The following is a 57671-nucleotide window of genomic DNA, read 5'->3' as shown; positions in this document are numbered from 1 at the left end:
TCACATAATCCTCAATTTTACCCGCTTTCACACCTTTATAAATACAATCCATTAACGTCATTTGAATATCTTCACTCAATGGTACGCTGATTAATCCCACTTGTTCGAGTGGTTGATCATAAATTCGTGCTTTTTTCGTTCCTGTTGTCGCTAATACGGCCACTTTTCGGGCAGATTGATGCTGTTGTAAAATATGTTTTACCGTCACTTCTGCAATGTGAATAATCGGTAAATCAACCGCATTTACCACCTCTTGAGAAAAATAATGCGCCGTGTTGCAAGCCATGGCAAAGGCTTGGCAATCGGCTTTTTTGAGGCGTGTCGCACTTTCAATTAATTTGGTAACAGGATTTTCGCCAGAACCTAAAATAAATGCGGTACGATCTTCAATTTGAGGAAAGTTATCAATAATCAGAGGAATATTTTCTTGATCGCTGTTTGCATGCGTGGCTTGAATAATTTTCAAATAAAGATCTGCACTCGCCAAAGGGCCCATACCGCCAATAATCCCAACTCTTTTCATTTTTTTCTCCGTTTCTGTTTTTCTTTCTAGCAAAAAATAGGATTGCAACCTGTGCAATCCTATCAAAAAAGAATATCAATTGAAATCTAGTCAGGAATATTAGCTATTCCATTGTTCCAAATCGAGTTCTTTTTCGGTTTTCGCCACGTAGACGGCGGCGGCAGCATCACCCGTGACGTTCATTGATGTACGACCCATATCTAAAATGGCATCAATACCTAAAATCATGCCGTAAGCAATGGCAACACTACCACTGACTTTAATCCCTACGGATTCTAAGATAAGTAATAACATCAATGCACCCGCACCTGGCACACCCGCTGTACCGATAGCCGCAAGCATAGACGTGATAATAATAGTGAAGTAGTCGTTACCTGTTAATGGAATACCGCACGCATTAGCAATGAACATGGTACAGACGCCTAAGTAAATGGTTGTACCATTCATATTCACCGTTGCGCCAACCGGTAACACGAAACCATATACGGATTTTGGAATCCCCATGTTTTCAGCAGATTGCATCGTAATTGGCAAGGTACCATTAGAACTTCTGGTAACAAAGGCAGTTAACATTGGTGGACGGACTTTTTTCAAGAACACGAATGGGTTCAAACCAACTAACGCACAAACTGCGGTATAAACCACTAACACTTGGATTGCAAGTCCCACATAAAGGGTGGCAGTGACATTGAATAATGAACCGAAAGCTGCCGCACCACTTTTGTTGAAAACCACAAACATTAAGGCAAATACCCCGATTGGTGCATATTGCATGACCCAACGTACCACATTGAACATAATTTCGCTCATACCATCAAACAAATTAAATACCGTATCCGCTGAATTTTTGATACGTTCATCTTTGCTATCACGGCAAAATGCTAAACCCACACCGAAGAACAAGCAGAAAGCAATAATCGGCAAAATCTCCCCTTTGGCAATGGAGTCAAATGGGTTAGTTGGGATAATGTTTAATAAAATTTGTCCCATGCTTGGTGCATTTGCCGCTTTTTCTACCGCTTTTGAGGCATCACTTAAGTCTAAACCTAAACCAGGGGCAAAAACAGCTGCACAAGCCAAACCAATGCAAATTGCAATCAATGTTGTGACGGCATAGAATAAAATTGCTTTACCGCCAACACGACCTAAGTGAGCGGGTGAAATACTACTTGACCCGACGATTAATGAACAAATGATGATCGGCACCATGATCATTTTTAACAAGCGGACGAATAAATCACCGAAAGGGGTAATCACACTGACCAATGAGGTATCACCTATCATAAAATTTTGCGGTAACAGCATACCGAGCGCAGCACCAATCACTAATGCCACAATAATGCGCACAAGCAATTTGGAATTTGCTTTTTGTTGAGTTGTTGAAGTCATATTATTTCCTGTAAAAGGGTTAATTTTTAGGATCTGAAGTCCGCCAAAAGAAAACGCACTTCTTCGAGGCCAAAATATACCCGTTTTCATTCACAAATCCAACAAATTTTAATGATTCTCATAAAAAAACAGACCTGTTTAGAATTTCTCTAAAGAACCGAACAAACTATTAAATAGCATTTACTTATCAGTATATTATTTCTCACATCCACAACATATAATGCTAAAAAATTAAATCATTCCTCATCAAAACAACATATTTACCCTTATTTTTTCTAATTCGACACATAAATTTATATATGCTATGCAATGTGAATTATGTGATCTCGATCAACTTTTTTTTAATAAATTTTCGGTATTATTTACATAAATTTAACCTAACCAAAAACATTAAGGAGAAATTTATGCGTAATACACGTATTGAAGTGGATTTATTGGGTGAACGTGAAGTATCAAATGACGTTTATTGGGGAATTCACACCTTAAGAGCCGTAGAAAATTTTAACATTTCCAACAATACCATTTCTGATGTGCCTGAGTTTGTGCGGGGTATGGTGATGGTGAAAAAAGCCACCGCACTGGCCAATGGTGAACTCGGTGCCATTCCGAAAAAAATCGCCAAAGCCATTGTGCAAGCCTGTGATGAAATTTTGCTCAAAGGACGCTGTATGGATCAGTTCCCTTCTGATGTGTATCAAGGTGGGGCAGGTACGTCAGTCAATATGAATACCAACGAAGTAGTGGCCAATCTCGCATTGGAATTATTAGGTCATCCGAAAGGACAATACGATATTATTAACCCAATGGATCATGTCAACGCCAGTCAATCCACCAATGACGCCTATCCAACGGGTTTCCGTATTGCGGTGTATAACAGCATTCTCACCTTAATTGACCGTATCCATTATTTACAACAAGGCTTTGAAAACAAAGCGGAAGAATTTGCCAACGTGTTAAAAATGGGACGCACCCAATTACAAGATGCGGTGCCAATGACTGTCGGGCAAGAGTTTAAAGCCTTTGCGGTATTATTAGAAGAAGAAGTGCGTAATTTACAACATACCGCCAAATTATTGCTAGAAGTCAATCTTGGCGCCACGGCAATCGGCACAAGATTAAATACGCCTGAGGGCTATACTGAACTTGCGGTCAAATACTTAGCAGAAGTGAGCGGTTTGCCTTGCGTGCCATCCGAGAACCTAATTGAGGCCACTTCCGATTGTGGTGCTTATGTAATGGTGCATGGTGCTTTAAAACGAACCGCGGTGAAATTATCCAAAGTTTGTAATGACTTACGTTTGCTTTCTTCTGGCCCAAGAGCAGGCTTAAATGAAATCAATTTGCCAGAATTACAAGCAGGCTCCTCCATTATGCCAGCCAAAGTCAATCCGGTAGTGCCAGAAGTGGTGAACCAAGTATGCTTTAAAGTGATTGGTAACGATACTACCGTCACGTTCGCGGCAGAAGCGGGGCAATTACAATTAAACGTCATGGAACCCGTGATTGGCCAAGCCATGTTTGAATCTATTCAGATTTTATCCAATGCGTGCGTAAATTTACGGGATAAATGTATTGACGGTATCACGGTAAACAAAGAAATTTGTGAGAATTTCGTGTTTAATTCCATTGGTATCGTGACCTATCTCAATCCATTTATTGGCCACCACAACGGTGATATTGTCGGTAAAATCTGCGCCACAACGGGCCGCAGTGTACGTGACGTGGTGTTAGAAAAAGGCTTGCTTACCGAGGCCCAGTTAGATGATATTCTTTCGGTGGAAAACTTGATGAACCCAACCTATAAAGCCACACGTTTTACTGACGACGAATAAAAATCTGGTCAGTTTTCACCGCACTTTTTGGGGATGGGAAAGTGCGGTGATTTTTTGTTTATTTTTCATATTGATGCTAATTTAAAACTTAATCATGGTTTTCATAGTTAAACTTTTTAAGCACATAATCAACTTTGCCTACTCGTGTACTTATTCATATCTACTAAAATCAGTACAGAATAATACTCAATAATAGAAAAAATCTTATTATTCAAACTGACAGTAGAAATCACCACGGCTTCCATATGAATATGGACTTCTTTCTTTACTAGGATCATACACATACGCTTCATAATCAAGAATATAGAGTTTACTCGCAACTTATTTCCCATTTAAAAATCTAGCAAATATTGCTCATGGGAACTTACTTATATTGAGAAATCAATAAGTATGTCGAGATATATTCATTGTTTGAAAACAAAAAAAGTGCGGTGAAATCCACCGCACTTTCTCATTATTGTATCATCTTTTAGCAAAGATTATGCTTTAGGACCTGCTGCCACTAAGGCTTTACCTTCTGCTGTTACTGTATATTTTTCAAAGTTTTTCACAAAACGGTTAGCTAAATCTTCAGCTTTGGCTTGCCATTGTGCTTTGTCTGCATAAGTATCACGTGGATCTAAGATCGCAGGGTCAACATTTGGTAACGCAGTTGGCACTTCAACATTGAAGATTGGTAATGTTTTAGTTTCTGCTTTGTCGATTGAACCGTCTAAGATCGCATCAATGATACCACGAGTATCTTTGATTGAAATACGTTTACCTGTACCGTTCCAACCTGTGTTCACTAAGTACGCTTCTGCACCAGCAGCTTCCATACGTTTCACTAATACTTCAGCGTATTGTGTTGGGTGTAAACTTAAGAATGCGGCACCGAAACAAGCTGAGAATGTTGGTGTTGGTTCTGTGATACCACGTTCTGTACCGGCTAATTTCGCAGTGAAACCAGATAAGAAGTAGTATTTAGTTTGTTCTGGGCTTAATTTAGATACTGGTGGTAATACACCGAACGCATCTGCGGTTAAGAAAATCACTTTTTTCGCATGACCTGCTTTAGATACAGGTTCAACGATATTATCAATGTGATAAATTGGGTAAGAAACACGCGTGTTTTCTGTTTTTGAACCGTCTGCAAAGTCAACAGAACCGTCAGCACGAACCACTACGTTTTCTAATAAGGCATCACGTTTGATGGCACCATAGATATCAGGTTCGTTTTCTTTAGATAGGTTGATAGTTTTCGCATAGCAACCACCTTCGTAGTTAAATACACCGTCATCATCCCAACCGTGTTCATCGTCACCGATTAATTTACGTTTAGGGTCAGTGGAAAGGGTAGTTTTACCTGTACCAGATAAACCGAAGAATACCGCAACGTCGCCGTCTTTACCCACGTTAGCAGAACAGTGCATTGATGCGATACCGCGTAATGGTAAGAAGTAGTTCATCATTGAGAACATACCTTTTTTCATTTCGCCGCCGTACCAAGTACCACCGATTAATTGTACGCCTTCAGTGATGTTGAATGCCACGAAGTTTTCGCTGTTTAAGCCTTGTTCTTTCCAGTTTGGATTGGTCACTTTAGAACCGTTCATTACCACGAAATCCGGTTTGAAGTTCGCTAATTCAGCATCGCTTGGGCGAATAAACATGTTTTTCACAAAGTGAGCTTGCCATGCAACTTCGGTAACGATACGTACCGCTAAACGAGTATCGGCATTCGCACCACAGAACGCATCAACCACGAATAAACGTTTACCAGAAAGTTGGTGAGTCACTAAGGATTTTAAACTTTTCCAGGTTTCTTGACTCATTGGTTTGTTATCGTTTTTAGCGGCATCACTTGTCCACCAAACGGTGTCTTTTGATTTGTCATCTAATACGATGTATTTATCTTTTGGTGAACGACCAGTGAAGATACCCGTATCTACTGCAACTGCACCTGTTGTGGTTACAATACCTTTTTCATAACCTTGTAAACCTTCTTTGGTTTCTTCTGCGAATAGCAGTTCATAACTTGGGTTATGAACAATTTCTGTTACGCCAGTGATACCAATGTCGTTAAGTTCTTTGATTACTTTGTTTAAGTCAGTCATACATTACCTCATTAGAGTTAGAAAATTAAAAATTAATGGATGTGCGTATTCTATAACTTTTTTACAAGAAAAAACCTGAACTCGATCAAATTTCTGAAAAAAAGTTGAAGTTTTATCTGTTTTTTTGATATGGATCAAGTTGAATGCCATACCCTTGGTTAGTTTATCAATTTTTTTACTGAAATAAAGGATAAACCCATAAAATTTCGCTGAAAGCGACAATTATTTTTTCTTACTTGGACGTTGCCAACCTTGAATGTGTTTTTGTGGTACACGGCTAATCACAAGCTCATTTTCCGCCACATCTCGAGTAATCGTGGTACCTGCTCCAATCGTTGCACCATTTGCAATGTTAACAGGGGCAACCAGTTGGCAATCAGATCCAACAAACACATTATCGCCGATCACCGTTTTGAATTTATTGGCACCGTCATAATTACAGGTAATCACCCCAGCCCCGACGTTCACATTTGCCCCCACGTCTGCATCGCCAACGTAGGTTAAATGATTTACTTTTGAGCCTTTACCAATAGTCGCTTTTTTGATTTCTACAAAATTACCCACATGGGTTTCAGCAGCGAGTTCTGCACCAGGGCGTAAACGGCTAAATGGTCCGATAATGGCTTTCTCGCCCACGGTGCAATCTTCAAATACGGAATAAGGCTTAATTTCTACATTGTCACCCACGACAACATTTTTCAGCACACAACCCGCCCCGATTTTTACACCATTACCTAATTGAACCTTACCCTCAATAATCACGTTAATATCGATTTCGCAATCTTTACCATGGCTTAATTCGCCACGTAAATCAAAACGCTCTGGATCGGCAAGGCTGACGCCAGATAGCAATAAACGGCTCGCCTGTTTGCGTTGGTAATAACGTTCTAACGCATTGAGCTGTAAACGATTATTGGCTCCTTCTACTTCCATAATATCATCGGCAGTCACGGCGGCAACTTGATAACCGTCTTGGTTCGCCAACCCGATAACGTCAGTCATATAATATTCGCACTGAGCATTATTATTATCCAAACGACTTAACCATTTTTTAAAACTGGCGCCGTCAGATACCATAACCCCAGTATTCACTTCAGTGATTTTTAACTGTTCAGGATTAGCATCTTTTTGCTCAACAATGGCCACTACGGAACCATTTTCCCGAATAATCCGCCCGTAACCCGTTGGGTTATCCAACTTCACTGTTAATAACGCAATGCCATTTTGCGGTTTTGCCGCAATCAGTTTTTGCAAGGTTTCCGCTGTAATTAATGGGGCGTCACCGTATAACATCACAATATTTTCGTTATCTTTAAAAAACGGTGCGGCCTGTTGCATAGCATGTCCAGTGCCTAATTGTTCCGCTTGGAACACCCAATTAACAGGTTCATCCGCTAAACGTTGTTTTAACAAATCTGCACCATGGCCATAAATTAAATGAATCTGCTCGGCATTGAGCTGTTTTGCGGTATCAATCACATGTTTTACCATCGGCTTGCCCGCCACGTTGTGCAACACTTTCGGTAAATCAGAATACATTCTCGTGCCTTTGCCAGCGGCTAGGATCACTACGCTTAATTTTGTCATCATTGGTTTCTCGAATGGGGTTAAAAATAGAAGTAAAGTGCGGTGTATTTTACACGGATTTTGTGAAATGGTCTAATATCGTTATCATGCGACATCCTAATATAGGAATTCATCCATCTAGTCTAATTTAACGGTAACTATAAAAATAGCCATTTATACTAAAATAATTTAAAATTCCTCCATTCTATTATCGCTTACAGGTTGCTATCAATGAACTTCGTCTTTGCCGCCGATAACAATTATCTGCCTCACTTTGAAACCGTTTTAAAATCGGTGATGTGTTATCACGAAAATGTCTATATTTTCCTACTGATGAATGAAGAACCATCAGCCGAATTTGTAGCAAAAATCAATTACTATCTTGCCAAGCGACATAGCAAATTTTTCTATTATGTATTGAATGAAACTGATTTTGCAGGCTTGCAAGCCGTTGGGCGTTTTACTAATATGATGTTTGCTCGTTATTTTATTAGCCGTTTATTTCCCTATCAGCAAGATAATCATTGGTGTTATTTAGATATTGATATTGTGGTAAATGAAAATTTGACCCACGTGTTTGATTTAATGCAAAATCCTGCACAGAACAGAACAGAACAGAACAGAACAGAACAGAACAGAACAGAACAGAACAGAACAGAACAGAACAGAACAGAACAGAACAGAACAGCGTGCCTTATGGTGTAGCGGCTGTCAAGGACGCTTTTATGTTGCAGCCTGAATATTATTTTAATTCTGGCGTATTATTTTTTGATTCTAATTTGTGGCATTTAGATGAACGTACCTTGATTGAAACCACAAAACAACTTTCTGTTTCAAAATTTCCCGACCAAGACGTATTAAATCATTTAATCCAAGAGCATTATTATCCGCTACCGAAACAATACAATTATCAAATCATGTATTTATATCAAGATATGAGTAACTTCATACAAGAAAAAAATGATAAATTTATTTTCCCCTGTATTCTGCATTTTGCTTTTGAACACAAACCTTGGCATCAGTTAGACAATCCATTGTTGCATATCGCTATTGGAGATTTAGGCATCAATCTTAAAACCCATTTACTTTTCGGAAATAATCTCTTTGATTTTTACAAAAGTTTAAACTGGGAAATGATTGTGAATTTACCACCTGATTATTTCCAACCTCTTGCTAAACAAATTTATAAACAGAATTTTGATTATGTAGTGAAAGGTATAGCAGAGATTGAATTAACCCATTAACTTGACAAAAAGTGACTAAAAAACACCGCACATTTACAAATAATCATAGAAATAGGCGGATAAAAAACGACAAAATACGGTATAATAGTTGTCCTTTTAATTATTCAAATTTGGAAATATTTTTATGAATACATCAATTTTTACCGCACAACGCTACTCAACCAAAGCCTTTGACCCCACTCGTAAAATCTCAGCTGAAGACTGGGCGCATATTCAAGATGCGCTACGTCAAAGCCCGTCAAGCGTAAATATCCAACCTTGGCATTTTGTCGTGGGTTCAGACGAGGCAGGCAAAGCACGCATTGCCAAAGCCTTTGAAAACTTCCCGTTCAACTTAAAAAAAGTGACCGATGCTTCTCACGTTGTGGTATTCGCTAGTGCGATTGAAGCGAGCGAAGCGTTATTAAATGCTATTTTAGAGCAAGAAGACAAAGACGGTCGTTATGCTAAAGCCGAAGACAAGAAAACAGGTGATGACGTTCGCCGTTTATTTTTAGGCATTCACCGCAATAATCTGAAAGATGAGCCTGAATGGTTCGCACGCCAAACCTATTTAAATATGGGCTTTACCTTGATGACTGCGGCGGCTCTTGGTATTGACAGCGTTCCGATGGAAGGTGTCGATTTAAACACCTTAGATGCAGAATTTGGCTTAAAAGAAAAAGGCTATACTGCCCTTGCGGTGGTATCATTTGGCTACCGTGCAGCCGATGATTTCAATGCAAAATTGCCAAAATCTCGTTTAACTGATGACATGATTTTTACTCAAGCGTAATTTGCGAATTGGCTGATTAATTTTTACTGCTAAATCAATAAGATGATATACGCAAATAAAATAAAAACAAGCGATCTATGAAACCACAATACTACATCGGTATGATGTCTGGCACGAGCCTTGATGGTGTGGATTTAGCGTTAATGGATTTTGGTAAGAATCCACCGGCTATTATCACCTGTGATTTTGTGTCCATGCCTAAAGAAATTCGGCAAAAAATCACCGCACTTGTGCAATCAGGGCAAACTAGCTTGCCAATTTTAGGCGAATTAGATCACCAATTAGGCGTGCTGTATGCGGATTGTGTGAATCAACTTTTAGCAAAAGTGCGGTTAACATCGGCGCAGATTTTGGCGATTGGTTGCCACGGTCAAACGGTGTGGCATTCGCCCAATTCCACTAATCCTTTTACCATGCAAATCGGCGATATGAATGTTGTGGCGGCTCAAACTGGCATTACCACGATAGGGGATTTTCGCCGTAAAGACATAGCGATGGGCGGGCAAGGGGCGCCGCTTGTTCCTGCATTTCATCAAGCCATGTTAAGTGTGCCTGATCGGTTACGAGTAATTTTAAATATCGGCGGCATTAGCAATATTTCTGTGTTACATCCTTATTGCTCAACCATTGGCTATGATGTCGGAACTGGCAATACCTTACTAGACTGTTGGATCGAACAACATCAGGGCAAACGTTACGATAAAAATGGCGAATGGGCAGCAAGTGGACAGGTTAATCAGCCTTTATTAGCGGATTTATTAGATGAGCCGTTTTTTCAACAAGCTCCGCCGAAAAGCACGGGACGAGAGCTATTTAATTTAATTTGGTTAGAAAAAAAATTGTCAAAAAACACCGCACTTTTACCACAAGATGTGCAACGCACCTTGCTAGAATTTACTGTACAAGGCGTGGTGAATGAGCTGTTGAAATTGAACCATCAAGGCTTGCCTTGTGAATTGTTGGTGTGCGGTGGTGGGGCGAAAAATCCGTTGATTATGCAACGCTTAACTGATTTATTGCCAACTTGGTGGGTGACGACAACTAATCAGCTAGGGTTTGATGTAGACTATATGGAAGCGGCTGCCTTTGCATGGTTGGCCTATCAACGACTGCATAATTTACCAAGTAATTTGCCTGACGTAACAGGCGCAAAAAGTGCGGTGAGTTTAGGCGTGATTTTTCCCAAATAGGAAATCAATATGACAGAACAAAATTTATTGAATGACTTAAGTCTTATGATCACCGAACAACGCAATCCTGACTCTACCAATGTAGATCAAATGACCGCTTTGGAAATCGTCAGCTTAATCAATCAGCAAGATAAAGCCGTACCACAAGCCATCGAAAAATGCTTGCCACGGATTGCATTAGCTGTCGAGAAAATCGTGCAATCCTTTCAAACTGGTGGCCGATTAGTCTATATCGGGGCTGGCACCAGTGGACGATTAGGTGTGTTAGATGCGTCTGAATGTCCACCGACCTTTGGCGTTTCGCCAGAAATGGTAGTGGGTTTAATTGCTGGTGGTGAACGTGCTTTACGTCATCCTGTTGAGGGGGCAGAAGATAATCAAGAACAAGGCAAACTGGATTTACAACAAATTGATTTTTCGGAAAAAGATGTGCTAGTCGGGATCGCTGCCAGTGGGCGTACCCCCTATGTACTAGGGGCATTACACTATGCCAATGAACAGGGGGCAGCCACGGTTGCCATTGCGAGCAATCCCGATTCTGCGATGGCGAAAATTGCGGATATCGCCATTGAAACCGTGGTAGGGGCAGAAGTGTTGACGGGATCAAGCCGTATGAAATCAGGAACGGCACAAAAATTAGTCCTGAATATGCTGACCACTGCTAGCATGATTTTAATCGGGAAATGCTACCAAAATTTAATGGTAGACGTGCAAGCAAGTAATGAAAAATTGAAAGCTCGAGCAATTCGCATTGTAATGCAGGCCACAGATTGCGATGAATATCACGCTATAAAAGCGTTAAAATTAGCTGAAAATAACACAAAAATTGCTATTTTGATGATTTTAGCTCAAGTGGATAGACAACAAGCCAAGGCCTTATTAGCTGAATATCAAGGGCGATTAACTGATGCTTTACCTTAGAAATAACGCACAAAAATATTGAGAATTATTTTTATTTGATCTAAGATAGGATGATTTTTCATGAGCCTCATCTTAATTTAAGGAGAATTTATATGCGTTTAAAATTAATTGCTACGGTAATTTCTGGTTTATTACTTTCTGCTCCTGCTATGGCGGCAGATTTTTCCAAAGAAACCAAAGATTATAAAGACTTTGTAGTGGCACAAATTGATGAATTAGTAACCCAAACTGAATCCTTTGTCAGTGCGTTAAAAGCTGGTGATGTGGAAAAAGCCAAAGCGATTTATCCACAAGCTCGTATGTATTACGAACGTTCTGAGCCAATTGCAGAAAGTTTTGGCGATTTAGACCCTCGTATTGATGCTCGTTTAGCGGACTTAACCGAAGAGGGCAAAACCGAAAAAGATTGGTCAGGTTTCCATAAAATTGAAAAAGTATTATGGGAACAAAATACCACTAAAGGCACAGAAGAAACCGCTGCTCAATTATTGAAAGATGTCAAAGAATTGCGAGCAAAAATTCCAACATCTGAAGTCACAGCAGCATTAATGGTGACAGGTGCAGTGGATTTATTAAACGAAGTGTCTACCAGTAAAGTCACAGGCGAAGAAGATATTTTCTCTAAAACAGACTTGTATGATTTCAAAGCTAACGTAGAGGGTGCTGAGAAAATCTATGAGTTATTCAAACCTGAATTGTTGAAAAAAGATGCAAAATTAAGTGCAAAAATCGAGCAACATTTCAAAGCAGTGAATGATTTATTACAAACGTATAATAAATCCAGCACAGGTTATGAATATGTTCCATACAATAGCTTAACTGAAAAAGATACCAAAGCACTTGCAGAAGCAGTAAATAAATTGGGTGAACCATTGGCTCAATTAGGTGTTATTTTAGGTAAATAATCCGTGGAGTCACTATGAGTCATACAAACAATGCTCGGCGTGACTTCCTAAAGAGTAGTGTCATCATCGGTGCTGGCCTCATGGCTGGCACCGCTTATTCTTTAGAACCACGCCAAAAAATCACCATTAAAAATATCTATCCATTTTTCAACACACACCAACAAGGCATCACTTCTCCTGCACAACATCATATTTACTTTATTGTGCTGGATTTGCATAGTCAAAATCTTGATGAAATTAAACAGATGTTTAAAACTTGGACAGCATACAGCCAACAATTAACACAAGGAAAAAATGTCCAGATATATAGCGAAAATGGCTATGTGCCTGCGGTAGATACCGGTGAGGCGGATAGCTTAAATCCTTATAATTTAACCCTAACGTTCGGCGTCAGCCCAAGTTTCTTTACTAAATTAGGTATTGAAAAAGCCAAACCCGCAGAATTAGTGGATTTACCACATTTTCCACGTGATCAACTCAAAGATCAATTTGTCGGGGGCGATATTTGTATTCAGGCTTGTGCGGACGATCCGCAAGTGGCCTTTCATGCAGTGCGAAATTTAGTTCGTGTGGCTCGTTCTGAAGTCACCATGCGTTGGAGCCAATCAGGGTTTAATTCCTTCGAGGGGACCGACACGCCACGCAATCTGTTCGGTTTCCGTGACGGCACCGGTAATCCACAAGGAGAAGAATTAGACAAAACCGTGTGGTACGACAAAGATAACTGGCTGAAAGGTGGTTCATTCCTCGTGGTGCGTAAAATCCAGATGTTCTTAGAAACTTGGGATCGTACCAGTTTAAGCGAACAACAAAATACCTTTGGTCGCCATCGTGATTCAGGCGCTGCCTACGGACAGAAAAAAGAATTTGACCCAGTGGATTTAGACAAAAAAGGTCAAGATGGACAACCGCTCGTGCCTGAAGATTCGCATACGCATATTGCCCATAAAACGGGGTTAAAATTACTACGCCGTTCTTTTTCCTATGCCAGCGGCATTGATCCACGCACAGGGCAATTTGACGCAGGTTTATTATTTGTGTCATTCCAAAAAGATCCACAACAATTTATTACCATACAAAATCATTTCGGCAATATTGATAAAATGAACGAGTACATTACCCATATCGGCAGTGGACTGTTCGCTTGTTTCGCAGGAGTAAAAGATGAAAATGACTACTTGGGCAAAGCCCTGTTTGAATCCCTTTAAACTGAGTTTATTATTAGGGTTATGTTTCTCCACTTCGGCGTATGCCAAAGTGGAATTGGGCGCATTATTTGTGCATTTATCGGACGCCTTGTCTGCCGTTAAAAAAGAAAATACACAGCAAACAAAACAGTATTTACAAGCCTTACAGCAAGAATTTAATGCGATTCCAAACCATGATTCTGAGGCAGGCATACAAACAAGCAAAGTACTTGAAACCGCTATTACTAACCCAACGTTAGCCAATGTAGAACAAATTTCTAAAGATCTTTATGCGTTTGAGAAAGAACAAAACCCCGTGAATCAGGATAAAAATCGTCAGAAATTTGCCGAGCAAGTGGTGCCAACTTTGCAAGAGTTAGAACAAGTGTTAGCGAGTAAAAACATAGATGACATTCAAGCAAAATTTCACCGTTTTGGTGCCACCTGGGGAGCGAATGAATTATCCATGCGTGGCGCCAGTTTAAGCCATTACGGCAAAATGGAAACGGCAATGTCTTTATTCCGTAGTGCTATGCAAGCCAATCCGGCCAATTATGAACAAATGCAGCAGCAGTTGGTCATATTGAAAAACACGGTAGATGATTTTGTTAACAATAAATCTAACTAATTGATTTGATTAAGAGAAAAAGTGCGATAAAAATACCGCACTTTTTTCTGCCTACATAATCATTTCCAACTGTTCAAGCACATCTTCTACACCAATGTTCGCCATAGTATCCTTATGTAAATAATGCTGATTTTTACCATAACAACCAATCAGCTTGGGATCCGTGGCGCCATATAAGGTCACATTCGGCACATCTAGCGCCGCAGTTAAATGCGCCAACCCTGTGTCCACGGACACCACCGCTTTGGCATTGGCAAGTTGATGGGCTAATTCAGTTAAATTGGATTTAGGTAACACAAGCACATTGGGTAAACCTTGTGCAATCCATTCCGCCCGCTGTTTTTCTTTCTCATTTCCCCAAGGTAAACGAATCTCTATATTGGGATAAAGTGCGGTGATTTTTTCCGCTGATTTTTTCCATTCGCTATCAACCCAATGCTTATCGGCTCTGGTTGTGGCATGAATAAACATCATATAAGGCGTTGATGACTGTTGCTGTTGAAAATGCCGAGCTATGCCGTAATCCCCTTTGCTGTCGGGCAAGTGATAACCTAAGGATTGTGCGAATAATTGACGAATTCGCTCCACCGCATGCTGTTGATAAGGAATGGAAAATTTATGCCGATAAAAACAACTTGCCAAAGGTTCACGAATCGATTTTCGGTCATAACCGAATTTTTCACCCTGTGCCAAACGGGTTGCAAACAACGCACTTTTTATTAACCCTTGTGCGTCAATTACAACATCATATTGCGTGCTTTGTAATTGATTTTTATAAGATTGCCATTGCTGATAAGTTTGTTTATCAAATAAATTTTTCCGCCAACGACGAATAGCGATAGGAATCACCCGATTAACTGCCAAATGCCAAGCCGGAATTTCCGCAAAATTTTCCTCAACCACCCAATCAAATTGCACATCACCTAACGCATGTTGTGCGTCGGTGAGTGCAGGCAAGCAATGTAATACATCACCAAGGGAGGAGGTTTTGATGATACAGATTTTGGCTATTGCGTAGCTCATTCCTACATTCCTATTACACTAAATTTTTCCTATTATAGCGTTTTTTAAGGCTTGAAAAAAAGCATTAAAGCCTTATAATATAAGAAAGGGCGAACTGAAGTCCGCCCCTTTAGGTTGGTTGCCTATCTAATTAATGATAGGAGTATCTGCGGTCAGCAAGCAGATAATGATAAGAAGTAATAACAATCTTATCCATTTCATACATAATCACCTCCTTAGATCGGTAAGATTTGGGAGGATATAGCTACCCGAGGTCCAGTCGGGAAAGCTATACACACCCGACCAACCGCTAAATAGTATACCATTGAATGGTATAGCAGCAAACCGCCGACGCATAAAAATCGGCGGTTTCGTTTTTAATTTGCCAACAACCCCGTTAATTTTTCCATCACCATTTCAGGCGTAATATCCATTAAACTTTGGTGATACCCCTCGCTACTGTCTGCTCCTTTACGGATTTTTATTAAACCGCCTTTAATTAAGCGAATAATCACCGCTTTATCGGATAACGGCGGTGTATATTCTGGACTCGTTGGCCCATAAACCGCCACTAATGGACGACCAACCGCCGCCGCAATGTGCATTAATCCACTGTCGTTAGTGACCATTGCGGTACAATCCGCAATCAAATCCACCGCTTGATTAAGTTCAGTTTGTCCGGCTAAATTAACACAATAGCGTTGCAACGATTCAGGCAAACTTAAACGAATTTGTTCGCCGACGTCCACATCTTTGTTGGAACCAAACAGGCGAATACTATAACCCAGCTCAATCAGCTTTTCCGCTAATTTGGCATAATGATAATGTGGCCAACGTTTGGCGGGACCAAATTCTGCCCCAGGGCAAAAACCAATGGCAGGGCGATTTTCCGCCAAAGCAAATTGTGCGGTGAAAATTTCTTTGGTTTTTTGCACCGCACTTTCATCAACGGTTAAATACGGTGTTGGAATAGGCAAATCTTGTGCCGTTGGAACTCCCCCTTTTTCATACCCTAACGCCACATAACGCTGCACCATCATGGGATAGTGGTTTTTATTAGATCGTAAATCATTCAAAAAGAAATAACGGCTTTCCCCTTTCCAACCACGGCGAACAGGAATTTTAGCGAACAAAGGAATAAAGGCGGATTTCAACGAATTAGGCAATACAATCGCCATATCATATTGATTACGCAAGGCTTTACCAATTTTATAACGTTCCCCCAAGGAAAACGCACCATGTCCAATCGGCATGGTCAACGCATGACGCACCTCAGGCATACGAGCCAACAACGGTTTACACCAGTTCGGCGCAAGCACATCAAGTTGGCAATCGGGATATTGCTGTTTTAAGGTTTGATACAGGCTATGCGACATCATCATATCGCCAACCCACGATGGGGCAATGATTAGGATATTCATAGTTTTTCTATTTCATTGGTTGGAATTGTTTTTATTTTAACTAAAAAATGCGTTCTTTTATACCATCATTCATTTTTTTATGAAATTACATTAAAAATTTTATAATTGAATGGCAAATTAATTGGCAGTATGATTTTACTATCAAGGAGAAAAAATGAAATTTTTGCTTTTTTTAGTGGTTGTATTGGGAGCGTCTTTCCTGTTAATGTTGGCTATCGGTGATTGGATTCCACGTGGTTGGCGGGCGTTTTTTGGTGAAAACAAAGCCAAAGCGAATATTGCGCCAATTCAAGCAGCAGTTACCCAAACTGCTGCACCACAAAATATAGAACAGCAAGATTCCATTCAATCATCTTTAGAAAAGCAAATTCACTTTACTCAATTAAGCGTTGAACTTCGGCAGAAATTGGTGAAGTTGTTGCAAGAAAAGGGTAATACCCCTTATTTCCAACAGCTTGTGGTGTTGCATCAACAAATTTTACCCAAAGAAAGCCGTTTAGTGAGTTTGTTGAAAAAGCAGATCAAACTCAATAAACAGTTGGAGCGACTACTGAAAAAGGATGATTTTTCCGACCAAATGGATGATGTGCAAGATCAGGCGGATAGTCTTGATGTTGGGTTAGATGATCTGATGGATGACATTGAGCAATTACAAGATCAAATTGATGTACTTGAAGATAATCATATTGATAACTTACACGAACAAGAAATAAGAGAAATATTTAACACTGATTTAGAAACCTTTGTAATGTTGCAAGATGGGGCTTATTGGGAGCGGGATAACCCGATATGGTGGGCGAATTATTGGGCAAATTTCAAGGGGAAATAAAGGCATAGTAAAGGGTATTTTTCACTATGCCCTGTTAAGCTAAATTTTTGCTTTGTCTAATGCTTGATTCAGATCCGCAATTAAATCTTCCGCATTTTCAATCCCAATCGCTAACCGCAATAAACCTTGAGTAATACCGATTTTATCCTGTAATTCTGCGGAATAAGATTCGTGGGTCATACTGGCTGGGTGGCAAATTAAACTTTCTACGCCACCAAGACTGACAGCCAAATCAAACAATTCAAGGCTTTTGGCGAAGATTTTGCTGTCGTAACCGTCCTGTAAGGCTAAGGAAATCACGGCACCAATACCGCTCGCTTGTTTTTGTTGTATGGCTCGCTCGTGATCGCTATAAGATCCCGCATAATGCACGGCTTTCACACCCGAATGTTGGGTTAAAAAATCAATGATTTTATGGGTGTTTTCCGCTTGACGATCAAGACGCACACTGAGAGTTTTTAAGCCTTTGATCAACGCATAAGCGTCCATGGGGCTAAGTGTTGCGCCGAGGGTATTTTTCATAAATTGAATACGTTCAGCCAATTCCTCATGATTAGTCGCCACCACACCCGCAATCACATCCGCATGTCCGCCAATATATTTCGTGGCGCTGTAAACAACAATATCTGCGCCCAATGACAAGACTCGTTGATAATAAGGCGTGAGGAACGTGTTATCCACCACCACTAACGCCCCTTTTTGATGGGCAATGTTGGCAATGCGTTCAATGTCGGTCACTCTTAACAAGGGATTAGATGGCGTTTCAACAAAGATCATTTTGACATTATCATCAATCTCATCAATCACATTTAAATCATCTACTAATTCGTATTCAATGCCTTGATTGGCGAAAATGCCATGTACATAGCGATAAGTGCCACCATACACATTATTGTTTAATAGAACCTTATCCCCTTGTTTTAACAGACTAAAAACGCTACTCGTGGCTGCCATGCCAGACGCAAACGCAAAGGCCTGTTTTGCGCCCTCCACACGAGCAAACAAGTCTTCAAAATTATCTCGAGTCGGATTATGACTGCGAGAATAAGCAAAATCCTGCCATTCATCAATACCGTCTTGCACAAAGGTAGTAGCAAGAAAAATCGGCGGAATAATGGCTTTATGGGGGTTATGTTTGGCCTCAATGCCTTTCACAATCAGGGTGTCAAATTTCATGTTTTTCCTACCTTTAAACAAATCGGGATGAATATTTTTCTAATCGGGCTTGCCCGTAGGTTAATAGGGTGCAAACCAATAAATACATCAACGCCGCCAACACATACAGCGTCAACGGGTCAAACACCCGAGCGGCGATACGTTGTGCGGCCATAAACATGTCCACCATGGTGATAGATGCCACTAAGGAGGTTTCTTTCACGGTGCTAATAAAGGTGTTAGAAAGGGACGGCAAGGCAATGCGTACAGCTTGCGGTAACACCACGTAGCTCACAATTTGCGGATAAGATAAACCGAGTGAGGTGGCGGATTCCCATTGTCCTTTTGATACGGAAAGAATAGCGGCACGCACGGTTTCACTGGCAAATGCGCCAATATTGAGGCTAAAAGTAATAATCGCTGCCGCCCACACATCTAAGCTAATACCAATGATCGGCAAGCCAAAATATACGATAAACAGTTGCACTAACAACGGCGTGCCACGGAAAATCCAAATGTAAAATTGGCATAATTGGGTGAAAACGTTCACTTTGGCGACTTGAATCAGGGCGGTAAATAAGGCAATCACTAACCCGATAGCAAAGGAAATAATGCTCAGTGGAATGGTCACTTTCACCATGGCATCTGCCATAATGGGAATCGACGTTAAACAAAGCTCGTAAATGCGAGAAAATTCTTCCATATTTAATCTGTTGGGGAAATGTTAAAAAAATACCCCAAAAATCACCGCAGTTTAGTGGCGATTTTTGGGGAGGGATAGTTATTCGGTAATATCTTTACCAAAATATTTTTCGGAAATGGCTTTTAATTTTCCCTCCGCTTTTAATTCCGCAAGGGCTTTGTTGATTTGATCTAACAATTCGGTATTGTCTTTTTTCACTAATGCCGCTTGTTGGTTGCTTTCTTCGCTAGTGAATGCAATTTTTAGCGGGGCATTCGGGCGTTGTTTTAAGTAATCTAATAAAATCACATCATCTTGCAAAATAGTGTCGGCACGTTTGTTAATCACTAATTCCGCCTCCTTGCTAAATCCATCTACGGTGACCAATTCTGCACCGTGAGATTTCGCTAATTCCCCCCAGTTGCTTGTTGCCGCACTGGCATTTTTCTTGCCTTTTAGATCAGAAAAAGAATGAATATCCGCATTATCTTTATGGGTAATAATGACGGCATGGGTGATCGTATATGGCGTACTAAAATTGTATTTTGGCTTACGAGAATCGGTAATAGTTACTTGGTTAAACACCACATCAGATTTACCCGCATCAAATGCCGCCAACATGGCATCCCATGGGGCAGTCACATAATCAATTTTAAGACCTAACTTTTCCGCCACCGCTTGAGCGATTTCTACATCAAAGCCCGTGAGTTCGTTTTTGTCGTTATAAAATGAAAACGGGGAATAGGTGCCCTCTGTTCCCACGGTTAACACACCGTCTTTTAAGGTTTTGGCGTTCACAGATGTGGCTAATAGGGCGAATGCCGCCGCAGTGAAAAGTGTTTTGATGGAAAGTTTCATAATGGTTCCTTAAGTTGAAATAATAAAGTGATTTAATAGTAAAAAAAGGTGTTGCGCTTAGCAATCAAATTTTAATGCTCTGTTAGACTTTAACGTTACTTGATATTTCAAAAAGGAATAAGCGCCCCAAAAGAGGACTCAGCGATCCCTCTTATTGGGGGCAAAATTTATTATAAAATCTCTTTATCGCATATTTTGGCCGTTTCTCGTAATCTGAAAACGCATAAATTGCTCCTGATCTTCCTTAAGTAACTGAATAAAGCTAAATTGAAGTGCTTTGAGTTGCTCGGTTTGCTTATTTTGTCCCCCCCAACTTTTTAGATAACATAAAGAATACGCCATATTTTAACCTATTTTTGTGATCTTGATTCCAAAATCTGTAACAAATCATGGCAAGATTTCTGAAGCTGAGATAGATTTGGCTAATTCAAACTGCTTGTCTGTTGGAAAATGATAAATTATAATCTATGGGGAAATTTGTATGGAAGAAATAGAAGAATGGGAGGTTATTTTACAAGAACCTGTTTTGGATTGGCTTACCTTGCTAGAAAAAGATGATGTGGATAAAATCACTTCAGCACTTAATCTATTAGGCGTTCACGGACCACGTTTAGGACGGCCTTATGTAGATACATTACAGAATGTAAAATACGCCAATATGAAAGAATTGCGTGTTCAGTCAAGATTGTCTGTATTTCGCTTGTTCTTTATTTTTGATCCCCTTAGGCAAGCCATTGTGCTATGTGGTGGGGATAAAAAAGGCAAGAATGAGAAAGCATTTTATAAAACAATGATTGCTCAAGCAGAACAAACCTATGAAACCTATTTAAAAGAAGAATATTTGGAGAATAAATGATGAAATCTATGACACTTAAAGAATTTATTGCCGAAATGCCGACTGAACGCCAACAAAAAATCCAACAAGAAACCGAACGGATGTTAATGGAACTCCAACTTGCCGAACTCCGCCAAGAACTTGAACTTTCCCAACAACAGCTCGCCAAAGAACTCAACATCAGTCAACCGACCGTGGTGGCAATGGAAAAACGAGGTAACGATATTCGCTTGTCGTCAGTTAAACGTTATGTGGAGGCAATGGGAGGACGGCTTAGTCTTTCCGTGGCATTGCCAACGGGGAAAACGGTATCTTTTGCGCTATAAGATGTAAGGGCGTATGGCATACGCCCCCACAATGACCTCTCAGCGATCATCAATATGGACAGACCGCTTTATTTCTTGTTCAACCACACCATATATTCCGCCACACCCTCTGCCACGGATTTAAATTGATAATCACAACCTGCTTGACGCAATTTAGTTAAATCCGCTTGGGTGTATTCTTGATAGCGAGATTTTAAATGTTCTGGGAAAGGAATGGTTTCAATTTTGCCTTTACCATGATGTTTCACCACCGCCTCGGCCACTTCACGGAAACTTTCCGCTTTGCCGGTGCCAAGATTGTAAATGCCTGAAATCCCCTCTTGCCATGCCCATAAATTCACGGCGGCTACATCACCTACATAGATAAAATCACGCAAGAAATGCTCAGAACCGGCAAACAATTTCGGGTTTTCGCCTTTTAAAATTTGGTTATTTAAATGGAAAGCCACACTGGCCATGGAGCCTTTGTGTTGTTCTCTCGGGCCATACACATTGAAATATTTAAAGCCACAAACAGGCGAGCTGACTTCAGGTAAAATGGCTCGCACATATTGGTCGAACAGGAATTTGGAGTAACCATAGGCATTGAGTGGACCCTCAAATTGGCGTTCTTCCACAAACTCGGTTTTATCGCCATAAGTGGCGGCACTGGAGGCATAGAAAAACGGGATTTCACGGTCAATGCAATAATGCAATAATTCTTTGGAATATTCGTAATTATTGTGCATTAAATATTTACCGTCCCATTCTGTGGTGGCTGAACAAGCGCCCTCATGGAAAATGGCGTCAATGTCGCCTAATTCATCCCCCGCAATAATCGAGGCAATAAAATCGTCTTTATCGCAATAATCTGCAATATCCAAATCCACTAAATTAATAAATTTGGTGCCGTCTTTGAGGTTATCCACCACTAAAATATCGGTACGACCCATTTCATTTAAGGCTTTCACGATATTGCTACCGATCATGCCTGCTCCGCCAGTGACGATTATCATAATATTGTCCTTTTGTTTCTCTAAATTCGCCTTATTGTAATCTATTTTACTCCAAAGTGCGGTATTTTTTACCGCACTTTTGGGTAAAAAACAGGAAAAATAAAGGCTTGATTGCTCAAGCCTTGTGTATATTAATCGTTAGCATTAAACTCATCTAAGTTATCGCTCACCACGCCTGAAAGCGTGTAAACACGTTTAATGGTGTTTACTCTGGAACGGTATTTGTTCCACGTTTTCTCAAAAAAGGTTTCCGCCGGGCGTTCGCCACGACAAAAGGCCACGAAATTTTTTTCTTCAGCGGTTTTGGCTTTGCGAGTGCCTTCATCTAAGGCTTTGAACGCTTGACCATATTGCTCTAAGGCTTGGGATTCTTTGATAGTATAATCGCCATGACGAGCGAAACCACGTGGGTAATTTTTATCGTCAAAAAAACGACGTTCTACACTAAAACTTTCTGCCATACTCTACTCCTCGGTTATTTTTTCAATAATTGTTTTACAGTTTCTACATAATCTGCCACGAAATCATCACGAGATAATCCCTCTGGATTCACTCGGAATTTTCCGTTCACATACATATCCGGCACACCTCGCACATCAAGCTGTTCCGCTAAATTGGTTTGGGTTTTGACTAAAGCGGTGACCGCAAAGCTGTTGATACCACCGTCAAATTGTTCTGCGGTGATGCCGTTATCCACAAAAATCTGGCGAATATCGGCCATACTGCTTAATTTATCCGCTTGTGCCGCCTCAAATAAGGCGGTTTTCACTTTACTTTCTGCCCCTAATGCCATGGCCAACGCCCAAGCACGAGTGAGATTTTCCGATTGACGACCTAAGAAATTCACGTGATATTGTTTAAAGCTCGCATCTGCAGGCAAACTGTCTTGCACTTTCTTTGGAATGGCATATTGCATTTCAAAGGCGTAACAATGTGGACAGTAGAAAGAAAAGAATTCGATCACTTCGGCTTTTTCTGAATGTGGACGGCTTAATGTCACGTATTGTTCGCCGTCTTTTAAGTCTGCCGCGTGCAGATTCACACTGGCAATGGCCATGGTGGCCGCAATTAAGTTAATAAGAAATTTTTTCATGTTCCCGTTTCCTTACAATATTATTTTAAAATCCCACGAGCTTTTAGCAAGGCGGTTTTAAAATCTTCTTCATAGTCTTTTTTGATCCCCGGAATGGGTTCATGTTTGTCTTTGCCGTGCATTTTGAGTTGATAAATAATCACTTCATCAGATAACTCAGTCAGCGGTTTTTCAAAGCCAGATTCATCTGCAATGGCTTGTAAAATTTGCATTAAACTCATGTCTGGGTCTTTATTAGACCAATAGGGTTGTAAAAGTTCCAAAACTTCATTCAAACGATGACATTTCATAATCTTTTCCTTAATATAGAATGGTTGGCAAATAATACTTGAATTAAAGGCGATTGACAAACAATGATAACGATAAGTGCGGTAATTTTAGCAGGTGGAAAGGCAAGACGTATGCAAGGGGCGGATAAAGGGCTACAAATTCTGGCCGGCAAGCCATTGGTTGCACATATTATTCGCCGTTTACAGCCACAAATTGCGGAGATTGCTATTAATGCGAACCGCCATATTGAACTGTATCAGCAATTTGGTTTACCGGTTTTTGCTGATGAATTAGCGGATTTTCAAGGGCCATTAAGCGGTATGTTAACCAGTTTAAAACGAGCAACAAGTGATTATGTGTTATTTGTGCCTTGCGATTGCCCTTTTTTGCCGTTGAATTTACTGGAGAAATTAAAAAGTGCGGTGTTAATTTCACAACCTTTAGTGGCGTATGCCACGGATGGCGAACGTGAACATCCCACATTCTGTTTGGTTTCTCGTCAATTATGCCCCGCACTTTCGGCTTATTTAGATCAAGGTGAACGGCGAATGTTGCAATTTATGTTGCAACAAGGAGCGGTTGCGGTGGATTTTTCTGAACAGAAAAAGGCATTTCGCAATTTTAATACTTTACAGGAGTTGGCGGATGAAAATGATCAAACGTTGTGATTGGGCGGGGAACTTGCCGATTTATCAAGATTATCACGATAAGGAATGGGGCAAGCCTGAATTTGATCCGCAGAAATTATTTGAGAAACTTTGCTTAGAGGGACAACAAGCGGGGTTATCATGGATAACCGTGTTAAAAAAACGAGAAAACTATCGTCAAGCCTTTCATCATTTTGATCCTGAAAAGATTGCACGCATGACAGAACGGGATATGGATGAGTTAATGCAAAATGTGGGATTAATTCGTCACCGAGCCAAGTTACAAGCCATTGTGAAAAATGCCCAAGCCTATTTAGCCATGCAAAAGTGCGGTGAAAATTTTGCCGATTTTATTTGGGCGTTTGTTGATCATCAACCGCAAATCAATGATGTGCCGAATTTGGCTGCGGTACCTGCCAAAACCGAAATCTCCAAAGCCATGTCAAAAGCACTGAAGAAAAAAGGCTTTGTGTTTGTGGGGGAAACCACCTGCTATGCGTTTATGCAATCAATGGGACTGGTGAATGATCATTTGAATGATTGTTTTTGTAAATAGCGTGTTTTTTATTAATAAAAAAGGGAATCCAAACGAAGAGTAGATTCCCTATTTTTAGCGATAATTTACTTACAATTTCACAAATTCCGCTGCAATTTGGCTAGCTAATTTCGCATTGTTTAACACCAAATTAATATTGGAATTTAAGCTGTCGCCCCCCGTTAATTCACAGACTCGAGCTAACAAGAATGGGGTGCTGTCTTTGCCGTGAATACCCTGTTCTTCCGATTCTTTTAAGGCTTGTTCAATCGCCGCTTTAATGGTGTGTTCTGGCATTTCAAATTCGGCAGGAATTGGGTTCGCAATCACTAAACCTCCATCTAATCCTAATTGCCATTTGGCTTGCATTGCTAAAGCAATTTGTTCAGGGCTGTCTAATTTTACACTCACTTCAAAATCACTGCGACTGGTGTAGAACGCTGGTAATTGTTGGGTTTGATAACCAATTAATGGCACGCCAAAGGTTTCTAAATATTCGGTGGTTAAGCCTAAATCTAAAATGGATTTTGCTCCCGCACAAACCACGGCTACATTAGTATGAGCCAATTCTTGTAAGTCAGCGGAAATATCAAAGGTGGTTTCGGCACCACGATGCACACCGCCAATACCGCCCGTCGCAAACACCTTAATGCCTGCTAATGCCGCCACAATCATTGTCGCTGCCACCGTGGTTGCCCCGTGCTTTTTAGCTGCCACAATAAACGGCAAATCACGGCGGCTGACTTTTGCCACGGCTTGCCCTTCTTTGCCTAAAATTTCAATTTCATCACGGCTTAAACCTGCTTTTAAACGCCCATTGATAATCGCAATGGTCGCAGGAATGGCTCCATTATCACGAATCACCTGCTCCACACGCAATGCGGTTTCCACATTTTGCGGATAAGGCATACCGTGCGAGATAATGGTGGATTCCAACGCCACCACAGGCTTACCCTGTTGTAAGGCTTGTGCCACTTCAGGGGCAATATCAAGAAATTGATTCATCGTTTAGTTCTCCAATAATTGTTTAACACTATCATCTGATAGATTTGGGTTGTTTGTGAATACGGATGCCAACGCCATCGCAGAACAGGCTTGTGCATAACGAACCGATGCGGAAAAAGACCGATTTTCTAAATAACAACAAGCCAACCCTGCCATCATCGCATCACCTGCTCCCGTGACATTGACAATCTCCGTTTTGAACGCCGCCATTGTATCAGCAAAACCGCCTTTTTCGCTATAAAAAACACCATCCGCCCCCAGACTCATAACCAAACGTTGCAGCCCTTGCGAATGAAACCAATTTGCTACCTTGACGAGATCTTCAGGCTGCTCAATGGTTATACCGCTGAGTATTTCCGCTTCCATTCGATTCGGTTTCAGGGTATGAATTTTATGTAAATAGGGCTTAATTTTCATTGCCTTAAAGGTAGAAACGGGATCCACAAAAATCGGCAAATGCCCACAATGGGTAAACAGCCACGCCAATGTGGTTTCCGATAAATTGCAGTCCAACACCAACACATCCGAATGTTGGATAAAATCCAAACGGGACGCCAATAATTCAGGGGTCAGGCATTGCAAAATGTCCATATCATTAATCGCCACCACCATTTCCCCAGAATGATTATGCAACGACAAATAGGTGGACGTGGTTTGATTCGCCAGTTTATAACATTGCTCAATTTTCACCCCAGCAAGGCGAGTGGTTTCCAACAGGGTTGCCCCATAAGGATCGTCCCCCACCACTGAAATCAAATGGGATTCCTGCCCGAGCATTGCAATATTTTGTGCAATATTCCGAGCCACGCCCCCTGCACTGCATTTGATTTTGCCCAAATTAGAATCCTGCAAGCGTAATTCCGTCAACGCCGTGCCAGCAATGTCCATATTAGTGCCACCGATGGTGACAATGCGTTTGTGGGGAGCAAGAATATAGCCCTTGCCCCGAATTTTACCTTTATTACTCAAATTCATAATATAATTCGCCACACTAGAGCGAGTAATGCCTAATTGTTCAGCTATTTCATTTTGTTGTAAAAATGGATTTTTTGCCAACAACGCCAAAATTTGCTGTTCTTTTGTCATTGCTGTTGTTGCCATCGTCATATTAACACCTGTTAAAATATTAACAATTGTTAATATATTCTACTTTTGACAGGATAAATCAATGGCTTTTTGTTGAATTTGTGATCTTGATCACGAAGTTTTGGCGCTTTTCTAATAGAGAACCCCAATTTTATAATATAAAAAGAAGTAAATTTACGCCAAATACTTAACCAAAAAAGGCAACGCCGCCCCCATAGCACTAGGATATTTTTGTTGGGTAGCTATGCGAATGAAATCACTGTCAAGGGGGAAAGTCGAAAGTTCACTAATGCGTTGTTGCAATATTTGTAGATCATCTTCAATAAGATAGAATGCAATTTCGCCACCTAAAATAATATCTCGCTCAAGCAGTAAATACACCGTATTTAATCCTTTAGCTAAATGTTCTAAAAACGCATCCCAACGCATAACAGAAAGCTCATCATTTTCTCTCAGGGATGCAAAAAAGGCTTCGGTTGTTTCATCGGGGGCGAGTAGGGCTGAAAGTGAGCAATAGGTTTCTAAACAGCCACGTTGTCCACAATAACAAAGATTTCCATCGGTATGAATTTGTAAATGTTCTAATGCTCCCGAATAACCTTTTTTGCCTAAATCAATTTGATTATTGATGATAATGGCTCCACCTAAATGTTCACTAATCGAAACATAAACAGCATTGTCAATATGCTCCGAAAACCAGAGTTCAGTTAATGCTGCACATTTCACATCGTGAAATAACATGGTGGGAATATCAAAATAAAGTTGCAATTGTTTGAAATCAAAATGTTCGCTTGACAATACACGGCTATAAAGCATGGATTGTCCATCTTTACTGACAATGCCTTGAATGGAGAATCCAATCCCTAAGATCCGTTCTTGTGGATAGGCGATCTTCTGTAAAAAAAGATAGATCACTTGGCTGAGATTTTCGATATAAGGGGGTTCATTTTCAAAATAAAGTACGTTTGTGTCCACATTCAAGACTTCTCCCTTTAAATTTAAAGCGATACAACGGACTTTGGTTTGTTGAATTTCAACACCTATGGTAATAAAGGCATCATCCACTAATTGATAAGCGATAGCAGGTCTACCACCTTGTGGTTGAAAAAAGCCTTGTTCTTTGATTTTTCCTTCGGTTTCTAGTTCAGTGATATTATTGACAACAGTCGGTAAACTCAAATTGAGCATTTTCACTATTTGTGGCTTGGATAAATGCTCGTGTTGAAAAAATAGCTGATAGATATTGCGGTAATTTGCCTGTTTGATGTCTAAATATTCTTCATTTTTCATTATTTTTTGCCTTTAACTCATCTATTTTTTGTGACAGAGATCACAAAATCATAAAAAACTACCGCTTTTCTAAAAATATTTTAACAAAGTCCCTTGCAAAATGAAATTGATCGGATTAAATTAACTTTCATAAAACAACTTTAATAAAGTTGCTTTATATAAATATCAACATTTATAAGGAGTGTAGTATGAATATCTTAGAGAAAATGAAACTAACTGGCAAAACCGCTTTTGTAACAGGTGGAGCAAGGGGAATTGGTAAAAGTGTGGCGATTGCTTTTGCACAAGCTGGAGCGAATGTGGTCATTGCTGATTTTGATATTCGTGAGGCAGAAAAAACAGCGGCTGAAATTAGCCAACAAGAGAACGTGAGAGCGATTGCCGTTAAAACGGATGTGACCGATTTAGCCAGTGTGAATAACCTCATTGATGTGATTAAAAAAGAATTTGGAAAACTGGATATTGCCTTTTGTAATGCGGGAATTTGTATGAATATTCCTGCGGAAGAAATGAGTTTAGAGCAATGGTCAAAGGTGATTAATGTCAATTTAACAGGGGTATTTTTAACCGCACAAGCCGCAGGAAAATTAATGATTGAACAAGGTACAGGTGGTTCAATTATTAATACGGCATCAATGTCTGCTCATATTGTCAATGTTCCACAGCCACAATGTGCCTATAACGCATCCAAAGCAGGGGTTATTCAGCTAACGAAATCTCTCGCTATTGAGTGGGCAAAACATAATGTACGAGTCAATAGTCTAAGTCCTGGTTATATCGGTACAGAATTAACCTTAAATTCAGAAGATCTTAAACCGTTGATTAAAACTTGGAATGAAATGGCACCGTTACATCGTTTAGGCAAACCTGAAGAGTTACAATCCATTTGTGTTTATTTAGCTGGTGATACCAGTAGCTTTACTACAGGTTCAGATTTTATTGTAGATGGTGCATTTACCTGTTTCTAAACGATCCTTTAACAATGTAAGGAGATTTTATGTGTAGCAATGCAAAAACGTTGATTGAAAATGGTCAAACTTATTTAGGTATTGAGCTAGGTTCAACACGGATTAAATCGGTATTAATTGATGTAAATGGGAATATTTTAGCCAAAGGGAGCTTTGAGTGGGAAAATCATTTTGTCAATGGCATTTGGACGTATCCCCTTGATGAAGTTTGGACAGGTATTGCTCAAAGCTATCAAGATTTGAGTTCTGTGGTGCGAGATAAATATAACACGGTTATTCGCCACATTTCGGCAATGGGCGTGAGTGCAATGATGCACGGTTATCTTGCCTTTGATGAGCAAGATAACCAACTCGCAGAATTTCGGACTTGGCGTAATAATACCACAGCGGGGGCGGCTGACCAATTAACCGACTTATTGCAATATAATATTCCACAGCGTTGGAGCATTGCTCACCTTTATCAAGCTATTTTAAATCAGGAAAGCCATACTAAAGACATTGCTTACATTACTACCTTAAGTGGCTATGTACATTGGCAATTAACAGGACAAAAAGTATTGGGCATTGGCGATGCGTCAGGGATGTTCCCAATAGATTCTACGACAAAAGATTATGATCGCCGAATGGTCAATACATTCAATGAATTAATCTCTCAACAACACTTTAATTGGAAATTAGAAAATATTCTTCCGAAAGTATTGGTTGCAGGTGAATCAGCAGGATTATTAACCGAAAAAGGTTGCCGCTTGCTCGATCCTTCGGGGAATTTGCAAGCAGGTTGCGTGCTTTGTCCACCTGAAGGTGATGCTGGAACAGGAATGATGGCGACCAATAGTATTAAGGTTAAAACAGGTAATGTTTCCGCTGGTACATCGGCTTTTGCGATGGTGGTATTGGAAAAACCGTTATCACAGGTTTATCGGGATCTTGATATGGTCACGACACCAGCAGGTGATCTTGTGGCAATGGCTCATTCGCAAAATTGTAGTTCAGATCTTAATGCTTGGTTTCAAGTATTTGATGAAGTGCTAAACGTCTTTAATATTAAGGTTACGCCTGATGAATTGTATGCTGGTCTATTTAATAAAGCATTAGAAGCCACACCTGACGGTGGTGGATTATTGTCATATTGTTTCTATTCTGGCGAACATGGTGTCAATCTTACCACGGGTTGCCCGTTGTTCTTACATCCTGCCAAAGCCGATTTTTCGTTGGCTAACTTCTTGCTTGTGCAACTTTACACTGCATTTGGTGCAATGAAATTAGGCATGGATACCTTGACTAAAAAAGAAAGTGTCAACATTGAAAAAATCTTTGCACACGGCGGATTATTCAAAAGCAAAGAAACCGCACAAAAAGCCTTGAGTGCTGCATTGAATGTGCCTGTTGCGGTACTAGAAACAGCCAGTGAAGGCGGTGCTTGGGGGATTGCTTTGTTAGCGGCTTATATGCAACAGACTTCAATTTCTTTAACCGACTATTTAGACAAAATCGTCTTTGTGAATAGTTCGGATAATGTGGTGAATCCAGAACCTAACTGGGTTCAAGGCTATGAAACCTTTATTCAACGTTATAAAAATGGATTAGCGATTGAACAAGTCGCCGCAAATTTTGCAACGAATCAGAATTAATGGGATTTCCCATTCTTAAGCCGAAATGACTACCCTAAAGTGCGGTAGAAATTTCAACATTTTTAACTAACCCAAACTAAGGTGGTTTATATGAAAAAATTACTCACAGCGCTTGCTCTTTCTTTATCACTTATTGGTACAACAGCCGTTGCCAATGACAACGTTAAAATTGGGTTTGCTAATCGAACTTTAAATGGTGCGTTCTTTAATGGCTTAACTGAATATATGAAAATTCACGCTAAAGAGGCAGGCTATGAATTAATTACCACGGATGCACGGGGTGATTTGAATAAACAAGTTGCTGATGTAGAAGATATGCTTTCACAAGGAATTAACTACTTAGTGTTAAATCCACAAGATCCTGTGGCAGGTATTAAAATATCAGAAATGGCAACGAAAGCAAAAGTCCCAGTCATTGCCTTAGATAGTGATATTTCTTTAGAAGCCCCCGTTGTTACTCGTATTCAAGCGAATAATGCGGCAAACAATATTATGATTGGTGAATTTGCCGTAAAACAATTTGGCGATAAACCTATCAATCTTGTGCTTATCAGTGGGAATCAAGGTAATTTAGTGGGTGAAGCTCGCCGTACTAACTTTATCCGTGGTGTAATGGAAGCTCAATTACGTCAATATGGACACACTCAACTCAATGTTTTAACGCAAGTTTGGGGTAACTGGGATCAACAAGGTGGTTTAAAAGCAATGGAAGATGCCATTGTTGCAAATGGTGATAAAGTGAATGCTGTTTACGCTGAAATGGACGATATGGCATTAGGTGGTCTGCGTGCATTGAAAGCGGCTGGCAAATTAGAAAATGTGAAAGTGTATGCTCACGATGGTTATAAATTTGGTTTAGAAGCGGTGAAAAAAGGCGAATTACAAGCCACGGCATCAAATAATCCAGATGCGTTAACTAAACTTACGATTGACACTATTACTCAATATCAACAAGGTAAACGTGATTTTCCTGACTATCTTTATATTAAACCATTGTTAATTAACAAGGATAATGTAGAAAAAGTATATAACCCAGACTCTTTGTACTAATAATCCAATGAATAGTGGAAGTTTTAACTTCCACTATCTTGAAAAAAGGAGATGATATGAGTGATTATGCTATTGAGATCCGTAATGTAAGCAAACATTTTGGTGGCGTAAAAGCATTACAGAATATTGATCTGAATGTTAAAAAAGGGTCAATTCACGCTTTAATTGGTGAAAATGGTGCTGGAAAATCCACTTTAATGAAGATTCTGTCAGGAATCTATATTAAAGACAGTGGAACAATAAAAATAAATGGCGAAGAAGTTCATTTTACTAATCCTAAAAGTAGTCAACGCAAAGGGATTGGGATTATTCATCAGGAATTAGCCTTATCCCCCGATCTTTCCGTTGCTGAAAATATCTTTCTTGATGATTTGGGGCAAGGTAAAAAAACCATTAACTGGGATTCAATTAATCAACAAGCGAAACAAGCATTAGATTCTTTAGGTTTTAATATTCCCCCAACAATGCGATTGGGTGATTTAAGTGTTGCCTATCAACAAATGGTGGAAATTGCTAAGGCTTTAACCAAGAACGTGAATATTTTAATTTTAGATGAACCCACAGCAGTACTTGCTGATCCTGAAATTGATATTCTATTTGACAACCTAAATAAACTTAAACAAAAAGGCGTTACCATTATTTATATTTCCCATCGTTTAGAAGAATTATTCCGTATATCTGATTCAATTACAGTGATTAAAGATGGACAGACGATTATTGAATTAGATCCAAAAACATCTAATGAAGATGAAATTATTAAATATATGGTAGGACGAGAATTAGATTCCCTATATCCTGATAAGATTGTTCCACAAGATGATGACTTATTATTAGTCAAAGATCTTAATCGAACAGGATTATTACGGAATATTTCTTTTAATGTGAAAAAAGGCGAAATTGTGGGTTTAGCTGGCTTAGTCGGAGCGGGTCGAACAGAAGTCGCAAGATGTATTTTTGGTATTGATCCAATCACATCAGGGGAAATTTATAAAAATGGTCAATTATTAAAATTCTCCAATGTAACCGATGCAATAAAACAAGGGATTGGCTTAGTCCCTGAAAGTCGGAAAGAACAAGGTGCGATTTTGAATATGTCAATCTTAGAAAATATGACAATGGCAACCTTAAACAAGATTTCTAAATTCGGCATTATTAATCATCATTCTGAATTATCTATGGGTGAAAAACTCAAAAAGTTATTACAAATAAAATTAGGTTCGTTATTTGACCCTATTTCCAGTTTGAGTGGTGGTAATCAACAAAAAGTCGTGTTAGCCAAATGGTTAAATACAGATTGTGATTTCATCATTTTTGATGAACCCACTCGTGGTGTTGATGTTGGGGCAAAGGCAGAAATTTATCGCATTATCTCTGATTTAGCGAAATTAGGTTATGGATTATTAGTTATTTCATCAGAATTAATTGAGCTTATCGGTTTGTGTAACAGAATTTATGTAATGAGCGAAGGTACAATTACGGGTGAATTACAAGGTGAACAAATAACCGAAGAAAATATTATGAAATTAGCCATTCCTAAACGTGAGAATTTAAATTAAGGAGTTTTTATGAAAAAAGCATACTCATTTTTCTTACAACATTCAACCATTATGTTTTTTCTCATAATGCTTGTTGTGTCAGCATTATTATCTGACCGATTTTATGCCCTTGAGAATATCACTAATGTACTAAGACAAAGTGTTCCGTTAGGTATTGTTTCATTGGGATTATTGTTTGTGATTTTAACGGGGGGAATTGATTTATCCGTTGGTTCAATAATGGCATTAGTGTCCGTGATTATTGCGATCTATATGCCTGATTACGGCATATTCGGTAGTACTATCATTGGTATTTTATGCGGTGCAATTATTGGCGGTATTGCAGGCGGATTAATTGCATATTTTAAAGTTGCTCCCTTTGTTGCGACCTTAGCAATGATGACGGTAGCTCGTGGATTAGGTTTAATTGTATCAAAAGGACAACCAATTTTTATCAACGATGATAGTTTTACGGATTTTGGTACGGGTTATTTACTGGGGATTCCATTACCTTTTTATATATTATTTATTACTTTCCTTGCCACCTTATTTGTTTATAAGAAAACGGTCTTTGGCAGAATTGTGATTTCCATTGGGAGTAATGAAACAGCGACTCGTTTTGCAGGTATTCGAGTAGAAAGACACAAATTCTTTGTTTATGTTATTAGTGGCATAGCTTGTGCAGTGGCAGGTATTTTGGCAACCACCAGAACAGGTGTGGGTTCACCAGTGTTTGGTATTGGCTTTGAACTTGATGCCATTGCTGCGGTTGTTGTCGGTGGAGCAAGTTTATCAGGTGGTAAAGGGACGGTATTAAATACGTTAATTGGGGTATTTATTCTAAGTATTATCTCTAATCTAATGAATTTATTGAATATTCCTGGCTATCATCAACAAGTGGTGAAAGGCGGAATTATTATCCTTGCCGTATTATTAGAAAGTTTAAAAACCAAGCAACAACTGAGTAAATAATTGAGATAGGCAGGTAAATAATGGCAAATTTTTTAGAACGAATTAAACATCTTCTAAGTGGTCAACCGAGCCAAACAGAAGTTGACCTGTTAGATAAAATCTCGAAAGAGATTGCGGAACAATTCATTATGGCATTAGGCGGTAAAGAAAATCTCACAGGGGTTGATTATTGCATTACAAGATTAAGGTTAAATTTAGCTAATCTCAATCTTGTAGATTTCAGCAAACTTGAACAATTAGGTTCAAAAGGGAATGTTGCTGTTAATGATAATGAATTACACGTTATATTAGGTAAACAATCAGGGGCAATTGCTGAATCTATTAAGGCTGTTTTGTAATAAGAGCGTTTTAAGCGACATAATTTTTTATGTCGCTTATTTTTATAATAGTAGCGATATTAAATGATATTTTACTATTGTTTTTATATACATAATGGTTAAATTCTATTGCTATTCTCTCAATGATTAGCTATATTGCTCCAACCAAAAACAACAAAAAAGGTACGTATATGCTTACAGTGACTTCATCTCAAGCTCAAAATGCGTTTAGTCAACTGATTGATCATTCACAAAGGGAAGCTGTGTCTATCACAAGACGTAATAAAATTGTCAGTTTGGTCATGTCACCAGATGTGCTTGAAGAATATATTGATGCAAGGTTAGCGCTTGAAGCAAAAAACAAAGGGTTGCTCACATCCTCAGAAACCGAATCTGTACTTGATAAATTCCGTTAATATGTTAGCTATTCGATTATCAAAAGATGCCGCTGCATTTTTAGAAAAAATCCCTCTTAAACACGCAAAGCAAATCGTCGCAAAAATAGATTTATTGGCTAATAATCCGTTATCCATTCAGTCCAAACAACTTACTGGTTATCCCATATTAAGACGAATAAAAGCAGGTGAATATAGAATTATTTATCAGATTGAAAATGATGTATTAGAAATCCATGTGTTGAGAATTGGCAAACGCAATGATGCTGAAGTGTATCGCCATTTGGGGAAATTGATTTAGATGCAGTATTATTGTAGCTAAAAGCAAAATTCATCACATTTTTCTATACAACCGATACCCCACCATGCCCGTAATTTTCTCCTTTAACAACTGCCAATTTTCAGGTGTTGTTAACTGTTTTTCTTTTTCGGTTTCCACATAAATTAAGGCGTTTTCTTTTAGCCAGTTATTTTGCGCTAATAAAATTATTGCTTGTTCCGCCAAACCAAAATGAAATGGTGGATCCAAAAATACCACATCAAACTGCGGTGTTTTTTGCGGTTGTTTTAGGTAATCTAGGCTGTTTTGGTTAAGTACAACAGATTGATCTGTATCGCATTTCAAGGTGGCGAGATTTTTTTTCAGTTGGTTGGCAACGGTTCTGTCTAACTCTACAAAAGTCACCTGTTTCGCTCCTCTTGATAGGCTTTCAAACCCCAGTGAACCACTGCCCGCAAAGCAGTCTAAACAGTGGCTATCCACAATGTAAGGCATTAACCAATTAAACAGGGTTTCTTTCACCCGATCACCAGTAGGGCGTAAACCTTGGGCATTAAGGACTGGCAATTTTCGCCCACGCCAACGGCCTGCGATAATACGAACTTCGCCTTTAGTCGATTGAGTGGTCGATTTTGTGCTTTTTTTCATACAGATGTAAATAAAAAATGATAAACTATATAGATTTTGTATAGTTTAACAGATATTGAGAGATTTTTATGGCAGATGAGAAGAAAAAGGGCGGATTTTGGTCGTGGTTAGGACTTGGGAAAAAGCCACCAGAAAACCATGTTGATGAACCAATATCACCAACGGAAACACAACAAGCAGTTGAAGAAGTTGTTGAGCAAACCACCCAACAAACAGAAAATATTGTTGATATTATTGAAGAAAAAATCGAAAACATCAGCGAAAATATCGATCATGCTATTGAAACGGTGAGCGAAAATTTAAGCGAAGATACCTTAAATTTAGTCGAAAATTTTGTTCATTCTGAAACCGCATTTATTTCTGAACAAAATAATACCGCACTTGAACCAGTCAAAACGGAACAAATCATTGCAGAGGTTATTGCTCCAGAAGAAAAGGATAATGCAGAAGATGGTGTTGAAGATATTGTTAAAAAAAGCGCGGTGGAATTTGAGCCTGTTTTAGCGCAAGTTGAACAATCAGAAGAAATCACCGAACAAGAAAATGAACCCGCTGAACCAGATATTCCAGAAACTGCCGTTACCCAAGAAAAGCCAAGCGAGGGCGGTTTTTTCAGTCGTTTACTCAAAGGGTTAGTGAAAACCAAACAGAATATCGGTTCGGGTTTTCGTGCTTTCTTTTTAGGTAAAAAAATTGATGATGAACTGTTTGAAGAACTTGAAGAACAACTATTAATTGCCGATATTGGCGTGCCGACCACCAGCAAAATTATCCAAAATTTAGAACAACATGCCACTCGTCAACAGTTGAAAGATGCGGATTTGTTGTATCAACAACTCAAACAAGAAATGGCGGATATTCTTGCTCCAGTAGCACAACCTTTGCACATTGACACCAGCAAAAAACCTTATGTGATTTTAATGGTCGGCGTGAACGGCGTGGGCAAAACCACCACAATCGGTAAACTCGCTCGTCAGTTCCAACAACAAGGTAAATCCTTGATGTTAGCGGCGGGTGACACGTTCCGTGCGGCGGCGGTAGAACAGTTGCAAGTGTGGGGCGAGCGTAATCATATTCCAGTGGTGGCACAAGCGACTGGCTCGGATTCAGCATCCGTCATTTTTGATGCTATGCAATCAGCCGCTGCGAAAAATATTGATATATTGATTGCCGACACCGCTGGACGTTTGCAAAATAAAAATAATTTGATGGACGAGTTGAAAAAAATCGTGCGTGTGATGAAAAAATATGATGACACCGCACCGCATGAAATTATGCTCACCTTAGACGCAGGCACAGGGCAAAATGCCATTAGTCAGGCAAAATTATTTAATGAGGCTGTAGGACTGACTGGACTCTGTTTAACCAAATTAGATGGCACCGCCAAAGGTGGTGTGATTTTTGCTATTGCGGATCAATTTAATTTACCCATTCGTTATATTGGTGTGGGTGAAAAAATTGAAGATTTACGCACCTTTGATGCCAATGAATTTATTGATGCGTTATTTACGCAAGAAGATTAAGGGAAAGCCAAATGATCTATTTTCAAGATGTGAGCAAAGCCTATTTAGGGAGCAAACAATCTGCGTTACAAGGGATAAATTTTCATTTACCTGTGGGCAGTATGACTTATTTAACTGGGCATTCTGGGGCAGGTAAAAGTACGTTGTTAAAACTCATTATGGGCATGGAACGTGTTAATGGTGGGGAAATTTGGTTTAATGGTCATAAAATTTCTCGCCTTTCTAGCCATGAATTGCCATTTTTACGTCGCCAAATTGGCATGGTTCATCAGGATTATCGTTTATTGCCTGATCGTTCTATTGTGGATAATGTGGCATTGCCCTTAATTATTGCAGGCATGCACCCCAAAACCGCAAAAGAACGTGCATTGGCTATGTTAGATAGAGTGGGATTATACGACCGTGCCAATCATCAGCCATTACATTTATCGGGCGGTGAACAACAACGTGTCGATATTGCTCGAGCGGTGGTGCATAAACCGCAATTATTGCTGGCTGATGAACCCACTGGCAATCTGGATAACGCTTTGTCTTTTGATATTTTTAACCTGTTTGAAGAATTTAACAAAACCGGCATGACTGTGTTAATTGCCACCCATAACATTGGCTTAATTCAACAAAAACCAAAACCTTGCCTTGTATTAGAACAAGGCTATTTGCGAGCATAGGGGAAAGCAAATGAGTTCAACACAAAAAGCCCCATTTTGGGTACAAATGCAATATGTTCTACGCAATGTGTGGGCCGATCTTTGTTTAAGAAAATACGGTACCTTATTGACAATTTTGGTGATTGCCGTGTCATTGACCATTCCGACCGTGAGTTTTTTACTCTGGAAAAACACCCACTTAGCCACCACCAAATTCTATCCAGAAACCGAATTAACGGTCTATTTGCATAAAAATCTGAATGCAGATGATGCTAACAATGTGGTGGAAAAAATCCGTGAGCAAAATGGCGTAGAAAGCCTAAATTATGTGTCTCGCCAAGAAAGTTTAAAAGAGTTTAAGGCTTGGTCTGGCTTTAATGAAGAATTGGATATTTTAGATGATAACCCCTTACCGGCCGTGGTGATGATCCATCCAACATCAGAATTTCAAGGTTCCGAAAAACGTCAAGAATTACATAATAATTTGATGAAAATCAAAGGGGTAGATGAAGTCCGCATGGATAATGATTGGCTCGAAAAACTCACGGCGATTACGTGGCTGATTGCTCATGTGGCGATTTTTAGTGCGGTGTTAATGACTTTGGCGGTCTTTTTAGTGATCGGGAATAGTATTCGTTCTGATGTATATAGTAGCAAGGCGAATATTCAAGTGATGAAATTATTGGGTGCCACCGATCAATTTGTGCTACGTCCTTTCCTGTACACAGGCATTATCTACGGCTTTTTAGGTGCTTTATTTGCCTGTATTTTCAGTAGTTTCGTCATTGGTTATTTCACTAGTGCGGTGAAATATGTGACCGATATTTTTGCAGTCCAATTTGAATTGAATGGCTTAGGATTCGTAGAATTTGTATTCTTGTTGATTATTTGCTCCATTGTAGGTTATGCGTCAGCATGGATTGCGGCGACACGGCATATAAAAATGTTAGGAAAATGATAAAATATCTAATTTTTAAAGCCTAGTTTTAAAAATTGTTCTAACATAACTGCTTATTTAATGATGAAAATTAACCAAAACCTAATTTTCATCATTTTTTATATAAAAAATACTTGATTTTATCAAGGTTATCTGTAATTTTATAACCATCAAACACAACATAACTTAAAGGAAATGCAAATATGAAAAATGTCGGTTTTATCGGTTGGCGTGGTATGGTTGGCTCGGTGTTAATGGATCGTATGGTTCAGGAAAACGATTTTGCCAATTTAAATCCTGTGTTCTTCACCACTTCGCAAGCAGGGCAAAAAGCCCCAGTGTTTGCTGGCAAAGAGGCAGGCGAATTGAAAAATGCCTTTGATATTGATGAACTTAAAAAATTAGATATTATCGTCACCTGTCAAGGGGGCGACTACACCAATGAAGTCTATCCAAAATTAAAGGCGACAGGTTGGGACGGCTATTGGGTGGATGCGGCATCCGCATTGCGTATGCAAGATGATGCGATTATTGTGTTAGATCCAGTGAACCAACATGTGATTACAGATGGCTTGAAAAAAGGCATTAAAACCTTTGTGGGCGGTAACTGTACCGTGAGCTTGATGTTAATGGCGATTGGTGGCTTATTTGAAAAAGATTTAGTGGAATGGATTTCCGTTGCGACCTATCAAGCGGCGTCTGGTGCAGGGGCGAAAAATATGCGTGAGTTGCTTGTGCAAATGGGTCAATTAGAAGACAGCGTGAAAGCAGAATTAGCTGATCCAGCGTCGTCTATTTTAGATATTGAACGCAAAGTCACCGCCAAAATGCGTGCTGACGATTTCCCAACGGATAACTTTGGTGCAGCCTTAGGCGGTAGCTTAATTCCATGGATTGATAAATTATTACCAGAAAGCGGACAAACCAAAGAAGAATGGAAAGGCTATGCGGAAACCAATAAAATTTTAGGTTTAAGCGACAATCCAATTCCAGTCGATGGCTTATGTGTGCGTATTGGGGCATTGCGTTGCCATAGCCAAGCGTTCACCATTAAACTCAAAAAAGACTTGCCATTAAGCGAGATTGAACAAATTTTAGCAAGCCACAATGAATGGGTGAAAGTGATTCCGAATGATAAAGAAACCACCTTGCGTGAGTTGACGCCAGCGAAAGTCACAGGGACATTAAGCGTACCAGTAGGGCGTTTGCGTAAACTTGCCATGGGCCCTGAATATTTAGCCGCATTCACCGTGGGCGACCAATTATTATGGGGTGCGGCAGAGCCAGTACGCCGTATTTTGAATCAATTGGTTTAAAACCCTCACCCTAACCCTCTCCCAAAGGGAGAGGGGATTTTTAAATACCATGATATGCAACGAGAACCTCAATTTTGTCAATTTGCCTTAGCTGAACTGTATCCTTTTGCACAACAATTCCCCATTCAATATCTTGTTGGAAAAAGACATTGTCAGCTAGCCTATCGTCATTTTACCCAACCCCAAAGCGATCAACGAAAGTTGATCGTTCTGGTCAATGGTCGGGCTGAAAATATTTTAAAATGGTCTGAACTTGCCTATGATTTTTATCAGCAAGGATTTGATGTCTTGGTTTTTGATCACCGTGGACAAGGTTATTCACAGCGGTTATTAACCGATCCGGAAAAAGGCCATTTAGATGAATTTCGCTTTTATGCGGATGATATGGCAAAAATTATCGAAAAATGCACCGTAGATTTTAACTATCAACGTCAGCATATTGTGGCACATTCTTTAGGCTGTTTAATTTCAAGCTATTATCTCGCCAACTATGATCACCAGATTAAAAGTGCGGTGCTTTCTTCGCCTTTTTTTGGCTTACCCTTAAAAAAACCGTTACGTGATGAAATGTTATTGAGTTTAATGATGTTATTGGGCATGGGAGAACATTATGTGTTTGGCAAAACGGCTTATAAACCTGCGGATTTAAAACAAAATGAACTCAGTTTCTGCAAAACTCGCATGAAATGGATGAATCGGATTAATCGCAAGTTTAAAGAGATTCATTTAGGCGGTCCGACTTTCCGTTGGGCACATTTATGTTTACAAGCGATAAAACGCTTGCCAAAAATTCTGCCACAAATTGAAATTCCCGTGTTGATCTTGCAAGCGGAAAAAGACAACATTGTGGAGAATAAAAATATCGAAAAATTCACCGCACTTTTGCCAAAAGGGAAATTAATTCCAATCAAACAAGCCAAACATGAGATTTTATTTGAACGTGATGAAATTCGGAATGTGGCGTTGGAGCATATTTTTCAATTTATTCGTTAGTGCGTTCTGTTAATTGTTCGGTCAAAAATATCACTTCTTGTAAGAAAGCAGGAATGCCATCCACCACATTTAATGCGGTTTCTTCATCATAGGTGTGACTGGTACGTGATCGCATTTCTCGGTAAGTTTTCCAATCTTTCCATTCACCTTGTAATAAATTCATTTCATAACCAGAACGAATTAAATCTTGAAAAGGCATGGCATCATATTGTGCTGGATTAGGCGAAATATGCACTAAATAACGTTTAAGCATTTTATGGCTTAATTCATAAGTAAATTCAAAACGTTGAATTAAGCCATCACGAATTTGAATATCCGTCACGTCCGCTTGATAACGAGCCAACCCTTCTTTTAATCGTTCAACCGCATTAATTAATGGCGTAAAATCTAATGTAATATCATTCATATCAACCTACTTAATGTAAATTATCACCATCATTTTTCTTCAATTTAGCCACCACAAAAAGCAATACTACACCAAAAAGAGAACTGGTTAAAAATGTATAACTAAAGGATTGTTGTAATTGTTCGGGTTCCACTAAAGTGCGGTAAAAATTCAATGCAATAGCAGAAACGGCAATCCCTAAACCGATACCCACTTGTTGAATAATGCTTAGCATGGTGGAACCGGCACTGGCGGTCTGTTTGTCTAGTTCAGAAACAGTCAAGGTATTCACCGACGTGAACATAATAGAAAGTACCACACCATAAACCGATAGTAAACTAATGTAAATCCAAAGCGGCGTATCAATGGTTAATAACGCCATTAGTCCCACCGAAACTGCCATAAATAATGAATTAATCATCAATAATTTTCGATAACCTAATAATTTTAACAATGGGCGAATAATCGGTTTGCTGACCAATGAACTAATAGCAATCGGCGTAATCATTAAGCCTGCATAATCTGCACTGTATTGAAATGACACTTGCAACATTAATGGTAATAAAAACGGAATGCCGGAACCACATAAACGAATAAATAAATTCGACCATGAGCCTAAATAATAAGTGCGAACCTGAAATAAACTGAGTGGAATCAACGCATGTTGATTGCCGCTGGCATAAAAATAATAAGCCACTAAAAATAAACAACCGGCAGCTAAAATACTACCTGCTTGCCATTTTTCCACAAAGGTTTCGCTGACTAAATCAAGTCCTAATGTCAGACAAACTAAACCACCACCAAATAATAAAAAACCGAGCCAATCAAATTTATTTAGCTGATTTTTCACATTCGGCATAAAAAAGCTAGACAGAATCACGCCGATGAAACCAATGGGAATATTGATTAAAAAAATCCAATGCCATGAGGCATAAGTCACCAACCATCCGCCTAAAATAGGGCCAATAATGGGGCCAGTTAAACCGGCCATGGCCATCAGATTCCAAATCGGAATTAATTCATTTTTAGGCACGGTACGAATAATGGCCAGACGAGCCACTGGCATCATCATAGCACCGCCAAAACCTTGTAATATACGAGAAAAAACCAACATTTCCAATGACATGGAAAAAGCACAACTGACCGAACCTAACACAAACATCATAATAGAAAAACGGAAAATATTTAGCGTACCATATTTATCGGCTAACCAACCGCTAATAGGAATAAACAACGCTACCGTTAATGCATAGCTGATCACGGCCAACTGCATTTGTAAAGGGGATTGCTGTAAATCTTTTGCAATGGCAGGTAGTGCGGTATTTAAAATGGTCGTATCTAAGGCTTGCATAAAAAAGGCCGTGGCGGCAATCCATGCAAGGGAACGTGGTGAAATGGCTTTTTCCATTTTAATGTTTCCCTAAATAATGCCAAATAAAATCGGCGATTTGATCAATATGATTAATATCTAACAAGGGTTTATCCGTGTCAACAGGATAATCACTGGCAATGGCAATCACATGGTTGTCTTGCTCGGGTAAAGGTTTATCCATGTCTTTTCTATGCAATAAAATTTTAGGTATAGGTTCTTGTTTAAAGCCTTCTATTAACACCAAATCCGTTAACTGCGGATCAAATTGTTGGATTAAATAAGCAAAGGAAACTGGCTCAGGGGTTTCCGTCATTAATGCCCAACGCTGATCGCACGCCATAATCACTTGGCTGGCTCCTGCTTCTTTCATCCGCCAGCTGTCTTTACCGGGTTTATCCACTTGAGCATTATGATGGCTATGTTTAATCACCGCCACTCGCAATCCAAGTGCGGTTAATTTTGGCAATAATTTTTCTAATAATGTAGTTTTGCCACTGCCGCTATACCCCGTAATACCCAAAAAAGACATCATATTATCTTACACCTATTATTTATATCGTTGCTTTGATATTTTCATCTTGCGTTCAATGTATTATATTGTAGTTCGCTATACAAATTCCATTATAAAACCGTGATCTAGATCACAGTTTTTAATCGTTTAACTGGTATTTAATCGACTTATCATGGATAATCAGCCGTAGCGTAATATCAACCAGAGGTAAATTATGACAACCCAATTAGATGCTTTAAAAAATGTAACCGTCGTGGTCGCCGATACCGGCGATATTGAAGCCATGAAACTTTATAAACCACAAGACGCCACCACTAACCCATCATTAATTTTAAGTGCCTCCGCACTGCCACAATATGCCCCATTAATTGATGAAGCCGTTGCTTATGCCAAACAACAAAGCGGCAACAAAGCACAACAATTAATTGATGCAGAAGATAAATTAGCCGTAAATATCGGCTTAGAAATTTTAAAATTAGTGCCTGGACGCATTTCCACTGAAGTGGATGCTCGTCTTTCTTATGACACCGACGCCACCGTTGAAAAAGCACGCAAATTAATTCGTCTTTACAACGAAGCAGGCATTGCCAATGAGCGTATTTTGATCAAAATTGCCTCTACATGGCAAGGTATCCGTGCAGCGGAAATTTTAGAAAAAGAAAACATTAACTGTAACTTAACCCTATTATTCTCCCAAGCACAAGCACGTGCTTGTGCAGAGGCAGGTGTTTACTTAATTTCACCATTTGTGGGTCGTATTCTTGACTGGTATAAAGCAAATTCTGATAAAAAAGAATACGCACCAGCAGAAGATCCAGGTGTGGTTTCTGTCACTGAAATTTACAACTACTACAAACAATACGGTTATAAAACCGTGGTAATGGGGGCTAGTTTCCGTAATGTAGGCGAAATCACCGAATTAGCGGGTTGCGACCGTTTAACTATTGCACCACCATTATTAAAAGAGTTACAAGACAGCACTGCACCTTTAGCACGTAAATTAGACTATAAAGGTGAAGTCAAAGCGCGTCCAGAACCATTGAAAGAGGCTGATTTCTACTGGCAACACAATGCTGATCCAATGGCAGTGGAAAAATTAGCCGAAGGTATTCGCAAATTTGCCGCCGATATTGAAAAATTAGAAGCGATGTTAGCAGCCAAATTGTAATATTTTGAGATAAAAAAAGCAGAAGTGCGGTGAAAAAAACCGCACTTTTTTTGTTTCTGTACAAATTACTCTTGTGGATAACTCAATAAAAAGCACTGAAAAAACTGTGTTATTATTGTTTATAGAAATCAAATGTAATTCATCTGTGGATAACTCAGCAAATTATACATAACTGATCTACTGTAAAGATCGGGCTTTTACGAACTTAAAAAAAGATCTAACTTATTTATATAAAAAAGAAAAAGATCCTTATCAACGATGATCAGTAGATCTAATAATAACAATAATAAGATCTTTATATATAAATAAGATCTATATTAATTAGCCAACGGATCTTTTCTGATCGAATTGATCTGATCTACTTTCCTGTTTATCTAATTTTAGGTAAAATAGTCGCCTATTTTTAAGTAAAGATCGGTGAAAGCGATCATTTTTATCTAATAAGGTTCTTATGTTTTATACAGAAAATTATGATGTGATCGTGATAGGTGGCGGTCACGCCGGTACAGAAGCCGCTCTTGCACCTGCTCGAATGGGGCTTAAAACCCTTTTATTAACCCATAATATTGATACCCTTGGACAAATGTCTTGTAACCCTGCGGTAGGGGGAATTGGTAAAGGGCATTTAGTCAAAGAAATTGATGCCATGGGCGGTCTTATGGCACATGCCACCGATCAAGCAGGGATTCAATTTCGCACCTTAAACAGTTCTAAAGGCCCAGCGGTTCGAGCCACTCGAGCTCAGGCAGATCGGGTGTTATATCGTCAAGCTGTGCGTATAGCCCTTGAAAATCAACCGAATTTAGATATTTTCCAACAAGAAGTGACCGATGTATTGATCGAACAGGATCACGTCACTGGCATAGAAACTAAAATGGGCTTAAAGTTTCGTGCCAGATCTGTGGTTTTGACGGCTGGTACCTTTTTAGCCGGTAAGATCCATATTGGATTACAGAATTACGAGGGCGGACGAGCAGGCGATCCAGCATCGGTTTCCCTTTCTCATCGTTTACGTGATCTAGGCTTACGTGTTGATCGGCTAAAAACAGGCACACCACCTCGTTTAGATGCTCGTACCATTAATTTTGATGTGTTAGCCAAACAGCATGGTGACGCTGTGTTACCGGTTTTTTCCTTTATGGGATCAGTAGATCAACACCCTCGTCAAATTCCTTGTTTTATTACGCATACCAACGAAAAAACCCACGAAGTGATCCGCCATAATTTGGATCGTAGTCCAATGTACACTGGGGTTATTGAGGGGATCGGCCCACGTTATTGTCCGTCTATTGAAGATAAAGTGATGCGTTTTGCGGATCGCAATTCTCACCAAATTTACCTTGAACCAGAGGGATTAACGTCTAATGAAGTCTATCCAAATGGTATTTCCACCAGTTTGCCTTTTGATGTGCAAATGGACATTGTAAATTCCATGCAAGGGTTAGAAAAAACTCGCATCGTGAAACCGGGTTATGCCATTGAGTACGATTATTTTGATCCGAGAGATCTTAAACCTACCTTAGAAACCAAAGCGATCAAAGGGTTGTTCTTTGCTGGGCAAATTAATGGCACAACGGGTTATGAAGAAGCCGCTGCACAAGGTTTGTTAGCCGGTATTAACGCAGGGTTATTTGTACAACAAAAAGATCCTTGGTATCCACGCCGAGATCAAGCATACGTTGGTGTATTAGTGGATGATCTTTGTACCCTTGGCACAAAAGAACCCTACCGTGTCTTCACTTCTCGAGCGGAATACCGTTTATTGTTACGTGAAGATAATGCCGACATCCGTTTAACGCCAATTGCGCATGAATTAGGATTAATAGACGAAAAACGTTGGGCGAGATTTAATCAAAAAATGGACAACATCGCCAAAGAACAAGAACGACTAAAACAAATTTGGATTCATACTAAATCGGAACATTTAGATGAAATCAATACGTTGGTGAATACCCCGATTGTGCGTGAAGCCAGTGGCATTGATTTATTACGTCGTCCTGAAATGAGCTATGATATTTTAACTAAAACCGCTTTATTTGCACCAGCGTTGGAAGATAAACAAGCTGCGGAACAAGTGGAAATAGCGGTGAAATATCAAGGTTATATTGAACATCAACAAGAAGAAATTGAAAAACAAAAACGCCATGAGAATACGGCGATTCCTGAACGTTTTGATTATAGTCTTGTAGTGGGTTTATCTAATGAAGTACGAGCCAAATTAGAACAACATCGTCCCGTTTCTATTGGACAAGCGAGCCGAATTTCAGGTATCACCCCAGCGGCCATTTCTATTTTGTTGGTGAACTTAAAAAAACAGGGAATGTTAAAACGTGGCGATTAATTTAGAACAGCAATTAAGCGAAAAGCTGGAAACCTTGCTAAAATCCACCGCACTTTCTATTACCGATCAGCAAAAAAGCCAGTTAGTCCAGTTAGTGTTGTTGTTGCATAAATGGAACAAGGCATATAATCTTACCTCTGTGCGTGATCCACAATATATGTTGGTAAAACATATTTTAGATAGCCTTGTGGTAAGCCCTTACCTACAAGGTTCACGTTTTATTGATGTGGGTACAGGACCGGGTTTACCCGGTTTGCCGTTGGCGATTATCAATCCAGATAAGCAATTTTATTTATTGGACAGTTTAGGCAAACGCATTAGCTTTATTCGCAATGCTGTGCGTGAGTTAGGATTGACTAACGTGGAACCAGTACTTAGCCGAGTAGAAGAATTTACACCCGATCATCTATTTGACGGAGTGTTAAGCCGAGCCTTTGCTAGCCTAAAGGATATGACCGATTGGTGTCATCATTTACCCCATGAAAACGGTTTATTCTACGCCTTAAAAGGCCAATATCATCAAGAGGAAGTGCAACAGCTTTCGGCTGAATTTTCTATTCAACAGGTTATTCCGTTACAAGTGCCAGAGTTGGTGGGCGAACGTTGTTTGGTTATTATAAAAAGTAAAAATGGGTATCAAAATATAGGGTAAAATTTTTATATTTTAATGTATTTATTTTACTACCGTAATAGTCCACTTTGCATCGCCAATTTGCTCAAAGTTTGTCACTTCGTAGCCTTCTTCGGCTGCCCAATTCGGAATGGCTTCAGTGGCTTGAGTGCAGTCAAATTCGATTTCAATGCCATCACCTTGGTTTAATTTTGCCATGGTTTCTTTGGCTTCCACGAGTGGGAATGGGCAAACTAATCCAGCTGTTTCTAATTTTACAATCATTATTTTTTCCTTATTTTGTTAATAACCTCTATGGCTGTTAAAGCATTGCTAATGGTAATAAAAAAGGCATAAAGCATAATAATTCTTTGATAAGAATAATTATGCAAAAAATACTTATAACAAGCCAATAATTTTTTGTTTAATTATATTTCCTTTAGGTATAAGAATGCGGTAAAAAAATCTATTTTTTCACCGCAAAACATTGTGCTATTACTAAAGTAAAACTGTCACGCTGTTGTATTTAATAATAGTAAAAATATTATCTGTATTAAAATTTATTCCACAAAACTAAGGGCGGTTTCCACCACGTCCACCCCCTCATTCGGCTTGCAGGCATTTTCACTTAAATGCCGTCGCCATTGTCTTGCCCCTTTGCAATTTTGGAATGCACCCAATATATGGCGAACAATATGATTTAAATACACGCCTTGACTGAGTTGATTTTCAATATAAGGGAACATATTCCGCACCGCTTGATGAGCGGTGATGATCGGAGCATTAGGGTCAAACAACGCTCGATCAATTTCGCCTAATAAAGACGGATTTTGATAGGCTTCACGGCCCACCATTACCCCATCAACGTGCTGCAAATGGGTTTGCATTTCTGCAATGGTTTTAATGCCACCGTTAATGCTAATCCAAAGTTCAGGGAAATCTCGTTTGAGCTGATACACTCGTTCGTAATCCAATGGCGGAATTTCACGATTTTGTTTTGGGCTTAAGCCAGATAACCACGCTTTACGAGCATGGACGATAAAATCCTGACAGCCCACGGCTTGCACTTTTTGCACAAAATCACACAGAAAATCATAGCTGTCTAGCTCATCAATGCCGATACGGGTTTTCACCGTGACAGGAATTTGCACCGCACTTTGCATCGCTTTCACACAGTCTGCCACTAAATCTGCTTTTGCCATTAAGCATGCCCCAAACATGCCATTTTGCACTCGGTCGGAAGGACAGCCAACGTTCAAATTAATCTCTTGATAACCTCGTTGTTCCGCTAAAATCGCACATTGTTTGAGCTGTTCAGGGTCGCTGCCGCCTAATTGTAAGACAACAGGATTTTCCGCTAAATCAAAGTCTAAATGATCATATTTGGCGTGAATAATCGCAGGTGCCGTCACCATTTCCGTATAAAGTAAAGCCTGCTTAGTAAATTGACGATGAAAATAACGGCAATGACGAGTTGTCCAATCTAACATGGGTGCCACGGAAAAACGTCCACGGTAATAAGGCGTAGGAAAGTGCGGTTGATTTTGCATAAGTTTTTTTATTATCCTTGTTCTTGAATACGTTGACGAAAACGGCCTGCGGCAAAATGGTAAAACGGTTTTGGCATAATTTGACGTGACACAATGGTAGCAATAATACCGCCGATTAATAACCAAATTAACACAGGCTGACTCCCTGTCATTTCCATCACGACCACGGCGGCTGTCACTGGCGATTGGGTCGCACCGGCTAAAAACGCCGCCATGCAGAGTAACACCAACAAACGAGCGTCCACTAAACCGCCTGTAAAACCGGCAATTTGAGAGCCAATACCTGCCCCCACTGTTAACGCCGGCGTGAAAATTCCCCCTGCAATACCTGTCCAATAGGTCGCTACCGTAGCAAATAATTTGGCTATGCCCGTCACTTCAGGTTCCACCAGTTCTCCGCCTAGGGCTTGCGTCACCACTTTATAACCGGTGCCGTAGGTTTGACCGTGGGTGTAGGTGCCAAGCCCTGCTAAAATCAAACCTAAAATCATGGCGATCAAAATCGGATGACGGCGTACCCAACCACGAATCACCCCAGGCACGACGCCTGCCACGCCTTTGGCTAAAAGTCGGGCAAAAATTCCACCAAAAACACCGCAGATCACGCCGCATAACAGCACCCAAAGCAAGATTTTATCTGCATTGTTTGCTCCTTTGTATAAAGGAAAATAGGGGTTATTACCGTCAATGGCGACCAAAATAAAACCGGCGGCAAGCACGCCTAATAACACACGTCGCTCCCAACGCAAAATGACCCCACGTCCGAGTTCTTCTAAGGCAAAAATCACCCCAGCGAGCGGTGCATTAAAGGCGGCCGCTAACCCACCACCGGCACCGGCGGCCATTAACTCATTGGCATTCAAACCTCGGAATGCCACATTATGATGATGACACCAGTTGCCCCAAGCCAACATCACAGCGGCACCCACTTGCACAGACGGCCCCTCACGTCCCACGGAGGCACCAAATAACATGGCTAAAAAGGTGAGTGGAATTTTCCAAAGGGTTTGCACAAACTGCACCAAATGGGATTTTCTTGAACCATGTGGCAAACTCATGGCGGCAATCACTTGGGGAATACCACTCCCCCCGACAAAAGGCGTGTATCTTGGGGTAAACCAAGCTAATGCGGCTAATCCCAACGGCAAAACAACCCAAACCGCAAGGGGATAATGGGCAGTCCATTGGGCATTCAGCTCCAAGCCAAATTCTGCTAATTTGGCAAAGCCAAGGGAAAACAACGACACCAAACTCGCCCCAATCAGTAAGCAAGAAAACTCTACGGTTTTGCGAGAAATGCGGTGCGTTTGGCGTAATTTTTTGTGTAAAAAGTAACGAATATTCATAGGCTAATGATAAATAAGATCTTCTTTAATCGCTTTATATTAACATAAATCAGCACGCTATTGTTCATGATGTTTCCTCATTAAGTATTGCTATTGCGGACTGTGGGTTAGGGTACCTCTACACATCACCATCTTTGGATGTGACGATTGAGCCTGATTGTTGATAAGTGCCATCAGTGATAATTTGAGTGTTACAATGGAGCCTATAACAAAATTTGTTATAGGCTCATCATTTTTTCTCCCCTACATACCCCTTGAGTATCTGGCTGAATCTTTTCTAATATTGATTTAACATTATTTTTCATATTTTTTTTGGATATCACATTCAACCTTATTATATCTACAATATAGAAAGCTGTAATAAAAATAATATCCTTTATTATATTTACATTTTGAGCTTTCTTCTATGGCTTGTTCATAAGTTAATACCCCAGCAGTATATTCTTTGCCCCTGCCACATATATCATTAATGTAATAAGGCATTTGTTTACCATCTTTATTTCTCCAAGTATCATCCCATATTGATGAACGACTACCTGTATAAGCCAAGTCCCATACAATTGAACATCCTGTAAGCATAAAAATCAAATAAAAAAAGATAAATCTACTCATGATCACCCACCTTATTAAAGATTCTTATCCCATTATTTTTATGTATATTATTTAAAATATAAATTGTCTTTTCCTTTTGCATTAACAGTTGTTCGTTATTAATTCTATAAACATATTTTAAGTTATTAATATTCTGATTTGATTCAGAATGTCTTTCGCCAAAACTAAGATCTAATCCTTTAGGTACAGGGGTAGCATTTTTATTATTTCCAATAAAATACCCTCCAATTCCTTGGTATATAGAATCTCCCTCAGTACCCAAATAATGAGTGGTTGTATTCTTATAAATAGATTTTGCTTGATTATCAATTTGTTCCGACGAATAAGAACCTCCAAGATGATAGTAATTTACTTTAGTGCTATCATATTTCATACCCTGATATTCAGCCCAATTAAGTGCATTTTTATCACCTGAAACACCTAAACTATGTGCAATTTGAGTTACATCAACTGTTTGTTTTCCCTGTGCTAAAGCTGATTGATTATATTCATTAATTTTATTACTCAGTTGAACTTTGTCTTTTGTAGCATTAGAAGCTCCAAAAATAGTTGGCATATTCGCCCAAGCTCTAAAACGTTCAAAACCAGTAAAAATAAACTCATTTACAAGTCCTGCACTTCCACGATTAATAATAACGCCTATATCATCAAGATTAGAAAGATCGTTGCCATATAAAACTGCACTATCAATTTTATCTTTATCTTTTAAATTCAACATACCTGCAGTATTGATTACAGAAAGTTCTTTAGCTTGTTTTTCTGTTAATATTTGATCTGAATAAATAAGTTCTTTCAATTTAAGAGGGTCATCTCTTTCTATACAATCAGTATGTTCGCAACTTGCATATTCTTTCTTAATTATGAAACTAGAGTCCTCATTTTTCTCCATTTTATAATAGATCTGATCACCTCGTTCACCAATATTATTTACAAAATCAGTTGCTACATTAAGATCTTGATTTAAATCTGATTGAATTTGATCTACATTGATGTTTTCCAATACTCTATGTTGATTATCTTGATTTAACTCAGTAATAGTTTGCTGAATCGTTTTCCCAGTATTTTTAAACTGTTGTTGCTCATCACGAATTTGAATATTTTGCGTCTGAATACGACTTGATGTTATGCTATTATCTTTAGATTTTTGGTTGACTTGTCCTAATAATCCTGTCACCAACCCTTTTGTAATTCCCCAGTTGCCTTGATTAAATACGCCAGCAACACCTTGAGTCTCAATTTTTGAACTACAGTCTAAATTATTATCTGCCATTTTTGTTAATTTTATCGCACCAACATCTTTAGCAGAATCTTCCTTGCCAACGGTTTTATCTGGATCATTTCCACCACTTATTGTCAAACCACCATTTAAGCCAAAACCTGATGCTTTAGATTCAGATATATTTTCAATGTCTGAATAACTCAATGTTCCTGTACTAAAAGAATTTCTGCTATTTTCCTCCGCACTTTCAGTGGAAGTGATTAAGGCACCGGTTAAGTTCGTGTGGTTGGCTACATTCACCTTAAATCCATCATCCCCAGCAAAAATCCCTGCTTGCTGATTTACGCTAGCATAATTTGAGTTGATTTTGGATTGGCTATAACTAGCACTCGCAGACACACCATAACCCACTGTCACTTGCCCACTTGCACTTTCTTGCTTGCCCTTGTAAGTCGCCGTGTCTTGCAAACTCTCAATATTTAGGTTTTGGGCATTAACAGTAATTTGTTTACCTGCAACTTGTGAACCTTTGATATTGGTGTCTTTTTTGCTATCAATGGTTGTTTGGCTATTTTGGCTACCTACATAGCTCTCCACCCAAGCCTTACTATCGCCATTGCCATAACCTTTGGCTATCTTGCCACCAGCTGTTACACCAAAGGAAAATCCACTTTGTCCATAACTCACTGCGACACCTGCATTCCAACCACTAGATTTATTTTTACTGCGTTCATGGTGATTTTCATCCATGGCTAATATATTGACATTATTTTGACTGCTTAAGTGAGTACCTTGATTGCCACTGACATCAGAACCCATAATCGTTAAATCATCATTTTTCTCTGTACTTGTGGTGATAATGTTGACTTTACCGCCAGCATTGATTTGGCTTTTTTCAACCTTATTTCCATCAGTATGTTGGGTTTGCGTGTTCTTTTGTTTGCCATAGGTAATGGAAACACTGACATCCTGTTTTAAGCCATCTATGCCGTTTTCTTGTAGATTTTTATATAAATCCTTTCCCTGTTCATAGGTTCTTACTGCACCAAAACCCACATTCGCTAACGCTAACGCATTAATTCGGTCATCTTTGCTTTGCCCAACGGTTTTTATTGATTTCACTGTGGATATGGCACTTTGCAAGGCTTGTAAAGCAGGAATATTTACTGCTACCGTTAACCCACTTTGTTTCATTTGATATTTGTAGTTGCTTTCGTAATCGCTTTCTACCCCTGTGATATTGGCATTTTTAGCCATAATCAATACATCACCGTCTTTGGATGTGACGATTGAGCCTGATTGTTGATAGTTGCCATCCGTGATGATTTGAGTTTTGCCATGTAAGCTACCAACTTGACTGCCCACCGCACTGAATTCGTTCTACCAATTAACGAACAAGTTCCTACACAATCTTTTTGGTGCAATAGCATAATCTAATCTTGTTTTGCAGAATAACTCGGATGCAAAATCAAAATATTTATTCATACTTACTCGCATTTTTACAGATATAAGTATCTTTCCAGTATGAACAATAGCCTAACTCTGGATTAAACCTGTATCCCTTTCCATAAATACAATCATAGTATACAGGGGAGAATTTTTCTATTACTGTTTCAAAGCTATCTTTGGGAGATCTAATATCACCAAATATTTTTTTTCTTCATCTGTTAGAATATTTTTAGCTTTATCTTTACAAATTGAAAAATCATTAAAAGAATAGTGGGTATTCTTCCATTGTTTATGTTCTCCAGAAAAAGATGTATCCATATAACGTATTTGATAAATAGTACTACACCCACCTATGTATCCAAGTAAAATTATCAGTGTAACTATTTTCATAATTTACTCACTTTCTAGTCTATTAAAAATAGGTCCAAATGTTTTACTTTCAGAACCTCTCTTCCACACTGCTTGATTCTTTTCATATAAAACTTTAAGCTTTTGTCCACTGTTATCTTTAGTGCTATATATAAAATTAAGTACATCCACATCTCTTATGTAGGCTTTATGATGATCTAACAACGGCACTCCAACTTTCGGATTTTCCGCTGTAGAATCCGTTCTAACTATTAACAAACAGGTTCCTACACAATCTTGTGGTGCAATGGCGTAATCTAATCTTGTTTTTCCGAGTAACGATGGTGCGGAATTAAAATACTTATTCATACTTACTCGCATTTTTACAAATATAAGTGTTTTTATTATCCGAATAGGAACACCATCCCAACTCAGGGTTAAATCTATACCCCTTTTCATACATGCAATTAGCTACATAGGGTGCCCTTTTTTCAATAATACTTTTTATTCTACCATAAGGGATGTTATGATCCTTTAGCAATATAACTTCCTCATTAGTTAAATTATTATTACTGCTTTCTGAACAGCTATTAAATATATGGTATGAATATTTATGATCTTTTTCCCATTGTTTAACTTCCCCTGGCACTCCCACAGGAAAATGACGAAGCTCTATACATCCTGATAATATCAAAGTATAAACTATAAACACTATGAATTTCATAGCTCCCCCTATTTACTTATCAAAGTTTTAATTTCGGGACCAAAATTTTCTGAATTGGTATCTCTATTCCAAATACCTTGGAGATCTGGCTCTCTATCTTTTTTGTTATAAAAATTTAAAACATCTCTGTCTTTTACATAGGATATATGATGACTTAACAAATCCACCAAAGGCACCCCAACTTTCGTGTTTTCCGCCGTAGAATTCGTTCTACCAATTAACAAACAGGTTCCTACACAATCTTGTGGTGCAATGGCGTAATCTAATCTAGTTTTGCCAAATAACCCTGATGCGGAATCAAAATACCCCGTTTCAATATCACTATAAATCGGGTAGCTTGTACCAAGTGCGGTTAAATTTGCTTTCGTTTCTTTAAGATTGGTGTGTTGATAATTTGCCCAATTTATGGCATTTTTGGTGCTAGACACACCTAAACTGTGTGCTACATGGGTTAAATTAACCTTATCATTGGCGTTCTCTTGGTTGTATTGATTTAATTTATCCCAAATGGTTACCTGATCTCGACTGGCATTTGATGCTCCAAATAGACTTGGTAGATTTGCCCCAGCTCGTAATCGTTCAAAAATGGTATAAGTAACTTCTTCTGCGACACCAACATAAGGTTTTCTGACGATAATGGAGGCGTTATTTAAGGTATCTTTGCCACTATATAAAATGCCTCCCTCTGTCCGATCTTCATCCGTCGTATTAAAAATCCCATGTACATACATTCTGGATAATATTTCTGCTTCTTCTTTCGTCAGTATTTCTTTATTTTGCACTTTCTCCATATCCAATTCAAAGAAACGCAAACAACTTGGATCGTCACAATTCTCAGGTTTATATTTGACAAGGATATTCTTGTCGTTTTTTTCCACTTCATAATAAAGTTTATCGCCGATTTGATTCAGATTATTGACAAAATCTTGAGCAACAGATAAATCCTGTTCCATATTGGACTTAATTTTTTCAACATCCACTTTTTCTAAAGCTTGATGTGAATTATGTTGAGTCACGGCTTGAATCGTTTCATCCGTTGTTTTTCCTGTTAATTTTTGTTGTTTATCATTATCTGTAATGAGCACATTTTTTGTATTAATAAAGCTAGATGTGACGCTTTGGTCACTACCATTATCATGCACTTGACCAAGAAGACCTGTTGCTAAACTTTTCGCTACGCCCCAATTTCCTTGGCTAAACACACCGGCGACACCATTTAGTTGAGTAGCCTTACCATTTTCTTTTTTCATATCTTCGACACCAGCTTGTTCCGATGATAAATATTGCCCACCTAATCCTTTGATCACATAAATAGTTTTATTATCCTTTTCTGTGGTCGTGATAGCTTCTGTTTGAGTAGTTGTATCTGTTGATTCAGGCTTACCCCCTAGTGGGACAGTAAAATCACCTTTAATCGAAAATCCGCCACTTAAACCAAAGCCACTCGCAGAATAATCACTATGATTTTCAATATCTGAATGTGTCAGTGTTGCTGTACTAAAATGATTCTTTCCATCTTGTTCAGCTTTACTCGTGGATGTAATAATGGCTCCTTTTAAATCTGTATTGTTAGCCACATTAATTTGATAACCTTCATCTTTAGCAAAAATGCCTGATTGTTCAATCACACTGGCATAATCCGCATTCACTTTTGATTGATTATAACTTGCTGAAACAGATGCCCCATAACCAACAGTTGCTTGCCCTGATACATTCATCTGTTTACCTTTGTACGTCATCGTATCCTGTAAACTTTCAATATTAAGATTTTGAGCATTAACTTGAACCGACTTACCAATAACTTGGGCACCTTTAATCCTTGTGTCATTTTGACTGGAAATAACAGTTTGACTATTTAAACTTCCAATATGGCTATTGTGCCAAGAAACCTCATCTCCGTTACCATATCCTTTTCCATAATTACCACCCGCAGTAAATCCTGCGGCGAAACCATTGGAACCATAGCTTATAGCGACACCCGCATTAAAACCGCTAGACTGATTAGTTGATCGTTCTTGATGCGTTTGTTTTTGTGCCTCTATATTGACATTGTTATCTGCTATTAATATCGTGCCTTTATTACCGCTTATATCCGAGCCTTTAATATTAATATTAGATTTTTCATTGTCACCTGTCGCAATAATCATTGCTTTTTTATCTGCGTTGATCTTACTAGAAGCTATCTCGTCTCCACTGGTATGACTGCTATTAACATTTTTCTGTTTACCATAAGTTAAGGTAACACTAATATTTGTATTCGCCATATCATTGTTCATTAATGCTTTAGTCGATCCAATCGCAGACATTGCACTATCAGCAGTACGCAAAGTATCCCAAGCTACATTCGCTGCCGCTAACGCATTAATTCGGTCATCTTTGCTTTGCCCAACGGTTTTTATTGATTTCACTGTGGATATGGCACTTTGCAAGGCTTGTAAAGCAGGAATATTTACTGCTACCGTTAACCCACTTTGTTTCATTTGATATTTGTAGTTGCTTTCGTAATCGCTTTCTACCCCTGTGATATTGGCATTTTTAG

The 57671-nt window shown here is 39.2% G+C and carries 60 protein-coding genes (1 of these 60 running past the window's edge); 30 read left to right on the top strand and 30 right to left on the bottom strand.

Annotated elements, in window-relative coordinates:
* Both ACTG7L_RS09505 and ACTG7L_RS09500 read right to left on the bottom strand, forming a co-directional pair.
* Nucleotides 1–523, bottom strand: partial view of an aspartate/glutamate racemase family protein gene (locus tag ACTG7L_RS09505; RefSeq protein ID WP_439328334.1) — the 5' portion only. Its footprint begins 161 nt before the window's first position; the window shows 523 of its 684 coding nt (coding positions 1–523); the start codon lies at nucleotides 521–523; the stop codon falls past the left edge of the window.
* 99 nt (nucleotides 524–622) lie between these two features.
* Complete coding sequence (locus ACTG7L_RS09500; RefSeq protein ID WP_439328333.1) at nucleotides 623–1912, bottom strand: dicarboxylate/amino acid:cation symporter; 1290 nt, start codon at nucleotides 1910–1912, stop codon at nucleotides 623–625.
* A gap of 404 nt (nucleotides 1913–2316) precedes the next feature.
* Here ACTG7L_RS09500 and aspA point away from each other — a divergent pair, with 404 nt between their 5' ends.
* A complete protein-coding gene (aspA, locus tag ACTG7L_RS09495) occupies nucleotides 2317–3744 on the top strand; it encodes an aspartate ammonia-lyase (protein WP_439328332.1) in 1428 nt (475 codons plus the stop codon).
* A gap of 479 nt (nucleotides 3745–4223) precedes the next feature.
* On the opposite strand, the gene pckA is transcribed toward aspA, so the two are convergent.
* On the bottom strand, nucleotides 4224–5840 hold the full coding sequence (gene pckA, locus ACTG7L_RS09490) for a phosphoenolpyruvate carboxykinase (ATP) (RefSeq protein WP_439328331.1): 1617 nt from the start codon (nucleotides 5838–5840) through the stop codon (nucleotides 4224–4226).
* A 222-nt stretch (nucleotides 5841–6062) separates the two neighbouring features.
* Entirely contained in the window at nucleotides 6063–7430 is a 1368-nt protein-coding gene (gene glmU / locus ACTG7L_RS09485) for a bifunctional UDP-N-acetylglucosamine diphosphorylase/glucosamine-1-phosphate N-acetyltransferase GlmU (RefSeq protein ID WP_439328330.1), read from the bottom strand.
* 207 nt (nucleotides 7431–7637) lie between these two features.
* Between glmU and ACTG7L_RS09480 the strand changes: the two genes are divergently transcribed.
* The 8 genes from ACTG7L_RS09480 to ACTG7L_RS09445 all read left to right on the top strand — a co-directional run bounded on the left by ACTG7L_RS09480 (nucleotide 7638) and on the right by ACTG7L_RS09445 (nucleotide 14256).
* The gene (locus ACTG7L_RS09480) at nucleotides 7638–8111 is read left to right on the top strand and encodes a glycosyltransferase (RefSeq protein ID WP_439328329.1); all 474 of its coding nucleotides are present in this window, start codon (nucleotides 7638–7640) and stop codon (nucleotides 8109–8111) included.
* Nucleotides 8112–8131: 20 nt separating this feature from the next.
* Nucleotides 8132–8650, top strand: a complete 519-nt coding sequence (locus ACTG7L_RS09475; protein WP_439328328.1) for a glycosyltransferase — start codon at nucleotides 8132–8134, stop codon at nucleotides 8648–8650.
* Between the two features lie 124 nt (nucleotides 8651–8774).
* On the top strand, nucleotides 8775–9425 hold the full coding sequence (gene nfsB / locus ACTG7L_RS09470; protein WP_439328327.1) for an oxygen-insensitive NAD(P)H nitroreductase: 651 nt from the start codon (nucleotides 8775–8777) through the stop codon (nucleotides 9423–9425).
* Nucleotides 9426–9502: 77 nt separating this feature from the next.
* A complete protein-coding gene (locus ACTG7L_RS09465; protein ID WP_439328326.1) occupies nucleotides 9503–10615 on the top strand; it encodes an anhydro-N-acetylmuramic acid kinase in 1113 nt (370 codons plus the stop codon).
* Between the two features lie 9 nt (nucleotides 10616–10624).
* Nucleotides 10625–11536, top strand: a complete 912-nt coding sequence (murQ, locus tag ACTG7L_RS09460; protein ID WP_439328325.1) for an N-acetylmuramic acid 6-phosphate etherase — start codon at nucleotides 10625–10627, stop codon at nucleotides 11534–11536.
* A gap of 92 nt (nucleotides 11537–11628) precedes the next feature.
* The gene (gene efeO / locus ACTG7L_RS09455; RefSeq protein WP_439328324.1) at nucleotides 11629–12441 is read left to right on the top strand and encodes an iron uptake system protein EfeO; all 813 of its coding nucleotides are present in this window, start codon (nucleotides 11629–11631) and stop codon (nucleotides 12439–12441) included.
* Nucleotides 12442–12455: 14 nt separating this feature from the next.
* Nucleotides 12456–13649, top strand: a complete 1194-nt coding sequence (efeB, locus tag ACTG7L_RS09450; protein WP_439328323.1) for an iron uptake transporter deferrochelatase/peroxidase subunit — start codon at nucleotides 12456–12458, stop codon at nucleotides 13647–13649.
* Complete coding sequence (locus tag ACTG7L_RS09445) at nucleotides 13606–14256, top strand: hypothetical protein (RefSeq protein ID WP_439328322.1); 651 nt, start codon at nucleotides 13606–13608, stop codon at nucleotides 14254–14256. The genes efeB and ACTG7L_RS09445 overlap by 44 nt, the downstream gene beginning before the upstream one ends.
* Nucleotides 14257–14307: 51 nt before the next feature.
* On the opposite strand, the gene rfaC is transcribed toward ACTG7L_RS09445, so the two are convergent.
* A complete protein-coding gene (gene rfaC / locus ACTG7L_RS09440) occupies nucleotides 14308–15279 on the bottom strand; it encodes a lipopolysaccharide heptosyltransferase RfaC (RefSeq protein ID WP_439328321.1) in 972 nt (323 codons plus the stop codon).
* Between the two features lie 356 nt (nucleotides 15280–15635).
* Nucleotides 15636–16679, bottom strand: coding sequence for a lipopolysaccharide heptosyltransferase II (waaF, locus tag ACTG7L_RS09435; protein WP_439328320.1), 1044 nt, complete (start codon nucleotides 16677–16679; stop codon nucleotides 15636–15638).
* Nucleotides 16680–16833: 154 nt separating this feature from the next.
* Between waaF and ACTG7L_RS09430 the strand changes: the two genes are divergently transcribed.
* Entirely contained in the window at nucleotides 16834–17508 is a 675-nt protein-coding gene (locus ACTG7L_RS09430) for a hypothetical protein (protein WP_439328319.1), read from the top strand.
* Between the two features lie 39 nt (nucleotides 17509–17547).
* Here ACTG7L_RS09430 and ACTG7L_RS09425 read toward each other — a convergent pair whose 3' ends face one another.
* From ACTG7L_RS09425 to ACTG7L_RS09410, 4 genes are all read right to left on the bottom strand, one after another.
* Nucleotides 17548–18684, bottom strand: a complete 1137-nt coding sequence (locus ACTG7L_RS09425) for a trans-sulfuration enzyme family protein (protein WP_439328318.1) — start codon at nucleotides 18682–18684, stop codon at nucleotides 17548–17550.
* A gap of 13 nt (nucleotides 18685–18697) precedes the next feature.
* Complete coding sequence (locus ACTG7L_RS09420) at nucleotides 18698–19366, bottom strand: amino acid ABC transporter permease (RefSeq protein WP_439240542.1); 669 nt, start codon at nucleotides 19364–19366, stop codon at nucleotides 18698–18700.
* Between the two features lie 78 nt (nucleotides 19367–19444).
* Complete coding sequence (locus ACTG7L_RS09415; RefSeq protein WP_439328317.1) at nucleotides 19445–20203, bottom strand: amino acid ABC transporter substrate-binding protein; 759 nt, start codon at nucleotides 20201–20203, stop codon at nucleotides 19445–19447.
* Between the two features lie 183 nt (nucleotides 20204–20386).
* On the bottom strand, nucleotides 20387–20545 hold the full coding sequence (locus ACTG7L_RS09410) for a hypothetical protein (protein ID WP_439328316.1): 159 nt from the start codon (nucleotides 20543–20545) through the stop codon (nucleotides 20387–20389).
* Nucleotides 20546–20684: 139 nt separating this feature from the next.
* On the opposite strand from ACTG7L_RS09410, the gene ACTG7L_RS09405 reads away from it, so the two are divergent.
* Nucleotides 20685–21059 carry a type II toxin-antitoxin system RelE/ParE family toxin gene (locus ACTG7L_RS09405; RefSeq protein WP_439328315.1) on the top strand — a complete coding sequence of 125 codons (375 nt, stop codon included), beginning with the start codon at nucleotides 20685–20687 and terminating at the stop codon, nucleotides 21057–21059.
* Nucleotides 21060–21094: 35 nt separating this feature from the next.
* Nucleotides 21095–21364 (top strand): helix-turn-helix domain-containing protein, encoded by a 270-nt coding sequence (locus tag ACTG7L_RS09400; protein ID WP_439328344.1) that lies wholly within the window; start codon nucleotides 21095–21097, stop codon nucleotides 21362–21364.
* 68 nt (nucleotides 21365–21432) lie between these two features.
* Here the strand turns inward: ACTG7L_RS09400 and rfaD are convergent, their stop codons facing one another.
* The 4 genes from rfaD to ACTG7L_RS09380 all read right to left on the bottom strand — a co-directional run bounded on the left by rfaD (nucleotide 21433) and on the right by ACTG7L_RS09380 (nucleotide 23742).
* Nucleotides 21433–22359, bottom strand: coding sequence for an ADP-glyceromanno-heptose 6-epimerase (gene rfaD / locus ACTG7L_RS09395; RefSeq protein ID WP_439257332.1), 927 nt, complete (start codon nucleotides 22357–22359; stop codon nucleotides 21433–21435).
* Nucleotides 22360–22490: 131 nt separating this feature from the next.
* Nucleotides 22491–22820, bottom strand: a complete 330-nt coding sequence (locus tag ACTG7L_RS09390) for a DUF413 domain-containing protein (RefSeq protein ID WP_439257333.1) — start codon at nucleotides 22818–22820, stop codon at nucleotides 22491–22493.
* A gap of 14 nt (nucleotides 22821–22834) precedes the next feature.
* Complete coding sequence (gene dsbA, locus ACTG7L_RS09385) at nucleotides 22835–23452, bottom strand: thiol:disulfide interchange protein DsbA (protein ID WP_439328314.1); 618 nt, start codon at nucleotides 23450–23452, stop codon at nucleotides 22835–22837.
* Nucleotides 23453–23472: 20 nt separating this feature from the next.
* Nucleotides 23473–23742: a YihD family protein gene (locus ACTG7L_RS09380; RefSeq protein WP_439240525.1), complete on the bottom strand. Its 270-nt coding sequence runs from the start codon at nucleotides 23740–23742 to the stop codon at nucleotides 23473–23475.
* 63 nt (nucleotides 23743–23805) lie between these two features.
* On the opposite strand from ACTG7L_RS09380, the gene mobA reads away from it, so the two are divergent.
* Entirely contained in the window at nucleotides 23806–24390 is a 585-nt protein-coding gene (gene mobA / locus ACTG7L_RS09375; RefSeq protein ID WP_439328313.1) for a molybdenum cofactor guanylyltransferase MobA, read from the top strand.
* Nucleotides 24374–24925, top strand: a complete 552-nt coding sequence (locus ACTG7L_RS09370) for a DNA-3-methyladenine glycosylase I (protein ID WP_439328343.1) — start codon at nucleotides 24374–24376, stop codon at nucleotides 24923–24925. Before mobA ends, ACTG7L_RS09370 begins: the two co-directional genes overlap by 17 nt.
* 69 nt (nucleotides 24926–24994) lie before the next feature.
* Here the strand turns inward: ACTG7L_RS09370 and ACTG7L_RS09365 are convergent, their stop codons facing one another.
* From ACTG7L_RS09365 to ACTG7L_RS09355, 3 genes are all read right to left on the bottom strand, one after another.
* On the bottom strand, nucleotides 24995–25909 hold the full coding sequence (locus tag ACTG7L_RS09365; protein ID WP_439328312.1) for a pseudouridine-5'-phosphate glycosidase: 915 nt from the start codon (nucleotides 25907–25909) through the stop codon (nucleotides 24995–24997).
* Nucleotides 25910–25912: 3 nt separating this feature from the next.
* Nucleotides 25913–27016 (bottom strand): PfkB family carbohydrate kinase, encoded by a 1104-nt coding sequence (locus ACTG7L_RS09360; protein ID WP_439328311.1) that lies wholly within the window; start codon nucleotides 27014–27016, stop codon nucleotides 25913–25915.
* A 153-nt stretch (nucleotides 27017–27169) separates the two neighbouring features.
* Nucleotides 27170–28285 (bottom strand): ROK family protein, encoded by a 1116-nt coding sequence (locus ACTG7L_RS09355; protein ID WP_439328310.1) that lies wholly within the window; start codon nucleotides 28283–28285, stop codon nucleotides 27170–27172.
* Between the two features lie 188 nt (nucleotides 28286–28473).
* Between ACTG7L_RS09355 and ACTG7L_RS09350 the strand changes: the two genes are divergently transcribed.
* The 8 genes from ACTG7L_RS09350 to ACTG7L_RS09315 all read left to right on the top strand — a co-directional run bounded on the left by ACTG7L_RS09350 (nucleotide 28474) and on the right by ACTG7L_RS09315 (nucleotide 35454).
* Nucleotides 28474–29253: an SDR family oxidoreductase gene (locus ACTG7L_RS09350; RefSeq protein ID WP_439328309.1), complete on the top strand. Its 780-nt coding sequence runs from the start codon at nucleotides 28474–28476 to the stop codon at nucleotides 29251–29253.
* Between the two features lie 29 nt (nucleotides 29254–29282).
* Complete coding sequence (locus ACTG7L_RS09345; protein ID WP_439328308.1) at nucleotides 29283–30884, top strand: xylulokinase; 1602 nt, start codon at nucleotides 29283–29285, stop codon at nucleotides 30882–30884.
* Between the two features lie 90 nt (nucleotides 30885–30974).
* Nucleotides 30975–31934 (top strand): substrate-binding domain-containing protein, encoded by a 960-nt coding sequence (locus tag ACTG7L_RS09340; RefSeq protein WP_386688503.1) that lies wholly within the window; start codon nucleotides 30975–30977, stop codon nucleotides 31932–31934.
* 56 nt (nucleotides 31935–31990) lie between these two features.
* Nucleotides 31991–33490, top strand: coding sequence for a sugar ABC transporter ATP-binding protein (locus tag ACTG7L_RS09335; protein WP_439328307.1), 1500 nt, complete (start codon nucleotides 31991–31993; stop codon nucleotides 33488–33490).
* 9 nt (nucleotides 33491–33499) lie between these two features.
* Nucleotides 33500–34441: an ABC transporter permease gene (locus tag ACTG7L_RS09330; RefSeq protein ID WP_386695446.1), complete on the top strand. Its 942-nt coding sequence runs from the start codon at nucleotides 33500–33502 to the stop codon at nucleotides 34439–34441.
* 20 nt (nucleotides 34442–34461) lie between these two features.
* Nucleotides 34462–34779 carry a PTS transporter subunit EIIB gene (locus ACTG7L_RS09325; RefSeq protein ID WP_439328306.1) on the top strand — a complete coding sequence of 106 codons (318 nt, stop codon included), beginning with the start codon at nucleotides 34462–34464 and terminating at the stop codon, nucleotides 34777–34779.
* 170 nt (nucleotides 34780–34949) lie between these two features.
* The gene (locus tag ACTG7L_RS09320) at nucleotides 34950–35174 is read left to right on the top strand and encodes a type II toxin-antitoxin system Phd/YefM family antitoxin (protein ID WP_439328305.1); all 225 of its coding nucleotides are present in this window, start codon (nucleotides 34950–34952) and stop codon (nucleotides 35172–35174) included.
* A gap of 1 nt (nucleotide 35175) precedes the next feature.
* Complete coding sequence (locus ACTG7L_RS09315; RefSeq protein ID WP_439328304.1) at nucleotides 35176–35454, top strand: type II toxin-antitoxin system RelE family toxin; 279 nt, start codon at nucleotides 35176–35178, stop codon at nucleotides 35452–35454.
* Between the two features lie 33 nt (nucleotides 35455–35487).
* Here ACTG7L_RS09315 and rsmD read toward each other — a convergent pair whose 3' ends face one another.
* Nucleotides 35488–36081, bottom strand: coding sequence for a 16S rRNA (guanine(966)-N(2))-methyltransferase RsmD (gene rsmD / locus ACTG7L_RS09310; RefSeq protein ID WP_439328303.1), 594 nt, complete (start codon nucleotides 36079–36081; stop codon nucleotides 35488–35490).
* A gap of 68 nt (nucleotides 36082–36149) precedes the next feature.
* Here rsmD and ftsY point away from each other — a divergent pair, with 68 nt between their 5' ends.
* The 5 genes from ftsY (at nucleotide 36150) to ACTG7L_RS09285 (ending at nucleotide 41497) form a co-directional block, all read left to right on the top strand.
* A complete protein-coding gene (gene ftsY, locus ACTG7L_RS09305; RefSeq protein WP_439328302.1) occupies nucleotides 36150–37604 on the top strand; it encodes a signal recognition particle-docking protein FtsY in 1455 nt (484 codons plus the stop codon).
* A gap of 11 nt (nucleotides 37605–37615) precedes the next feature.
* Entirely contained in the window at nucleotides 37616–38272 is a 657-nt protein-coding gene (gene ftsE, locus ACTG7L_RS09300; RefSeq protein ID WP_439240493.1) for a cell division ATP-binding protein FtsE, read from the top strand.
* A gap of 10 nt (nucleotides 38273–38282) precedes the next feature.
* Entirely contained in the window at nucleotides 38283–39209 is a 927-nt protein-coding gene (ftsX, locus tag ACTG7L_RS09295; protein ID WP_439328301.1) for a permease-like cell division protein FtsX, read from the top strand.
* Between the two features lie 182 nt (nucleotides 39210–39391).
* Complete coding sequence (asd, locus tag ACTG7L_RS09290) at nucleotides 39392–40504, top strand: aspartate-semialdehyde dehydrogenase (protein ID WP_439240489.1); 1113 nt, start codon at nucleotides 39392–39394, stop codon at nucleotides 40502–40504.
* A 54-nt stretch (nucleotides 40505–40558) separates the two neighbouring features.
* Entirely contained in the window at nucleotides 40559–41497 is a 939-nt protein-coding gene (locus ACTG7L_RS09285; RefSeq protein WP_439328300.1) for an alpha/beta fold hydrolase, read from the top strand.
* On the opposite strand, the gene ACTG7L_RS09280 is transcribed toward ACTG7L_RS09285, so the two are convergent.
* Genes ACTG7L_RS09280 through mobB form a run of 3 tightly spaced genes read right to left on the bottom strand, consistent with a single transcriptional unit; the run spans nucleotide 41487 to nucleotide 43786 of the window.
* Entirely contained in the window at nucleotides 41487–41903 is a 417-nt protein-coding gene (locus tag ACTG7L_RS09280) for a nucleotidyltransferase substrate binding protein (RefSeq protein WP_439328299.1), read from the bottom strand. The two genes, ACTG7L_RS09285 and ACTG7L_RS09280, sit on opposite strands and share 11 nt — an antisense overlap.
* Before the next feature lie 10 nt (nucleotides 41904–41913).
* The gene (locus ACTG7L_RS09275) at nucleotides 41914–43290 is read right to left on the bottom strand and encodes a DHA2 family efflux MFS transporter permease subunit (protein WP_439328298.1); all 1377 of its coding nucleotides are present in this window, start codon (nucleotides 43288–43290) and stop codon (nucleotides 41914–41916) included.
* Nucleotide 43291: 1 nt separating this feature from the next.
* On the bottom strand, nucleotides 43292–43786 hold the full coding sequence (gene mobB / locus ACTG7L_RS09270) for a molybdopterin-guanine dinucleotide biosynthesis protein MobB (protein ID WP_439328297.1): 495 nt from the start codon (nucleotides 43784–43786) through the stop codon (nucleotides 43292–43294).
* Between the two features lie 193 nt (nucleotides 43787–43979).
* Here mobB and tal point away from each other — a divergent pair, with 193 nt between their 5' ends.
* From tal to rsmG, 3 genes are all read left to right on the top strand, one after another.
* Nucleotides 43980–44933 (top strand): transaldolase, encoded by a 954-nt coding sequence (gene tal, locus ACTG7L_RS09265; RefSeq protein WP_439328296.1) that lies wholly within the window; start codon nucleotides 43980–43982, stop codon nucleotides 44931–44933.
* Nucleotides 44934–45384: 451 nt separating this feature from the next.
* Nucleotides 45385–47274, top strand: coding sequence for a tRNA uridine-5-carboxymethylaminomethyl(34) synthesis enzyme MnmG (gene mnmG / locus ACTG7L_RS09260; protein WP_439328295.1), 1890 nt, complete (start codon nucleotides 45385–45387; stop codon nucleotides 47272–47274).
* Nucleotides 47264–47926: a 16S rRNA (guanine(527)-N(7))-methyltransferase RsmG gene (rsmG, locus tag ACTG7L_RS09255; RefSeq protein ID WP_439328294.1), complete on the top strand. Its 663-nt coding sequence runs from the start codon at nucleotides 47264–47266 to the stop codon at nucleotides 47924–47926. Before mnmG ends, rsmG begins: the two co-directional genes overlap by 11 nt.
* A 21-nt stretch (nucleotides 47927–47947) precedes the next feature.
* On the opposite strand, the gene ACTG7L_RS09250 is transcribed toward rsmG, so the two are convergent.
* The 9 genes from ACTG7L_RS09250 to ACTG7L_RS09210 form a co-directional block, all read right to left on the bottom strand.
* Complete coding sequence (locus ACTG7L_RS09250; protein WP_439328293.1) at nucleotides 47948–48169, bottom strand: sulfurtransferase TusA family protein; 222 nt, start codon at nucleotides 48167–48169, stop codon at nucleotides 47948–47950.
* Between the two features lie 275 nt (nucleotides 48170–48444).
* Nucleotides 48445–49434 carry a tRNA dihydrouridine(20/20a) synthase DusA gene (dusA, locus tag ACTG7L_RS09245; RefSeq protein WP_439328292.1) on the bottom strand — a complete coding sequence of 330 codons (990 nt, stop codon included), beginning with the start codon at nucleotides 49432–49434 and terminating at the stop codon, nucleotides 48445–48447.
* 11 nt (nucleotides 49435–49445) lie between these two features.
* The gene (locus ACTG7L_RS09240; RefSeq protein ID WP_439328291.1) at nucleotides 49446–50780 is read right to left on the bottom strand and encodes a chloride channel protein; all 1335 of its coding nucleotides are present in this window, start codon (nucleotides 50778–50780) and stop codon (nucleotides 49446–49448) included.
* A gap of 294 nt (nucleotides 50781–51074) precedes the next feature.
* Complete coding sequence (locus tag ACTG7L_RS09235; RefSeq protein ID WP_439328290.1) at nucleotides 51075–51392, bottom strand: hypothetical protein; 318 nt, start codon at nucleotides 51390–51392, stop codon at nucleotides 51075–51077.
* Nucleotides 51385–53976 carry a hemagglutinin repeat-containing protein gene (locus tag ACTG7L_RS09230; protein ID WP_439328289.1) on the bottom strand — a complete coding sequence of 864 codons (2592 nt, stop codon included), beginning with the start codon at nucleotides 53974–53976 and terminating at the stop codon, nucleotides 51385–51387. The genes ACTG7L_RS09235 and ACTG7L_RS09230 overlap by 8 nt, the downstream gene beginning before the upstream one ends.
* A 240-nt stretch (nucleotides 53977–54216) precedes the next feature.
* The gene (locus ACTG7L_RS09225; protein WP_439328288.1) at nucleotides 54217–54450 is read right to left on the bottom strand and encodes a hypothetical protein; all 234 of its coding nucleotides are present in this window, start codon (nucleotides 54448–54450) and stop codon (nucleotides 54217–54219) included.
* A 3-nt stretch (nucleotides 54451–54453) separates the two neighbouring features.
* A complete protein-coding gene (locus ACTG7L_RS09220) occupies nucleotides 54454–54777 on the bottom strand; it encodes a hypothetical protein (protein ID WP_439328287.1) in 324 nt (107 codons plus the stop codon).
* Nucleotides 54770–55132 (bottom strand): hypothetical protein, encoded by a 363-nt coding sequence (locus ACTG7L_RS09215; protein WP_439328286.1) that lies wholly within the window; start codon nucleotides 55130–55132, stop codon nucleotides 54770–54772. Before ACTG7L_RS09215 ends, ACTG7L_RS09220 begins: the two co-directional genes overlap by 8 nt.
* Before the next feature lie 8 nt (nucleotides 55133–55140).
* Nucleotides 55141–57671, bottom strand: a 2531-nt coding sequence (locus ACTG7L_RS09210) for a hemagglutinin repeat-containing protein (protein WP_439328285.1), incomplete at its 5' end; no start/stop codon positions are given.

The sequence above is a fragment of the Lonepinella sp. BR2357 genome (assembly GCF_051851525.1).
Lineage (GTDB): Bacteria > Pseudomonadota > Gammaproteobacteria > Enterobacterales > Pasteurellaceae > Lonepinella.
This window is presented reverse-complemented; position numbering and strand designations above follow the sequence as displayed.

Excerpts from the sequence above, each read along its gene's own strand:
- ACTG7L_RS09500 (WP_439328333.1), bottom strand. The coding sequence starts at position 1,912 with ATGACTTCAACAACTCAACAAAAAGCAAATTCCAAATTGCTTGTGCGC.
- aspA (WP_439328332.1), top strand. The coding sequence starts at position 2,317 with ATGCGTAATACACGTATTGAAGTGGATTTATTGGGTGAACGTGAAGTA.
- pckA (WP_439328331.1), bottom strand. The coding sequence starts at position 5,840 with ATGACTGACTTAAACAAAGTAATCAAAGAACTTAACGACATTGGTATC.
- glmU (WP_439328330.1), bottom strand. The coding sequence starts at position 7,430 with ATGATGACAAAATTAAGCGTAGTGATCCTAGCCGCTGGCAAAGGCACG.
- ACTG7L_RS09480 (WP_439328329.1), top strand. The coding sequence starts at position 7,638 with ATGAACTTCGTCTTTGCCGCCGATAACAATTATCTGCCTCACTTTGAA.
- ACTG7L_RS09475 (WP_439328328.1), top strand. The coding sequence starts at position 8,132 with ATGTTGCAGCCTGAATATTATTTTAATTCTGGCGTATTATTTTTTGAT.
- nfsB (WP_439328327.1), top strand. The coding sequence starts at position 8,775 with ATGAATACATCAATTTTTACCGCACAACGCTACTCAACCAAAGCCTTT.
- ACTG7L_RS09465 (WP_439328326.1), top strand. The coding sequence starts at position 9,503 with ATGAAACCACAATACTACATCGGTATGATGTCTGGCACGAGCCTTGAT.
- murQ (WP_439328325.1), top strand. The coding sequence starts at position 10,625 with ATGACAGAACAAAATTTATTGAATGACTTAAGTCTTATGATCACCGAA.
- efeO (WP_439328324.1), top strand. The coding sequence starts at position 11,629 with ATGCGTTTAAAATTAATTGCTACGGTAATTTCTGGTTTATTACTTTCT.
- efeB (WP_439328323.1), top strand. The coding sequence starts at position 12,456 with ATGAGTCATACAAACAATGCTCGGCGTGACTTCCTAAAGAGTAGTGTC.
- ACTG7L_RS09445 (WP_439328322.1), top strand. The coding sequence starts at position 13,606 with ATGAAAATGACTACTTGGGCAAAGCCCTGTTTGAATCCCTTTAAACTG.
- rfaC (WP_439328321.1), bottom strand. The coding sequence starts at position 15,279 with ATGAGCTACGCAATAGCCAAAATCTGTATCATCAAAACCTCCTCCCTT.
- waaF (WP_439328320.1), bottom strand. The coding sequence starts at position 16,679 with ATGAATATCCTAATCATTGCCCCATCGTGGGTTGGCGATATGATGATG.
- ACTG7L_RS09430 (WP_439328319.1), top strand. The coding sequence starts at position 16,834 with ATGAAATTTTTGCTTTTTTTAGTGGTTGTATTGGGAGCGTCTTTCCTG.
- ACTG7L_RS09425 (WP_439328318.1), bottom strand. The coding sequence starts at position 18,684 with ATGAAATTTGACACCCTGATTGTGAAAGGCATTGAGGCCAAACATAAC.
- ACTG7L_RS09420 (WP_439240542.1), bottom strand. The coding sequence starts at position 19,366 with ATGGAAGAATTTTCTCGCATTTACGAGCTTTGTTTAACGTCGATTCCC.
- ACTG7L_RS09415 (WP_439328317.1), bottom strand. The coding sequence starts at position 20,203 with ATGAAACTTTCCATCAAAACACTTTTCACTGCGGCGGCATTCGCCCTA.
- ACTG7L_RS09410 (WP_439328316.1), bottom strand. The coding sequence starts at position 20,545 with ATGGCGTATTCTTTATGTTATCTAAAAAGTTGGGGGGGACAAAATAAG.
- ACTG7L_RS09405 (WP_439328315.1), top strand. The coding sequence starts at position 20,685 with ATGGAAGAAATAGAAGAATGGGAGGTTATTTTACAAGAACCTGTTTTG.
- ACTG7L_RS09400 (WP_439328344.1), top strand. The coding sequence starts at position 21,095 with ATGCCGACTGAACGCCAACAAAAAATCCAACAAGAAACCGAACGGATG.
- rfaD (WP_439257332.1), bottom strand. The coding sequence starts at position 22,359 with ATGATAATCGTCACTGGCGGAGCAGGCATGATCGGTAGCAATATCGTG.
- ACTG7L_RS09390 (WP_439257333.1), bottom strand. The coding sequence starts at position 22,820 with ATGGCAGAAAGTTTTAGTGTAGAACGTCGTTTTTTTGACGATAAAAAT.
- dsbA (WP_439328314.1), bottom strand. The coding sequence starts at position 23,452 with ATGAAAAAATTTCTTATTAACTTAATTGCGGCCACCATGGCCATTGCC.
- ACTG7L_RS09380 (WP_439240525.1), bottom strand. The coding sequence starts at position 23,742 with ATGAAATGTCATCGTTTGAATGAAGTTTTGGAACTTTTACAACCCTAT.
- mobA (WP_439328313.1), top strand. The coding sequence starts at position 23,806 with ATGATAACGATAAGTGCGGTAATTTTAGCAGGTGGAAAGGCAAGACGT.
- ACTG7L_RS09370 (WP_439328343.1), top strand. The coding sequence starts at position 24,374 with ATGATCAAACGTTGTGATTGGGCGGGGAACTTGCCGATTTATCAAGAT.
- ACTG7L_RS09365 (WP_439328312.1), bottom strand. The coding sequence starts at position 25,909 with ATGAATCAATTTCTTGATATTGCCCCTGAAGTGGCACAAGCCTTACAA.
- ACTG7L_RS09360 (WP_439328311.1), bottom strand. The coding sequence starts at position 27,016 with ATGACGATGGCAACAACAGCAATGACAAAAGAACAGCAAATTTTGGCG.
- ACTG7L_RS09355 (WP_439328310.1), bottom strand. The coding sequence starts at position 28,285 with ATGAAAAATGAAGAATATTTAGACATCAAACAGGCAAATTACCGCAAT.
- ACTG7L_RS09350 (WP_439328309.1), top strand. The coding sequence starts at position 28,474 with ATGAATATCTTAGAGAAAATGAAACTAACTGGCAAAACCGCTTTTGTA.
- ACTG7L_RS09345 (WP_439328308.1), top strand. The coding sequence starts at position 29,283 with ATGTGTAGCAATGCAAAAACGTTGATTGAAAATGGTCAAACTTATTTA.
- ACTG7L_RS09340 (WP_386688503.1), top strand. The coding sequence starts at position 30,975 with ATGAAAAAATTACTCACAGCGCTTGCTCTTTCTTTATCACTTATTGGT.
- ACTG7L_RS09335 (WP_439328307.1), top strand. The coding sequence starts at position 31,991 with ATGAGTGATTATGCTATTGAGATCCGTAATGTAAGCAAACATTTTGGT.
- ACTG7L_RS09330 (WP_386695446.1), top strand. The coding sequence starts at position 33,500 with ATGAAAAAAGCATACTCATTTTTCTTACAACATTCAACCATTATGTTT.
- ACTG7L_RS09325 (WP_439328306.1), top strand. The coding sequence starts at position 34,462 with ATGGCAAATTTTTTAGAACGAATTAAACATCTTCTAAGTGGTCAACCG.
- ACTG7L_RS09320 (WP_439328305.1), top strand. The coding sequence starts at position 34,950 with ATGCTTACAGTGACTTCATCTCAAGCTCAAAATGCGTTTAGTCAACTG.
- ACTG7L_RS09315 (WP_439328304.1), top strand. The coding sequence starts at position 35,176 with ATGTTAGCTATTCGATTATCAAAAGATGCCGCTGCATTTTTAGAAAAA.
- rsmD (WP_439328303.1), bottom strand. The coding sequence starts at position 36,081 with ATGAAAAAAAGCACAAAATCGACCACTCAATCGACTAAAGGCGAAGTT.
- ftsY (WP_439328302.1), top strand. The coding sequence starts at position 36,150 with ATGGCAGATGAGAAGAAAAAGGGCGGATTTTGGTCGTGGTTAGGACTT.
- ftsE (WP_439240493.1), top strand. The coding sequence starts at position 37,616 with ATGATCTATTTTCAAGATGTGAGCAAAGCCTATTTAGGGAGCAAACAA.
- ftsX (WP_439328301.1), top strand. The coding sequence starts at position 38,283 with ATGAGTTCAACACAAAAAGCCCCATTTTGGGTACAAATGCAATATGTT.
- asd (WP_439240489.1), top strand. The coding sequence starts at position 39,392 with ATGAAAAATGTCGGTTTTATCGGTTGGCGTGGTATGGTTGGCTCGGTG.
- ACTG7L_RS09285 (WP_439328300.1), top strand. The coding sequence starts at position 40,559 with ATGCAACGAGAACCTCAATTTTGTCAATTTGCCTTAGCTGAACTGTAT.
- ACTG7L_RS09280 (WP_439328299.1), bottom strand. The coding sequence starts at position 41,903 with ATGAATGATATTACATTAGATTTTACGCCATTAATTAATGCGGTTGAA.
- ACTG7L_RS09275 (WP_439328298.1), bottom strand. The coding sequence starts at position 43,290 with ATGGAAAAAGCCATTTCACCACGTTCCCTTGCATGGATTGCCGCCACG.
- mobB (WP_439328297.1), bottom strand. The coding sequence starts at position 43,786 with ATGATGTCTTTTTTGGGTATTACGGGGTATAGCGGCAGTGGCAAAACT.
- tal (WP_439328296.1), top strand. The coding sequence starts at position 43,980 with ATGACAACCCAATTAGATGCTTTAAAAAATGTAACCGTCGTGGTCGCC.
- mnmG (WP_439328295.1), top strand. The coding sequence starts at position 45,385 with ATGTTTTATACAGAAAATTATGATGTGATCGTGATAGGTGGCGGTCAC.
- ACTG7L_RS09250 (WP_439328293.1), bottom strand. The coding sequence starts at position 48,169 with ATGATTGTAAAATTAGAAACAGCTGGATTAGTTTGCCCATTCCCACTC.
- dusA (WP_439328292.1), bottom strand. The coding sequence starts at position 49,434 with ATGCAAAATCAACCGCACTTTCCTACGCCTTATTACCGTGGACGTTTT.
- ACTG7L_RS09240 (WP_439328291.1), bottom strand. The coding sequence starts at position 50,780 with ATGAATATTCGTTACTTTTTACACAAAAAATTACGCCAAACGCACCGC.
- ACTG7L_RS09235 (WP_439328290.1), bottom strand. The coding sequence starts at position 51,392 with ATGAGTAGATTTATCTTTTTTTATTTGATTTTTATGCTTACAGGATGT.
- ACTG7L_RS09225 (WP_439328288.1), bottom strand. The coding sequence starts at position 54,450 with ATGAAAATAGTTACACTGATAATTTTACTTGGATACATAGGTGGGTGT.
- ACTG7L_RS09220 (WP_439328287.1), bottom strand. The coding sequence starts at position 54,777 with ATGAATAAGTATTTTAATTCCGCACCATCGTTACTCGGAAAAACAAGA.
- ACTG7L_RS09215 (WP_439328286.1), bottom strand. The coding sequence starts at position 55,132 with ATGAAATTCATAGTGTTTATAGTTTATACTTTGATATTATCAGGATGT.